This window comes from Duganella sp. Dugasp56 (genome assembly GCF_047304105.1).
In the GTDB taxonomy this organism is placed as follows: Bacteria; Pseudomonadota; Gammaproteobacteria; order Burkholderiales; family Burkholderiaceae_D; genus Rugamonas; species Rugamonas hordei.
Genome location: NZ_JBGLYQ010000025.1, coordinates 1 through 57671, shown reverse-complemented (window position 1 = coordinate 57671; position 57671 = coordinate 1). Strand labels below are relative to the sequence as shown.

Sequence of the window (57671 nt, the reverse complement as noted above, 5' to 3'; positions counted from 1 at the left end):
GACGCGGCCCAGTTGCGCGATGGCCGCGTCGAACATGGCGCGCACGGCGGCCGGGTCGGCGACGTCGGCCTGGATGGCGATGGCGGTGCCGCCTGCGCCGGCGATGGCGCCGACCACCTTGTCGGCTTCGGCGGCATTGCCGGCGTAGTTGACGACGACCGCGTAGCCGTCTCTGGCCAGGCGTTGGGCGATGGCGGCGCCGATGCCGCGGGAGGCGCCGGTAACGATGGCAACTTGTTTCATGTTAGTACTCCTTCAATGAGAGGTTGGTGTGAAAGAAGTATCACTCGCCATCAAAAATGAATAAACCCATGAAAATTGCTTCAAGTATGCAATTTTCAATAACAATCGCGCCCGCGCGGCACACGCCCGTCAGCCCCCCTGCCTTGCCCCGGCGTGCTACATTACGTCGGCAAATCCCCGATACTCGGGGCGATCTGGAGCACAATTTGATGAATTCCCCCTTGGCGCCGGCCACGCCACAATGGCGCTACAACGTGGTGCACGAAACCCGGTACAGCTATCAAAACATGGTGACGCTGTCGCAACAGCTGCTGCACCTGACCCCGCGCGACCTGCCGTTCCAGAAGACTGAAACCCATCATTTGCTGATCGACCCGGCGCCGGACGACAGCGCCGACAGCCAGGATTATTTCGGCAACAACATCCGCCGCCTGACGATCACCACGCCGCACAAAATGCTGCTGGTGCGCGCCGAATCGACCGTGGCGCTGGGGCCGCGCCCCGATTCCACTGGCATACGCGGTTCCCTGCCCTGGGAATCCCTGCGCGACCTGCTGAAACAATCGCGCCAGGCCGACATGCTCGATGCCGGCCGCTATCTGTACGAGTCGCCGCACGTGCGCTGGACGGCCGCGCTGCGCGACTACGCCCAGCCCAGCTTCACGCCGGGCCGGCCGCTGCTGGACGCCGCGATGGAACTGACCGAGCGCATCTTCGACGACTTTGAATTCGACGGCGGCGCCACCGATATCTCCACGCCGCTGGAACAGGTGCTGGCCGGCCGCCGCGGCGTATGCCAGGATTTCGCGCAACTGATGATAGGCGGCCTGCGCAGCCTGGGTTTGCCCGCGCGCTATGTCAGCGGCTATCTGCAGACCCATCCGCCCGAGGGCCAGCCGCGCCTGATCGGCGCCGACGCCTCGCACGCCTGGGTGTCGGTGTTTTGCCCGGAGCTGGGCTGGGTCGATTTCGATCCGACCAACCGCTGCCTGGTGCAGCGCGAACACATCACCATCGGCTGGGGTCGCGATTTCAGCGACGTCACGCCGATGCGCGGCGTGGTGCTGGGCGGCGGCGCCCAGGAGCTGCAGGTCAATGTCACCGTCACGCCGCTGACGCCGGCGCAGCCGCCGGCACCGCCGCAGCCCGCCGCCCAGCCGCCGGGCCAGATGCAGACGCCGGTCCCGCTGCCCGGACAGCCCGTCTAGTCCGTCTGGTTCGGCCGGCCCCGGCGCAGTGCGCAGCGCACCGGGCTGGGGCATCGCGACGATGGCGCCGTGCGCCGGCGCGGTGCGGTGGCGGCCCGGAACCCCGCCCCGCCGCCTTTCCACCTTGTGCCAATGGCATGCTTTCTGCTTAGTGCTGTGATATCCGCGCTCCGGGCACCTCCCGCGCCGCCGTGTCTCCACACCAGAGAAAGAAGCTCACCGTATGGCTATCCGTGTCGCGTTGCACCACAAAACCAGCTACAGCTACGACCGCCTGGTTGCGCTTTCGCCCCACGAAGTCCGCTTGCGCCCGGCCCCCCATGCGCGCACGCCCATCCTGTCGTATTCGCTGACGGTCGCGCCGGAGCAGCACTTCATCAACTGGCAGCAGGACCCCTACGGCAATTACATCGGCCGCTTTGTATTCCCTGAAAAGGCCGACCGGCTGGAATTCACCGTCGACCTGGTGGCCGACATGACGGTGATTAATCCCTTCGACTTCTTCGTTGAAAAATACGCCGAGCAATTCCCCTTCGCCTATCCGGAACAGCTGCGCGCCGAACTCGGCCCGTATCTGCAGAGCGAGCCGCCCGGCGCGCTGCAGACCGCCTGGGTCGAGGCCGCCCGCGCCGACCTGCTGAAGGAAAAGATGGGCACCAACGACTTCCTGGTGGCCATCAACCAGCGGCTGCAGGGCGATATCGGCTACCTGCTGCGCATGGAGCCGGGCGTGCAGACACCCGAGCAGACGCTGGAAAAACGTTCGGGCTCCTGCCGCGACAGCGGCTGGCTGCTGGTGCAGATCCTGCGCGAGATGGGGCTGGCCGCGCGTTTCGTGTCCGGCTACCTGATCCAGCTGCGCGCCGACCAGCAGGCGCTCGACGGCCCCAGCGGCACCAGCGTCGACTTCACCGACCTGCACGCCTGGGCCGAGGTGTATGTGCCGGGCGCGGGCTGGATCGGGCTCGACCCGACCTCGGGCATGCTGGCCAGCGAAGGCCACATCCCGTTGGCCTGCACCGCGCAGCCCTCGTCGGCGGCGCCGGTCACCGGCTTCACCGACAAGGCCGAGGTCACCTTCCATCACGAGATGACGATCACCCGCATCCACGAAGACCCGCGCGTGACCAAGCCGTATTCGGAGGACGACTGGCGCAAGATCGACCAGCTCGGCCAGCAGGTGGACGCCGACCTCAAGCAGCAGGACGTGCGCCTGACGCAGGGCGGCGAACCGACCTTCGTGTCGATCGACGACATGGACGGCGCGCAGTGGAACACCGAGGCGCACGGCGCCGACAAGCGCAGGCTGGCCGGCGAGCTGATGCATCGTCTGAAGAACCATTTCGCGCCGGGCGGCATGCTGCACTACGGCCAGGGCAAATGGTATCCGGGCGAACCGCTGCCGCGCTGGGCGCTGAATATCTACTGGCGCGTCGACGGCCAGCCGATGTGGCTGGACGCCACCCTGTTCTCCGACGAAAACGTCGACGACGGCTACGGCCCCGACGAGGCCGAGCGCTTTTGCGCGGCGCTGGCGCGGGCGCTGCGCCTGCCGGCCGGCAGCGCGATTCCCGCCTACGAGGACGTGGCGCAGCAGGCGCAGCGCGAGCAGGGCATGCCGGTCAACCTGGATCCGCTGAAGGCCGACCTGGACTCGCCCGACGAGCGGCGCCGCCTGGCGCGCCTGCTGCAGACGGGACTGGGCACGGTGGTCGGCTATGTGCTGCCGCTGAAGGCCGAGGAGCCGGCCGCCGGCGCGATCGGCATCGGCGGCACCGTCTGGCGCACCTCGCCCTGGCCGCTGCGGCGCGAACACCTGTACCTGATCGACGGCGATTCGCCGATGGGCTTGCGGCTGCCGCTGAACACGCTGCCGTGGGTGATGCCGGAAGACGAGGAGCCGCAGTTCGAGGTCGATCCTTTCGCCCCGCGCGAACCGCTGGCGGTGCCCAAGCGCGACCGCCGGCCAGTGCTGGGCCTCGGGGCCCCGCACCGCGCCCACAAAAAAACCCCCGGGGGGGGGGGGGGGCCCGCCCCCCCCCCCCCCCCCAAAAAACCCCCGCGGGGGGGGCCCCCCCCCCCCGGGCCCCCCCGCGACGTCATCCACACGGCGCTGTGCGTGCAGGTGCGCGCGGGGCGGCTGCATGTCTTCATGCCGCCGATGCAACGCATCGAGGACTACCTGGCGCTGGTGGCCGCCGTCGAGAACACCGCCGCGCTGCTCAAGCTCAAGCTGTGGATGGAAGGCTATCCGCCGCCGCGCGATCCGCGCATCAAGCTGCTCAGCGTGACGCCCGATCCCGGCGTCATCGAGGTCAACATCCATCCGGCCGCCAGCTGGAAGGAGCTGGTCTACAACATGTCGACCCTGTACGAGGAGGCGCGCCTGACCCGCCTCGGCACCGAGAAATTCATGGTCGACGGCCGCCACACCGGCACCGGCGGCGGCAACCACGCGACCCTGGGCGGCGCCACGGCGGAGGACAGCCCGATGCTGCGCCGCCCCGATCTGCTGAAAAGCCTGATCACCTACTGGCAAAACCACCCGTCGCTGTCCTATCTGTTTTCCGGCACCTTCATCGGCCCGACCAGCCAGGCGCCGCGCGTCGACGAAGCGCGCGACGACAATCTGTACGAGCTGGCGATCGCCTTCCAGCAGATGGACCAGCAACTGCCCACCATGCATCCGGGCGACCGGCCATGGATGGTCGACCGCCTGCTGCGCAACCTGCTGGTCGACCTGACCGGCAATACCCACCGCTCGGAATTTTCGATCGACAAGCTGTATTCACCGGACGGCCCCACCGGCCGCCTCGGCCTGGTCGAGTTCCGCGCCTTCGAGATGCCGCCGCACGAGCGTATGAGCCTGCTGCAGATGCTGTTGTTGCGGGCGCTGGTGGCGCGCTTCTGGCGCCAGCCCTACCAGGCCAAGCTGGTGCACTGGGGCACGGCGCTGCACGACCGCTGGATGCTGCCGCATTTCGTGGCCCAGGATATCCGCGGCGTCGCCCGCGATTTGCGCGACGCCGGCTACGCCTTCGAGGACCACTGGTTCGATCCCTTCATCGAATTCCGTTTCCCGCGTTTCGGCACCGTGGTGTACGAGGGCGTCGAAATGGAATTGCGCCAGGCCATAGAACCGTGGCACGTGCTGGGCGAGGAAATGAGCGGCGGCGGCACCGCGCGCTATGTCGATTCGTCGGTCGAGCGGATGCAGCTGCTGGTGCGCGGCCTGACCGACGGCCGCCATGTGGTGTCCTGCAACGGCCGCATGCTGCCGCTGCATCCGACCGGCGTGCCGGGCGAGTATGTGGCGGGCGTGCGCTTCCGCGCGTGGAGCCCGTGGTCGGCGCTGCATCCGACGATACGGGTGCAGGCGCCGCTGACGTTCGACCTGATCGACACCTGGAGCAACCGCGCCATCGGCGGCTGCACCTACCACGTGGTGCATCCGGGCGGCCGCGCCGAGAGCGGTTCGCCGGTCAACGCCAACGCCGCCGAGGCGCGCCGTTTCGCCCGCTTCTGGGCGCACGGCCATACGCCGGGGCCGATGACGGTGTACAAGGAGGCGCTGAACCCCAGCTTCCCGATGACCCTGGATTTGCGCTGGCAACCGACGTAGGCGTGCGCCCGCTATCGGACGCCGGAAGCCATATGGCAGAATGGGCACCATGTTAGATCAATTACTCGCGGGCTATCCCGCCGCCGCCGGCACCTACGATGAAATGCTCGACGCCAGCGGGCAGCCGCGCCCGCACTGGCGCGCGCTGCTCGGCGGGCTGAGGGGCGAGGCGCCGGCCGTGATGCGCGAGCGCATCGCGGCGGTGGCGCGCCAGGTGCGCGAAAACGGCGTCACCTACAACGTCTACACCGACGCCAAGGGCGTGCAGCGCCCGTGGGACTTGAACGTGCTGCCGCTGATCCTGCCGCACGAGGAATGGGCCGAGATCGAGGCCGCCGTGGCGCAGCGCGCCACCTTGCTCAACCGCATACTGCTCGACGTCTACGGCGAGCAGCGCCTGCTGGCCGAGGGCTTGCTGCCGCCGGCCCTGATCCACGGCCACGCCGGCTTCCTGCGGCCCTGCCAGGGCATACGCCACCAGGGCGACATCGCCCTGCACTTCTATGCGCTGGACCTGGCGCGCGCGCCCAACGGCCGCTGGTGGGTGGTCGGCGACCGCACGCAGGCGCCGTCGGGCGCCGGCTACGCGCTGGAAAACCGCTCGGTGATTTCGCGCATCTTTCCCGACCTGCAGCGCGACCTCAAGGTGCGCAGCCTGGGCGGCTTTTTCGACACCATGCGCGCCAGCCTGGCGACCTGGGGCCGCAACTGCGCCGCCAACGGCGGCGGCCCGCCGCTGCGCGCCGGCGAACCGCCGCTGATGGTGCTGCTCACGCCCGGCCCCTACAACGAAACCTATTACGAGCACGCCTACCTGGCGCGCTACCTGGGCTTGCCGCTGGTCGAGGGCGGCGACCTGACGGTGCGCAACAACATGGTGTGGATGAAGACCCTGTCCGGCATGCAGCGCGTGCACGTGATCGTGCGCCGCGTCGACGACGACTTTTGCGATCCGCTGGAATTGCGCTCCGACTCCGCGCTGGGCGTGGCCGGCCTGACCGAGGCGGTGCGCCGTGGCAATGTGCTGGTCACCAACAGCCTCGGTTCAAGCCTGCTGGAATCGGGCGCGCTGCTGGGCTTCCTGCCGTCGCTGTGCCAGCGCCTGCTGGGCACGCCGCTGAAGATGCCGTCGGTGGCGACCTGGTGGTGCGGCGAGCCCAGCGCGCTGGAACAGGTGGTCGCCAAGCTCGACACACTGGTCGTCAAGCCCAGCTTCCCGCAGATGCGCCAGGCCTCGGTGTTCGGCGCCGACCTGGCCGGCGCCGCGCGCGAGGCGCTGATCGCGCAGCTGCGCGCCACCCCCAACCAGTACGTGGCCCAGGAGCTGGTGCGCCTGTCGCAGGCGCCGGTGTGGAAGTCCGGCGCGCCCGACGGCCTGTACCCCTGCGCCACCGGCCTGCGGGTGTTTGCCTGCGCCACGCCCAAGGGCTATGTGGTGATGCCGGGCGGGCTGACGCGGGTGGCCACCGGCCCCGACGCCCGCGTCATCACCATGCAGCACGGCGGCGGCAGCAAGGACACCTGGGTGCAGGCGCGCGCGCAGACCGGCGCGCCCTTGCACCCGGAACGGGCCGCCGGCGTGCGCCGCGACCTGGTGCGCGACGACACCCACCTGTCGAGCCGGGTGGCGGAAAACCTGCACTGGTTCGGCCGCCACGCCGAGCGCTGCGACGATATCGCCCGCCTGTTGCGGGTCACGCTGACCTATCTGTTCGACGTGCCGCCGGACGACCGCGGCCGCGAGTGGCAGGCGATGACGGCCTTGTGCACGTGGTTCGGGCTGCTCCAACGGCCGGAGGCGGAGCCGTTGCAACCGTCCGCGGCACCGGCGCCGGCCGCAGCCGCGCCGCCGCCGAGCGACGCCGAGATCGAATCGGCCCTGCTGCGCGCGGTGGTCTCGGCCGACGTGCCCGGACTGGCGCGGCAACAGCAGCAGCTGTATCAGTCGGCCAGCCTGCTGCGCGAACGCATGTCGCTCGACAACTGGCGTGCGCTCAACAAGATGGCGCAGCGCGCCGACGAAGAGCGGCAGCCGACCCAGGCCGAAGCGATGAGCCTGCTCGACGACGCGGCGGAAAAATCGATGCTGATGAGCGGCTATGCGCTGGACGGCATGAACCGCGATCGAGGCTGGCGCTTCCTGTCGCTGGGACGCCGTCTCGAACGGCTGCAGTTCCAGTGCAAGGTGCTGCGGCACGGTCTGGAAATGGATGTGGACGCGGACGACGACAGCAAGCTGGAATGGCTGCTGGAGCTATCGGACAGCATCATCACCTACCGCTCTCGCTACCAGGCGCAGCCGGAATGGCTGCCGCTGCTCGACCTGCTGCTGCTCGACGAGAGCAATCCGCGCGCCATCGCGTTCCAGGTGCAGGGCATCCTGAAAACACTGACCCAGCTGGGGGAGGCGAGCGGCGATTGCGGCGCGGACAAGCTGGCGCCGCTCAACGAGGAATTGCTGGCGCTCACGCCGGAGAGCGATCTGTACGGCGGCAACGCCTATCTGCTGGACTTGCTGCAACGCCTGGACCTGGCCAGCCAGGCCCTGTCGGAACAGATAGGCGTGCAATTCTTCAGCCACACGGGCAAGCCGGCCGCCTGAACGGCGCCGGCCCGCGTGGACTGGTTCTTAATGGACCAGCAGCGCGTTGACCGGCGCCAGGTCGTCTTCCTTCAGCGAACCGGCCGCCGACTTCAGGCGCAGGCCGTTCATGATGGTGTCGTAGCGTGCCTTCGACAGGTCCTTCTGGGTCGAGTACAGCAGCTTCTGGGCATTCAGCACGTCGATGTTGATGCGCACGCCGACCTGGTAGCCCAGCTTGTTCGAATCCAGCGATGACTTGCTCGACACTTCCGCCGCTTCCAGCGCCTTGACCTGCGCCAGGCCGCTGTTCATGCCCAGGTAGGCCGAACGGGCGTTTTGCGAGGCGGCGCGCTTGGTCGCTTCCAGATCGTTGCGGGCCTTGTCTTCCAGCGCGATGGTTTCGCGCACCTTGCTGGTGACGGCGAAGCCGCTGAAGATGGGCACGTTCCAGCTGACGCCGATGGCGTTGTTGTTGATCGCCTGGCCGGCGGTCTGGGCGTTGTGCGAGGAGCTGGCGACCAGGTTCAGCGTCGGCATGTGGTTGGCGCGGTTGCGCTCGATTTCGCGCTTGGCGATTTCCACGTTCAGCTTGGCGGCGACCACCGCGTAGTTCTGGTCTTCAGCCGAGCTGACCCATGGATCGACCGCCGCCGGCGACGGCGGGTTGATCGTCACGCCGGTGCGCAGCGGCGCCAGTTCGCCCGGCTCCTGGCCGATGATCACGCGCAGCGCGGTGCGCTTGTTGTCCAGGTCGTTGATGGCGGCAAACTCCTGCGCCACCACCAGGTCGTACGCCGCCTGCGCTTCGTGGGTGTCGGTGATGGTCTGGGTGCCCACTTCGAAGTTGCGTTTGGCCGAGGCCAGCTGTTCGGTGGTCGCCACTTTCTGCGCCTGGGTCGAGGTCAGGTTGTCCTGCGCCGTCAGCACGTCGAAATAGGCTTGCGCCACGCGGGTGATCAGGTCCTGCTGGGCCTGGGCAAAGGTGGCTTCGGCGGTGGCCTGCGCCAGCTTGCTCTGCTGGTAGGTCTGCCAGTTGGCCCAGTTGAACAGCGGCTGGGACAGCTGCACCGTGTAGGCGTTGGTGTGGTACCTGGTGTCGGATTTGGTGACGATGCCGAAGACCGGATCGGGGCCGGTGATGTCGCCGGAGTTGCGCAGATTGCTGCCGCTGGCCGAAATGCTCGGCAGCAGGCCGGAGCGCCCCTGGGTGATCCGTTCCTGGCCCGCGGTCAGCGACGAGCGGGCGCTGGCGTACGTAGCGTCATTGGCCAGCGCTTGCTGATAAACCTGGATCAGGTCGGCCGCCTGTGCGTTGAGCGTCAAGAAGGCGCTGGCGATCAGCACGGCGATAAGGGGTCTCTGCATTGCATTCTCCGTTGGAGTCATCAAAAAAAGTTGATCAAATCAAAAACACTGCTACCTTTGCGCCGCGCCGTTTCAACGCGGCATCTCAATACTTGGCCATCGTGCCGTCGACTTGCAGCGCCCAGGCGTGGATGCCGCCGGTCAGGTTGACCATCTTGCCGAAGCCGTTACGCTCCAGGAAGGCGGCCACCTGCATGCTGCGCGCACCGTGGTGGCAGATGCAGACGATCGCCGCATCCTCATCCAGGTCGTCGATGCGCGCCGGTATGGTATTCATCGGGATCTGCACCGAGCCGGCGATGCGGCAGGTCTCGAATTCCCAATTTTCCCGCACGTCCAGCAACATCGGGCTGGGCCGCGCATCGTCTGCCAGCCAGTCGGCCAGTTCCAGGGCGGTGATCTGCTGCATACGCCGCCCGCTTAAAACACGAAGGCCGGGGCCGCCGTCGCCAGCTGCAGCGGCTTGACGCTGGTTTCAAACAGCGTGCGCGTGTCGTAGCCGGCTTCGCCGGTACGGGTGATCAGCTGTGCCTTCATCGCCGGCGCCTGGCCGATGATGACCGCCAGCCGGCCGCCCACGTTCAGTTGCTGCAGCAGCGCTTCCGGCAGCACCGGCAGCGAGCCCGATACCACGATGACGTCGAACGGCGCGCCCTTGGACCAGCCCTGGGCGCCGTTGCCCAGTTCCACGGTCACGTTGGTGACGCCGTTGTCGGCCAAATTCTTTTCCGCCAGCGCCTTCAGCTCCGGCGAGATTTCCACGGTCGTCACATGACGCGCCTTGTACGCCAGCAGCGCGGCCATGTAGCCGGAGCCGGCGCCGATTTCCAGCACGTTCTCGTGCTTCTTCAGCTTGACGTCCTGCAGCAGGCGCGCCTCCACCTTCGGCATCAGCATGTTCTCGCCGCCCGGCAGCGGGATTTCCGCGTCGACAAACGCCAGCGCCTTGTGCGCGGCCGGGACGAAATTCTCGCGTTTCACTACCAGCAGCAACTCCAGAACCTCCGGATCCAGGACGTCCCAAGGACGGATTTGCTGTTCGATCATGTTGAAGCGGGCTTGTTCGATATTCATCTTAAGACTCAGTCGGGATTAAATAATCCGTCATTTTATCGTTGAACTGGCATCGAGGCACATATTAACGATATGACGGTCTGGTTCGCGGGAAATTGCGACAGTCTGCAGTTTAAGGGGGTTGAACCTACCAAAATGGCAAGCTGGGCGGTGATGACGGCAGGCTGGCTCACGCCGGGGCCACTTCCAGGCCGCGCAGGGTGACGTCGATCAGCGTCGCCATGAAGGCTTGCGGATCGATAGCCGGCATCTCGCAGGTCGGCATGAAGGAATGGGTCCACATCATCAGCATCAGCACCGGCGCCACCAGCACCGGCGTCATCACGGCCGGATCGACCGGGCGGAACTCGCCGCGGGAGATGCCGCGCACCAGCACGCTGGCGATCAGGCCGTTGCCGCGGGCGACCACGTCTTCGTTGTAGAACTGCGCCAGCTCGGGGAAGTTGTTGCCTTCGGCAAGCATCAGCTTGGTGATGCCGGCCAGATGGGTGGAACAGATCTGGTTCCACCACTTCATCAGGATGGCGCGCAGCAGCTCGCCGCTGGGGCCTTCGAACACGGCCGCCGCCTGCTCGGCCTCGCCGATCGCGTGGACGATGTTCTCGCGCACCACGGCCTTGAACAATTCTTCCTTGTTGGCGAAATACAGGTACAGCGTGCCCTTGGACACGCCGGCGCGCTTGGCCACGTCTTCCAGCCGGGTGCCGGCATAGCCGCGCTCGACGAACTGCTCCAGCGCCGCCGCCAGCAATTCCTGCGGCCGCGCATCCTTGCGCCGCTCCCAGCGTGGCTTGGTATCTTGAGGGGCTTGCATGGGTGGTTTTAATTTTAACTTACTTATAAGTCATTAATATAAGCGCAAGGGGTGGCAGCGTCAAGGGATGGCGATGGATGGGCGACGTATGAGCTGACACTAACGTCGCATAAGCTAGCGCTAGGTAACACATGAGCTGGCACTATCTATTTTTTCAGTTTCAAGTCTACTTAAGTTCTCAAGTGAAATATTTGTCTTGCAAGATTCATAAATGACAATTAATCTATACCAAGATAAATTCCACCCAATGCACATATGCGCATCATTGACCTTGTTCATCACCTCTTGCCAGCGGGTACTGATGCAGCTTATTTCTTGGAACTTCCCACAAAGGAAGTGCTAAACCGCCCAGAAGGCCCACGTGCAACTTTCCCCAGCTATGCCTTGTGCCCAATTTGGCCACCAGATTTGTTTGCCGTTACCGGGACAATCATTGATCAAAGTGGTTGCTGTACAGAGGCAAGTACGAACCGCAGCGATTTAACGGGTCATGTTGAGTACTTAGAAGACGTTCTTACAATTGCCTATTGCTGGGAAAAAATCGATGCCCCGCCTCCCCGTCAAGTGCAAGAATTGTGGACAAAGTTAGTAGTAGAGCATGGGCAAGTGCCTATAGCTAAGCTGGCAGCTACCTCTGATGCACTAAAAACAGTACTGCAATTATTTGCTATCGCAGATGAGGCTAGTGTAGGTATGGGCTGGGGGAAAGATGCTGTAGGAGACGCCTTCACAGAATTCGCAGCAGTTGTCGTTTTGAACGCCACAGGAACTGCATCCGATTACGAACTTCCCTACTGGCCGACATCGCTCTGCGGAATGATCTCTCCAGATCGAGTTATCGTATTGCCGAAGTCGGTAACTGCTTCAGTTGGCTGTACAATTCGCTCCCTCAGTCACCACTTGGCGTTGCTGCCTTGTAGATCCGTTATTGACCCAATTTGGCGTCTTGTGTCCCGTGCGCGCACTAGCACCAAGATTGATCCCGCAGCGCCATACAATCTGAATCTTTTGATAGTGCCTTTCCCATTCTCCATCCCTGATGGAAGTTTCGAGGTTAGCACTCCAAAGACAGAGCTCAAAAATAAAACTAATGTAGCTGCATTTTTTAAGCTGAATCAAACTTGGCTTGGCCGGGGTAGGGCACGATTGACGGGTAAGCGTCTCGCCGATGAGTTAATAGTTCCCTTGATTCAAAAAGCCCAAGCTGAAACAGGCGCACGGCCTGATGGTGTCATTCTTCCGGAGTGCTCTTTAACTCCTGAGATACTCGAAGGTTTGGTCGTCGCCCTAGTTAGCTCAGGTGTGCAGTTTGTCACTGCCGGCTTATTGGAGAGGGACAAGACAACTGGACGTTGGCTCAATAAAGCAAAAACGTTCGCTATCTTGGGACCTGAAGGAGCTGTGCCACTTGAACAAAATAAGCATCATAGATGGCGTTTGGACAAGAGTCAGACTGCGCGCTACGCGCTCGATTTTGATCCTGACACAGCCAATGACAAATGGTGGGAAGACATTGACGTCGCACATCGACAATTGCCCTTTTTCGCTCTGCGCAAAGACGTGTCGATCGTGACGCTCATTTGTGAGGACTTGGCTCGAACAGATCCCGCCCTCAATGCGATACGTGCAGTAGGACCGAATCTAGTTGTTGCACTGCTCATGGACGGTGCGCAACTGACGTATCGTTGGCCAGGCAGATACGCAACTGTGCTCGCCGAAGATCCAGGCTCAGCTGTGCTGACTGTTACATGTGCCGGAATGGTGGACCTGTCTAATCGCATGGAATCCATACCTCGTAGATCAATCGCTCTATGGCGTGACATTGATGGGGGAACTGAGGAGATTTTGTTGCCAGGTGGGCACCAGGGAATTTTAATGACGTTGGCCTCAACAAAACGGCATCAAACCACTATGGACAATCGCTCGGATGGAGAGCTTTCTCGGAAGCTCACTTTGACGTCACATAAGCCACTTTCTCTTGCAGTCCCGCCTTCATGGCTATAAACTGAACGCTAGGGAGCACAATTCATGGTCACAAAATTTAGATTCGATCTCACTGGTAGAGAGCTCTTCGATGATGAGAAGGTTCTCGTCACCGTATTCAGTACCGCTAGAGATAGAGGAATTGTTGGCCCCAAAACGGAAGCCGATGAGGACGTTGTGCGTCAGTCCGTAGTGAATGGCACCCCCCGGAGGACACTTTTTGCCGCATTTGTAACCCAGACTCAAAAAGAGTTGACTGCTGCGTTAACAACAGGAAAAGCGACTAAAGGGCGCCTTCGCGTTCAAGCCGCCCCAACGGCTAAAGCTGTGGGGAAAGTAGTAGCGAAACATCTAACAAAATCAAATAGCAAAGCTACGACAAAACCAAAAGTTCAAGAGGTAGGTAAACCGCTGGCCCAACCGGCGAAACCAAGAGGCCAGTCTACTCCAAAGCAAAAAATCGACAAATCGCTTGAGATGGCATGCACTCTTTGAGAGAGCATGAGAAAGCTGTAGTGAGGACCCACCGTCAGCCCTCGAACAGTGCTAAGTTTTCAATCGAGGCGGTTCTGCGCAGGTAGTCGTTTAGCAGTACGAGGCGGATTCTTGAAAAATGCGGCGGGAACTGCCACCCCCTGAGTTCCTTCATACGGCCCTAAAGTAAATTGAATCGTATCCAGGCTCAGCACCCCCACTTTTTCCTGGTCGATAACGAGTCCTTGCTTTTCAAAAGCACTTCGCAAAATACCGAGAGCTCTTTCACCGTTTGCCTCGTCAATATGCTTCGGCCGATTGTCGATGATTCCTCTCATCCAAATTCGTATTGCGTAGGCATCATCGCTCGAAATGCTGACGAAGATGAGCTCGTCACCACGCTCCCACTCCGAGTCACTTCTAGCCTCATCAATTCTACTCATCGCAGCCTCCTTTGCTCCCAACAGACTATATTGCCAACGCGGGAAAGGAGGACAATAACCGGATGGAAGATGTACTATCGAAGCCCTCCATCGCCCCTTAGACTGTTGTGATATCTTAATTTTGAACCCGTCTGCGGTAACGCCTACCACTTCTCCACCAGGCCCCTCCGCCCACTCTGACTGCATCGAGACCCCGGCGACTCTTCGTCTTAGTGCTCGAACAAGATTCAATAAAACCCGCATTTCGCCAGAAAACCTAGCCTCACCATTTGATATTCTTTGTATCCCTCGAAGGATTGTTGAATCCTCTCGATCGTCCCCCATGTCAGTCATAAATTTTGCAAATGAACTTTCGGTCTCTCCGATCTGTTCTAATAAGCTTCTGAACAACACCGCTCCCTCAGATGATCGAGAACTTTCACTGGTCATCGCCGCCCCCCCCTTGCTCGTAATAAGTTTGCCATCACGGGATCAGAATAGCACATACCCAGAAATGTCGCAATTTTCAGACTTTTTTGTCCGATTGATTTCTAATTTACAATTAATCTTAACTATCAGATGCCCCCCAAGCATGCCGGAATCCTCAAATCAATTCATATTTCAAGGGCACCATATGGAAATCGGCTTCAAATTCAATCTTTTAGCTCATGACAGGACACAGCACCCTTTTGGCAGCAAGGAAGGAAAGGATCAAAGTAACAATACTGTAAAAAAACACAGACTGGATGCATTACCAGGTGCTTAGGTGTTGAAATGCCTGGTGACTACGGAGGTTCTTTGCCTCAAAGGCAAATCAATTTTGCACAAGCATCAATGCAGAACAGATGCATGAAAAATGTAAGTGCTCACACTCGTAAAAACTAGCATAAATAGGACGAAAAAGTACTTTTGACCTGCAACTCATTTGTGGAAAGAGTGTTTTGTTGTGCTGCCACGCACGAGCTGTTGTGCCCTAGAAGAGCTGTAGGCTTCAGAATTTAACCAAGCTAAAGTCACTTTAGTCATCGCTATTCACATAGCTAAACTTACTTTGCAACTGATTGCAAATTGATTTTGCTGGGTGCAAAACCACACTAAATTTAACATTCCATGACATCCCCAACTATCATGCTACATTACTGTACATCACTCTAACAATTTGCGGACTCGCTCCAAACACAACAAAAAGCCACGAAAAAGAACAAAAAATAACAGTATTCGTCACTTCCTCCTCATTTCCTCACGCATTACTCGCTAATCTCTCGCTCATGCAAATGGGTGCTTCATTTCGCCGCCTACTCCTCTACATGCCATCAGGTCGTCATCTTTCGCTTGCGAGCGCTGTCGAGTTGTGCTCTAATGTAAACAGGCAAGAAAAAACCGCGGTCCGATTCTGAGCCGGGTCCGCGGTTTTAGGGATTGCTTGATAGGGATTTTAACCAGCTAAGGCTGGCCCTATCACATTTACGCACCTATTGGAAAGTGACGTATGCCTAGTATTTTAGAAAAGTACGACTCCTTCGTCAAGGAGCAGATCGCGCATAATGATCGTGCGGCGACGAAATTTCGTCATGATGACAAGCGAGCCCAGTCTTATCTGGAGCGTGGGGCTATGTTTCGACAAATGTTGGCAGAAATGGAGCTGCTCTGTGCTCCGTTACCAGTCGCTCCGCTGCCTGATACTTCGATTACTGAAGCGAATTTCCGCCTAACCCAGGAGGAGATCAAGGACTTACCACAAGCACTCCTTGACCAGCTCAGCCTCACCGATTCCGATAAGAAAGACTTTCTTATTGTGGAAATTATCGATGAGCTTGGCGGAGCTACCTCACTAGATAAATTGCTGATTGCAATTTACCGGCGCACCGGCGAGGTTGAAAAACGCTCTCGTCTCAATTCTCGTTTGTACCGCATGGCGAATAAGAAGATGGTATTCGCGCATCCGACTCGCAAGGGTATCTATGGTCGGACGCCGTTCCCTGACACAGGTGAACAGGCGATGCTTTTTGGGGAAGACGACGGCACCGAGGAAGACGAACCTAACGAATAATAAAAAGAAGCGGCCCCAACAACCTTCCGAGGGGTTGACGGGGCCTGATGACGAGGGGTTGAGAGCAGCCTCCCATCATCGGGTACTGCGATTTATGTAGCACATAGATCTTAGCATAGCCTAACTTTTCCTGGCTAGGTACCTGCGCTTAAAAATTGCTCTCCAATAACATCTGGAGGACATTTATGTCTCTTACGTGCACCTATCCGCGTGGTGTTCACGTCTGCCAGTACCATCGTTTCCGCAAGGGACGCTTGGAACTGGTGCGCGAACACTGCCGCTCGTGGCCTCATTAACGCACGGCACACCCATGTTGTGTGGCTAGTTAGCGACAGCGTTCAAGTCGCTTCTGGTGAGCACTAATTTTTGACGCGCATGGAAGGCTCGACCTAGAGCCTTCCATTTACCTAGCTAGGAAAAAATTAAATGGATCATCGTTTAGTGCCGCTCAAGAAGAGCGATCTGAAGTTCAAATATGCCGCCAGTACTACTGGCGGTGATGACCCGGCAAAGCGCAATGTGCCGGATAGCGCGTTCCTCTTAATCGTGACAAACGGAGCGAAGTTTTGCATTTCGTGAATAAGTTGACCATGAAAAAGGGAGCGGCAGGACCTTCGCGCTTCCTTTTTTGGCCTGCCTTGCGGTGCCTGGGCTACACATCCCAATTGCATACTGCATAGAATATCTGAGGGGACCTGAAGGTTCGAATGAGCCAGTGCCAGCTTATCTGTCGCATAACGAGTCGGTGCCAACGTATATGTCATTTGGTGTCAACACATATGCCGTCGGTTTCTCTAAGTCGTTGATTTTTCGATGTGACCAGTGCCAATTCATGTCGCTCATCGGGCTAATATGCCTTACGCGGCGGGCAGCTAGCGCTTACGACATTTCATTTTGTGATTGAGAATTTTCGCAATTGCAGCGGTCTACTGTCCTGGGGACAATGTGCCAAGTAGAGACCGCATAAGTAAAGTGAAATGAAAATGCGAAGCGTGGTTGCGACAGGCAACTTGCCGGCTAGCGGGTGTAAAACCCTGTCGGTCGTGATACGCGCGGTCTTGTGCTGGCTGGCCCTTGGGTCATTCATCGTGCCGGCAGCCAGCCTGGCGCAGACGCAAAAGGCCGTCCCGCAGCTTTCCGGGCTGCCGACGCCGCTTACGTGGCAAAATGAGACGGTCGAATGGTCGGCTGGCAATGGGAAACTGCTCTCCCTGGCCGCCGGCAAGAAGACCGACTGGTTTGTATGGCCGGGAGAAGGCGACTACCGTCCGGACTCCTCGCCGCGCCTGCTGTTCAAGGCGAACGACAATTTCAGCTTCCGCACGAAAGTCGATGTCACTGCCCGCGCAATCTATGACGCCGGCTGCGTCGCTCTGTATGGAACCGCGTCCACTGGGCCAAACTATGCCTCGAAGCGCAGGCCGACGGCGGCTTATCGGTCGTCTCCGTGGTCACCCGCGATTTCTCGGACGATGTCACCTCGTACCCGGTGACTGGAACGACCATTTTTCTGAAAGCGGCCAGGCACCAGCGCACGCTGTTCTTTTATGCCTCGTGATCCCGCGCGGTGTTCAGCGATTTTCATTATGAGACGGACCGCATCGACCTGTGGAAGCTCCAATAGCGGGACCGTCGATCCGGTCTATCCGGGCCCCAGGGCCCGGAGCGACAAAACCATATAGGAAATGCATTAAAATATAGCAACCATTTCCACTTCCCGCGAGAGTCCGCCATGCCCAGTCCCATGCTGATGGAAAGCGTCATCGTATTCGGCGACAGCCTGTCGGACATCGGCCGCAAGTGGACCACCAAGGCGGGCAAGGCGGCCCTGGCCTTCAACGAGATGTATGTCAGCCCGAGCGGGCGCTACAGCGATTGCCGCAACTGGACCGATTTCATGATTGAGGAGGCGACCGGCGGGCAATCGCTGGTGGCGAACACGGCGGAATCGACCATCGCCCTCAGCAAGCGGCACATCAATCTGGGCATGAAAAGCATGCTCGACTGCGCCCATCCCTTCCAGTACGCGAACTACGCCGAAGGCGGCGCCTGCGGCGACACGCCGGCGTCCAAGGCCGCCTTCCTGGGCACGCTCAAGGAGCAGATCGACTGGTTCGAGGCGGACCTGCGCACCACCGAACTACAGCTGGGCAACACATTGTTCTTCGTCTGGTTCGGCGCCAACGATTTGTACACCGCCGGACGCCCGCCCGCGCAGATGCACCAGGTGGCCGACGCGGTCGCCAACGTGCAGCGCAACCGGCTGGTGGAAATCGTCCGCGCGCGCCGCGGCAAATGCCGCTTCATGTTCGTCAACCTGGCGCGCGCCCTCACCTCGGTCCGCTACACCAAGCAGCTGGCCGAGGCCGAGACCGCGCTGACGACGGCGCTGAAGATCCAGCGGGCCGCGCCCACCCACGGCCGCGCCAGCAACCTGTGGCACGCGCAGCAGGCGCTCAACACGGCCGCCGCCAGGAACGTGACGTCGGGTCGCTTCAGCGCCAGCGCCCGCGCGGTGAAGAACTTGCAGGAAAAAGTGACGCTCATCAAAGGCTTCGAGACGGGCGTGATGAACTACAACACCCACCTGTCGCTGATCGCGCGCGGCAACGGCGACTCGGTCGCCGAGGTCGGTAATATCATCAGCGAGGAAACGCTGAACCGCCTGTTCGAAGGCAATTATCACCTGATGGCCGGCGCCATGACCGGGCGGGCCACGCAGGTGAGCGCGGCGCAGTACGACACGACGGCCGTGCGCCCGATCACCACCATCGACGAGGTGCATCCCACCGATCAGATGTACAAGATCATCTGGGCGGAAATCTACGAGGAACTCAAACGATCGAACTCCTCGTTCGGCGAACTGACGGGCGCGCAGGTCGCCTCAACGCTGGCGACGCTGGCAGGGCCGTCGGCGGCCGTGCGCGGCGACTACAACTCCGTCATGGAACAGATACGCGCCGGCGGCTTCAAGCTGAAGCCGCCGCCTCCCAAAGCCGTGTAGGCCAGGCTAGAACCATTTCTTCTGCAGCGCCGCGAACGTTCCGTTTGCCTTGACGGCTTCAAGGCCCTTGCGGAACCGCTCGACCAGAAGATCGTCGGTCCTCGGCCCGAACGCCATATAGCTGCCGCCGCTGCCCAGTTCGGTCAACTGCAGCGCCCGAACCAACACCTGGGACGGGTCGCTCCCCTCGCGCCGCACAATATCCGTGGCCACGATGTCGCTCATCGCCCACAGGTCGACACGCCCCAGCTTCAGTTTCTCGTAGTTGGTCTTGGGCTGGGCGTTGCCATGCAGCTGGCGGCCCTTGACGAAGCCCTTCGACTCCAGGTATTGCTCGCGCGCGTCGCCGTTGATGGTGGCGATGTTGTAGTTGAGCGCGTCGCCAAGATTGTCGAGCTTGAGTTTACGTCCGCGCAGCGCGAACAGATAGGAGCTGTCGGGCGGCGAGACCACGCCGACCCACTTGAACAAGTGTTCGCGCTCGGGCGTGCGCATGATCGAGAAGATCAGCACGTTTTCCCCGTGCAGGGCGGTCGCGTAGGCGCGTGCCCAGGGCATCATCTGGATGTCGGCCCGCACATCGATTTCCTTGAGGACGGCTTCGACGACCTCGGCGCTGAAACCGGTGACCTTGCCGTTTTCCCAAAAATTGACGGGCCGGTTTTCCTCCGTAACGCAGGTGACCGTGGGGGCCGCGTTCACGGTGGTCGCCAAGCATATCAACCCCACCCAAAGCAGCAAGCGAAGCTTCTTCATTCCCACGTAATCCTCTGGCATGGCGTCAAGAAATGTTCGCCTGCGGCCATTATACGCGTGTTTGCTTCGGTTTTTTAAGCCCGGGACGGCGCCGATCTCAGCAAGAGGAACTGGCTGTGAGGTTCACAACCAGCTCCCCGTGGCGCCAAGCCCGGGCAACCGCCAGGCGGTTTAGAACATATAACTCAGGCTAAACCGTACTGTGCGGCCGAACAGTGGACGCGCGACACCACGGTTGCGCGTGCCGTCCGGCGACAGCAAATCGCTGAACAGCGGGTCGCCCTCCGTAAACGACAGCTGGTTGGTCAGGTTGGCCACATGCAGATGCGCACTCAGCCGTTCCGTGATCTGGTATTGCGCACCGGCGTTGATGATGTGGTAAGCCGGGTACAGCGTCACGTTGTTGTCGGTCGCTTCCGAAAAGCGTGAGCCGTAGTACTGGTACTGCGCATACAAGCTGAGCGGCACGTTGGTCAGCGGCTTCAGGTCGTACGAGGGCATGAGGTTGACCATCACCTTCGGCAGGCGGCGCGGACGGCGGCCGTCTTCGCTGATCTGCACGTAGTGGTAGCCGGAGATCACGCCCTGCGCATCCTTGTCTTCCTGCGTGATGGTGTAGTTGGCGCCATTCACCTTGGGGTTCTGCATCACCACGCTGCCCTTCAGTTCCAGGCCATCCAGCGCCGACGGGCGCCAGCTCAGTTCCACTTCGGTACCGATGTTCTGCACGCCGCGTTTATAGAGCTGGGCCACGTCCGGGCAGGAGTTAATCTGCGTCACGCCGCCTTGCGTCGCGCACGAGGCGGACTGGATATCCTTGTAGACATTGACCGCGCTGCGTGGCGAGAAATTGTTGTAGAACACGGCCACCGAGGCGCCGAAGCCGCGTGTCAGATAACGCAGCCCCATCTCGTACTGGCGGATATGTTCGACCGCGCTGACGTCGACCGGCTTGCCGTTGACTACCGTGGCCGAGGCCACGCTGAGATCATTCAAGTCCTGCAGGCTGGGCAGGCGGAACGAGTTTGACGCCAGGCCATACACGGCCAACGCCTTGCTGACGCCGTAGTTGCCGCCCAACGACCAGCCGACGCCATGGTAGGTCTTGTTCAGCGTGGCCGGATTGCCGGGGAAGCTGATCTCGTTGTCCGCCGCCGTATCCTGGGTGGAGCCGACCACCGTGCCGGCCGGAGTCAGGTCGACCGTGGTATTGCGGTCGCGCCGCACCGCGTCCGCCTTCAGATCCTGCCAGCGCACGCCGGCATCGATCTTCAGCTTGTTGCCCATGGTTTCCCAGTGGTCGAGCAGATAGGCCGCGTTGCCGTCGCCATGGATCTGGCTGACGAAGCCGAACCAGCCCGGCAGGATCGCGCTGCCGGTCGTCAGGCCGGGACCAACCTGCCGGCCCTGCGCATCGACCACGGTCAGCTCCACCGGGCGCGATTGCGCCGCCACGTCGGTGACCAGCAGGCCGGCCTGGAAGTTGGGCGCGTAGCTGTAACGGCTCTTGTAGACGCCGAAGGTCAGGTCGTGCGAGCCTTTCAGCTCGAACGACTTCTGCGCCTTGAGGTCGAGCGAGGTGCTGGTGGCATCGACGTCGGCGATGAACGGCACCGCGAAGTTCAGCGTGGCCGACGCCGGCACCAGCGAGCCGTCGTTCAGGTAGTGGCCCACCACGCCGGTGGCCTTGGCGTACTTGCGGATGAAGTCGTCGCGGCTGATGTTGGCGAAGGCCGCGCACGGATTGCTGGCGGGGACGTTGAAGTAGCCGATCAGCTTGGCATTGTTCAGATTGCAGCCCAACGCCGCCCCATGGGCCGGCGAGATCACGTCGTTCTGGTAGCGCGCATTGAGGAAGTTGGCCGCCGTGGCCGTGTCGTTGCCGGTAAACACGGCATTGAAGCCGTTGCTGCCGCCGGTATGGCGCAGGCCCGAGGACAGCTTCCAGCCGTTGTCGAATTCATGCGATCCGCTCAGCGTGAACATCTTGAAATCCGGATGGATGCCGTCGGCCTGGTCGATGGTGCGGGTGCCATATTCGCCCAGCATGGTGAAGGTGCGGTTGTAGGGCGAGGCGGTGGTGCCGTGCGCGAAGTCGATGCCCAGCGGCTGGATGGTGCCCTGGCTGATGACGGTCGGGTTGGCCGGCGTGCCGCTGTTGGTGAAGCGCGGCACCGAGATCGGCAGGTTCTGGTAGAACGCGGTACGGTCGTTGAGCACGGTGGCGTCGACCCGCGCCGTGGTCTTGCGGTCGTTGCTGGTGTAGACCACGTTGCCGCGCACCTGGCCGCCGCGGTCGGCGGTGTAGCCGGTGTCGCGGATGCCGTCGCTGCGGCGGTAGAAGCCGCCCACCGCGCCGGTCAGGTTGGGGCCGAGCGGGCCGGAAATGAAGGCGTCCTGGCGCAGGAAGCCGTAATCGGCGTATTCGATCTTGTAGCCGCCCGCCAGATGGTCGCCGCCGGTGCGGGTGATGTGGTTGACCGTCGCGCCCAGGCCGTTCGAGTACAGGATGCCGCCCGGGCCGCCCTTGACCACTTCCACGCTGTCGGTCATCAGGTCGTCGCGGATGAACACGTCGTTGTTCATGAATGGCGCTTCCGGTTCCTCGTAGGCGGGCAGGCCGTCCACCAGTTGCGGCGCGAAGCGGTAGCCGCCGGTGACCGGCAGGCCGCGTACCGTGATGTTGTTACTGGCCTCGCCTGCGGTGCTGCCCTCCGAATAGATGCCCGGGAAGTTGGACAGCAGGTCGGCGGTGCTCATCGGCGCCAGGCGCTGGATCTCTTCGCCGCTCAGGGTGTTGATCGAGAAGGTGGCGTTCTTCTTGGTGGTGGTCTTGGTCACGCCGGTGACGATGACCACCGCAGCCGGGTCGGCGGCGCCCGCCTCCGCACTGGACGGGGCAGCCGCGGCGCCTTGCTGCTGGGCGTACACCAGCGCCGGCGCCAGGCAAATGGCCAGGGCTGCCGAGCGGGTGAGGTAACGCGTGATCGAATAAGTCATGGTGCATCTCCTTTTATGATTATCAGCGGCTTGCCGCCATTTGGGTAAATCTGATGATGTCCAACGTTGTCATGCCTGCTACAGCAACTCAATCGCTTGCGAGCACCTCCTCCAGCCGGGGTAGATCGGCGCCGCGCCGGGAACAGGTGATCGCTGCCGCCCTGGCCGCAAAACTCAGCGCGGCCAGCAGCGCCGGCCGGTCCAGCGCTTCCAGCGCGGTGCGCGTCAGCAGGGCGTGGCGGGCCAGGTAGGACAGCAGCGCGGCCTGGAAGGTGTCACCGGCGCCCACGGTGTCGACCACCGCCACCTGCAGCGCCGGCAGTTCCAGCGGCGCCAGCGCCGCGGTCGCGGCCAGTACGCCCGCGCCGCCGCGCGTGACCACCACCAGCGCCACGCCGCTGCGCAACGCCAGCGTCATGAAGGCCTGCGGCGTCATGTCCGGGTAGAGCTGGGCGATGTCCTCGTCGCTGATCTTGAGCAGATCCGTCGCCGGCAGCATCCAGGCGACGGCGTCGGTCCAGCGCTGCCGGTCCGGCTCGATGGTCAGGCGCACGTTGGGATCGAAGGCGATCAGGCTGCGCCCATGCTGGCGCGTGACCAGCGCCCGCAACGCCGACGCCACCGGTTCCACCACCATGCAATAGGAGCCGACATGGATGGCGGCGGCGTCGGACGGCAGCCCGGCCAGGTCGGCGACCGTCAACGCGCGCTCGGCGGTCGCCGCGCCGTACAGGGTATAAGCCGGCACGCCTTCGCGATCCAGTTCCACCATGACCAGCGCGGTCGGCGCGGCGGGACGGGGGGCGGCGCCGATGTCCACGCCTTCGCGCGTCAACGTGGCGGCCAGCTTGCGGCCGAACTGATCGGACGACAGGCCGCCGAAGAACAGCGGCCGCGCGTCCAGCCGCGCCAGGCCGACCGCCAGGTTGAACGGAGATCCGCCGATCCGGGCCGACAGCGCGAAACCGGTCGCGGTATCGCCGTCGGAAAACACATCAAACAAAGCCTCGCCACAAACGATGATCATGCTGCCTCCGATATGCCGGCCGTGCCGGCGTTGCTGATTCCTGCTTCGATGCGCAAGCCTTGTTGATCGAACACGTGCAGCCTGCCGGCCGCTGGGCTGACGCGCCAGCGGCTGTTGGCCGGTGGCGGCTCGCCTTGCACCACCACCATCAGCGGCTTGTCCAGCCCCGCCACGTCCAGGTGCACATAGGATTCCGCGCCCAGCCGTTCGACCAGCAGCACCTCGCCCTGGATCGCGCCATCGGGATCGGCCACCAGATGCTCCGGACGGATGCCGACCGTGACGGCCGCCGGCGCCATGCCGGTATCGGCCGCTTGCCATGGCAGGCAAGCGGCGCCGATGCGCAGCCGGCCCGGCGCTTCCAGCGTGCCGGCCACCAGGTTCATCCGGGGACTGCCGATGAAACCGGCCACGAAGACATTGGCGGGCCGGTCGTACAGGTGCATCGGCGCGCCGATCTGCTGCACGCCGGCCGGTCCCAGCACGACGATGCGGTCGGCCAGCGTCATCGCCTCGACCTGGTCGTGGGTGACGTAGACCATGGTGGCGCCCAGCTGCTTGTGCAGGCGGGCGATCTCCACGCGCATGTCGGCGCGCAGCGCGGCATCCAGGTTGGACAGGGGCTCGTCGAACAGGAAGGCGCGCGGCTTGCGCACGATGGCGCGGCCGATGGCGACCCGCTGGCGCTGGCCGCCGGACAGCTGCGGCGGGCGGCGCTGCAGCAGGTGCTCCATCTGCAGCATCCTGGCCACCTCCTGCACCGCCGCCTTGATCTCGGCCTTGGGCACGCGGGCCAGCTTCAGGCCGAAGGCGATGTTTTCGTACACGCTCATGTGCGCATACAAGGCATAGCTCTGGAACACCATCGACAGGCCACGCCTGGCCGGCGGCACGTCGTTGACGCGTTCGCCGGCGATGCTGATCTCGCCCGCGCTGATCTCTTCCAGTCCGGCGATCATGCGCAGCAGCGTCGACTTTCCGCAACCCGACGGCCCCACCAGGACCACGAATTCGCCGTCCGCGATGGTGAATTCAACGTCGCGCAAAATGTACTGGGCTTCCTTGCCGGGGTAGGTCTTGCCGACGCCCCGCAATGCGATAGATGTCATGTCAATTCTCCTTTTCTGCCGCCGCCATCGCCCATACCTTCAGCGAGACGATGCGGTCGCCGGCAGCCGCCAGCAGCGCCAGTCCGTCGGCATCGGCGCGGGTTGGATAGATCCGGCTGGTCAGGCTTTTGCGCTCGTTGACGTAGGCCTCGACCATCGAGCGGTCGAGGAATATCCGCATGCGCAGCGGCTCGCCCGACAGCGCGAAGGCGCCACCCTGCACGCCGTAAGCGTGGTCGGCCGAGGTCCGCGTGCGGTCGATCTCCAGCCGGCCGCGCGCGGCGTCCACATACAGGTCGGTCAGCTCGGCCCGGCCCGGAGCGACGCGCACGCTCATGCCGCGCTTGCCCGCCGCGGCGGAGGGCACCAGTTCCAGTTCGATTTCCAGCGCGTCGCCGTGAACGGCGGCCAGCGCTTCGACAGCATCGGCCACGCTGGCGTCACGCAACTCGACCAGCAGCTTGCGGCGCAGGCTGGCCACCTCGCCGATCGGCGCCAGGCGCAGGTCGCCGTCGGCGCCCAGCGACAGCGTGATCGGCAGGCCGCCGTTGTGCGCCCAGCCGGCATCCCATTCATCCTGCGGCGAGCGCTCGCCCTGGGCGATGGAAAACACGATGGTGCGGCCGGTCTTCGGATCGACAAAGCCGCTCGGTCCGGAGAAATGGCCCTGGCCGACGTCGAACACGCGCGGCGCCTCGACGTCCGGCGTGAAGCGCGCGGTGGCGGCGTCGAACACGCCGGTCCAGTAGTAGGCCTGGCCGCGCACGTCGTTGAGGAAGACATGGCGTTCGCCGCCGTCCGCCCCCTTACCCACCGGCAGCAGCACCGGCAACTCCCACGTCGCCTCGAAGCCGGGATAGCGGCTGGCGTCGATCGAGAACAGCGGTCCGCGCGGCGTCCAGTTGCGCAAGTCGGTCGATGCATATACCAGCGCGGTGCCGCTGCGTCCCTGCAGCGACGAACCCACCAGCTGGAACCAGCGCTGCCGCGCGCCGTCGCGGAACACGAAGGGATCGCGGAACTCGCCGTAGCGTCCCAGGCCGTCCGTCTGCAGCGTGACCGGCGTCGGATATTTAGTCCAGCGCACCAGGTCAGGATCGTGCAGGTCGGCCGGAGTGGCCATGCCGGTGCGCTGGTTCGGCTTCACGGCATCGCTCCCGGCCGTGAAGAACAGCACCGGCGAGCCATCCGCCGCGTAAGTGGCGCTGCCGGACCAGACGCCGTCGGTCGCCAACCCGTCGTCTTCCGGCGCCAGCGCGATCGGCAGTTCGCGCCAGTGCGTCATGTCCCGACTGACCCAGTGGCCCCAGTGGATCTGATGCCAGAAAGGCCCGAATGGATTCTTCTGAAAGAACAGGTGGTACTGCCCTGCGTAGTAGAACGGCGCATGCGGTTCGTTCATCCAGCCGGAATCTGGTATCAGGTGATACTGCGGGCGGTGACGGTCGCCGTCGAAGGTCGATGGCGAAATGCGCATATCCGCCTGCGTCAATAGCGGCGCCTTGCCGCCGCGCTGCGCCAGATCGGCGGCGATGGTGCGTGCGACGGCTGCCGCATCCGATGGCCCGGCGCTGACGCGCACCTCGTCCATCAGGCCGAGGAAGGTGTTCAGCTTGAACGCATCATGGAACGGCTCCGGCTGCGAGTGACGGCCTATCGTCAGTGGCGTTGGCGGCATGGCGAACTTGCCGTCCACCGGCGCGGCGATGTTGACCAGCCGCTCGCCGTTGAGGAACAGCGCCACCCGACGCAGGACCGGATCGTAGCTGGCCGCCACATGCGACCACGCATCACGCGGCAGCTTGCGGTCCTTGACGCGCACGTCGACGATGGCGCTGTCGAAGCCAAGCTGCATGCCCCAGGTGCCGAAGCGGTAGACGCCGAACGAAAAGCCCTGCTTGGCGCCGGCGTCGAACTGGCTCAGGAAAGCGGAATAATGGCCTCCATCGCCCCATTCGAAGGCGTGCGGCGCGACCCAGGCGCTGAGCGTGAAGCCACTCGCCAGCTGGGCCGAAGTCAATCCCGGCGCCACGATGTCGGTCGAGTAGCCGTCGAACAGCAGGCAGCCGTGCTTGACGCAAGCGGCATCCGCGCGCCACAGCGGCGCCGAGGCGGGCTTGAAGCGCGCGCGGTTGAACACGTAGTTAACCTGGTCGCGGCGTCCGGATACGGACTCCACGGCCTGATTGCCGGCCTGTTCGTCCAGCCCCCAGCGCGCCAGCGCCGGTGCGCTGTCGCCCGCTGCCGCACCTGCCGCCGCCAGCCAGCCGGCCAGCAACAAGCCTGCGACAGTCCTGCCTGGATATTTATGACTCATCGTGTCTCCTCCATTTTTATGATTACGTGACGATGTCCACCGTTGTCATTTTTCAGCCAAAATATCGTCGATGAGATACAGGCCCTGTTCCATCCGCAGCGCTATCGGATTGCCGATGCGGCCGGCGAACTGGCCGTCGGCGCCGGTATCTTCAAACGCCATCAGGCTGTCCTTGCCGGTGACCGGATCGCGCAGTATCTTGCCGGCGTAGCGGCGGCATGGAAGGTCGCCGTCGAGGAAGCCGGGGGCTGGCTGCCAAGGTCCGAGCGGATGGTCGGCCACCAGGTAATGTGTGCCGGAGACGCCGCCGTTATGCTTTGCCCGCATCTCCTCCGACCAGTGCGCCGCGACATTACAGAACACGCAGTACCAGCGGCCATCGCGCTCGAACACCTGCGGCACCTCCAGCTGGCCATAGTGGCCGCCTGCGTACACCGGCGCGGTTGCCTCCCAGTGCACCAGGTCCGACGACACTGCGTGGCCGATCACGCCGCGCTCGTAGATCGGGCCGTCGTTGCGGCGCGCGGTGTAGAACATGTGATACATGCCGTCGATCTTTTCGGGCAGCACCCACGGGTCGCGCAACGCGCGGTCGTGCCAGCGCCCTTCTTCGTATTCTTCGTAGTAGCGCTGGTCGAGGTCCAGCGCCAGGCCGCTGCCGACGCGCTTCCACGGACCGTCGATGCTGTCCGACTCCGCATGGCCGATGCGCTGGCGCATGCCGTTCTCGGCGCGGCAGGTGCCGGTATAGAACAGGTGATAGCGGCCTTCCACCTTGATGACCGAGCCGGTCCAGGTGGTGTAGTCGTCCCACGCCGTGCCTGCGGACGGGCCGAAGGCGGTGCCCAGCGGGGTCCAGTTGCGCAGGTCCGGCGATACCGCGTGGCCGATCGAGACGTTCCAGTGTCGAAGGTCGGGATTGCCGATGGCGCGGTCGGCCTGCAGGAAGAACAGGTGCTGGGCGCCGTCCTCTTCGAAATGCCAGAAGTCCCAGATGAATTTGTCGCTGATTTGAAGTGTCATGATGCTTCCAAAGTTAACCCTTGACGCCGGTGCCGGCCACCGAGGCGACAAACTGCCGCTGGAAAGCCAGGAACACCGCCAGCACGGGTAGAGTAATCACCGATGCGTAGGCCATGATCTGGCCCCACGAATTGGTGCGTCCGAAGAACTGCTGTATGCCCGGCTGCACCGGCCGGAACGCCTGGCCCTGGATCACCATGATCGGCCACAGGTACTGGTTCCACGCGGAGATGAACAGGACGATGGCGGCGGTGGCGATCACCGGGCCGCTGTTGGGCATGATGATCCTGGCGTAGACGGTCCATGGGCCCGCGCCGTCCATCTTGGCCGCTTCGTCCAGCTCCGGTGGAATGTCGCGGAAGAACTGGTAGAACAGGAATACGCAGAAGGCGTTGGCCAGGAACGGGATCACCTGCACGTGCAGGCTGTTGAACCAGCCGGTGTGCATCACCAGCTGGCCGTGCTCGAAGCCCGGCCACGGCAGCCGCGCCACCAGCGACAGCAACGGGATCGCGATCACCTCGAACGGCACGATCACCATCGCCACCACCAAGGCCAGCACCACTTGCCGTCCGCGCCAGCGCATGCGGGCGATCGAGAAGGCCAGCATGCTGTTGACGAGGATGCCGCCAACCACGATCAGCGCGGCGATCAGCGTGGAGTTGAGCAGGAACGATGGCAGCTCGCTCTTCTCGAACACCGCGCTGTAATTGCGCATCGACCAGTCGGACGAGGGCAGGTAGGCGGACCAGCTATCGAGGTTGGAGAAGATCGCGGCATCGTTCTTGAACGACGAAATAAACATGAACAACAGCGGCGCGATGAACACGATGCCGATCGCGCTCATGGCGAGGAACAGCGCTGCGTCGCGCAGGTTCCTGCGCCAGCCGGGGTGGCGTAATGCCGGATTCATTTGGACTCTCCTTTCGATACCAGCATCCGCTGCAGCATCGACAGCACCAGCACGATGACGAAGAACACCAGCGTAATAGTCGAGCCGTAGCCGACATCCTGCTCCTTGAAGCCGCTGCGCACCGCATGATAGACAACAGTCGACGTCGAATCCAACGGACCGCCAGAGGTCATCACGTCGACCTGCGTGAACAGGCCGAAGGCCAGCAAGGTTGTCGACACCAGCACGAAGATGATGGTGTTGCGCAGGCCCGGCAAGGTGACGTGCACGAAGCGCTGCCAGGCATTGGCGCCCATCAGCGTGGCCGCCTCGTACAACTCGGGCGAGATCGACTGCAGGCCGGCCAGGAACACCAGCATCTGGAAGCCCGCGCCCTGCCAGGCGGACATCAGCGCGATGGCCGGCAAGGCGTAGTGGCTGTCGCCCAGCCAGTCCGGGCCGGCATTGGGGTCATGCAGCAGACCGCGCAGGAGCTCGTTGAGCATGCCGCGGTCAGTATTGAGCATGAAAGCCCACACGATCGACGCCACCACCATGGAGGTGACGACCGGCGCGAAATACACGGTGCGGAAGAAGATCCGGCCGCGTATCCTCTGATTGACCAGCAGCGCAAGACCAAGCGCGGCGCCGCATTGCAACGGCAGTACGAGAGCGGCGAACAGGAAGGTGTTGAGCAACGAACGATAGAACAGCGGATCGCTGGCAGCTAGCACAATGCGGGAGTCGCCGGCGTCGAGATGGAAAGCTTCGCGGTAGCCCTCTAGTTCTGGATGCTGCTTGCGCACTTGGCGCCAGGTCGGATAACGCGCCTCCGCTCCATCCTCTTCGCGCACCACCTCGCCACGCGCGTCGCGCACCGGTTCGACCACGACCAGGTCCAGCGCCAGCAGCCGCCGGTAGTTATCGAGGCCGATGTATTGCGTCGGCTCCGGCGACATCAGACGGTGGTTGGTCAGCGTTGCACCGGCGGCGAGCAGCATCGGCAGCGCCACGAACAGCAGGAACAGCAGCAGCGCCGGGGATGCGAACAGCGCCACCGAGAACGGGCCGTCCTGGCCAAGTGTGCGTTTCATAAGCCGCCTCCAATTTTGGGCGCGGTAAAACCGTAGCCGTTGTTGCGCGAGATATTGTGTTCCATCGCCTCGACCGCCTCGTCCAGCGCCTCGGCGGCGTCCTTGCCGCTGCGGATGTCGGCCATGGCTTTCTCGAAGACCGACGACAGCGCCGGGTAGGCCGGGCTGGCCGGCCGCGCCACCGCGTAGCGCTTGGCGAATTCAAAATAGACGCGCCAGTCGCCGTCGGGCCGGTAGTGCTCCGTCAGCGCCGCACCCTCGACGCTGACCGGCACCAGGCCGGTGGCGCGCGAAGCGGCCGCGATTTCCTGGGGGGAGATCAGATGCGCGAGAAAAGCCGCCGCCCCCTCCGGCTGCGGGCAACTGCGCGTGATACCCCATTGCCAGGAGGCGGCGCCGATCTTCGGCCCTTGACCGAAATCGGGCGGCGGCATCGCCACCAGGTCGTCGCCGAAACGCTCGCTGTACTCGCGCGCCTTCCACGAACCGGTGTAGTGGAACAGCGAGCGGCCCTGCTCGAACGCCTTGTCGTCGGCGGGATGGCGTTCAACCAGCTTGTCCTTGAACAGGCGGCCGTAGTAGCGGCCGACGCTGACCGCCGCCTCGCTATTGAGCACGCCGTCGACGCGCACATAGCTGGCGCGGTCGATCAGGTCCGTTCCCGCGCTCTGCAGCCACGGCGAGAACGCATAGCTGTACCATTCGCCCTTGAAGCCGCCGTTCAGGTCCAGCGGAAAACGGAAACGGCCGCTGCGCTTTGCCTGCGCCAGGATGTCATGGAATTCAGCCGCCGTGTAGGGCTGCGCCATCGTCGCCACGCGCACGCCGAGCGCGGCCAGCTGCGAGCGGCGCGCAAACAGCGCCAGCACCACGTCCAGCTGGCCGACACTGTACAGCTGTCCCTTGTAGGTGCCGCGCCCGCCTTCCAGCAGCCGGGCCACGGCATCGGCCGGCAGCAGCGTGTCCAGCGGGCGCACATGGCCGGTCCAGGCGAAGTTGGGCACGGTCGGCTGGTCCATCGCGATGATGCACGGCAGCTGGCCGACCATCGACGCGGCGGTGATGGACTCGGTGTAAGAGCCCTGGGGAATCGCCTCGACCGTGACCTTCCAGCGCGACTGCGAACGGTTGAAGCGCTCGACCGCCGCCCTGCCCGCCGTCATTTCCAGGTCGCCGGTGTCGTGGCGCCACAGCCGGATCTCTACCGGCGCCGCCAGCACCGGCGCGGCCAGCATCGCCAGCAAGGCCGGCATGATGATCGATGCGCGCTTCATCGCATGGCCTTCGTGGCGGAAGGCGCCGCAACCGTGCCGCGCATCACCGGCAGGCACGGCACCCGGATGGTGCCGGCGGGTGCGTCGCCCGGCTCCAGCACATAGCGCCCGGACAGCTCGCCGATCTCGCGGTATGGCAGCGCCACCGTGGTCAGGCCGGGATCGAGCGCTTCGGAAATCAGCCGGAAATCGTCGAAGCCGACGACGGAAACATCGGCCGGCACCCGCAAGCCGCGCCGCTGCAGGATGAAGATCACGCGCATCGCCATCTTGTCGTTGCCGCACAGGATGGCGGTCGGGCGCTTGGCGCCGGAGAACAGCCGCTCGACCGCCCCGGACAAGTGCGAGAACTCATCGGCCTCGCCCGCCTCGGCACCATGGATCACCCATTCCGCGTCCGGCGTCACGCCGTGTTCGCGCATCGCCCGGTGAAAACCGCGCAGGCGCAGATCGGTCGCCACCATGCCGGGGATCAGCTGCAGGAAAGCGATCTTGCGGTGGCCTTCCTGCAGCACGATCTGCGCCGCCGCGTAGCCGCCGCCTTCGTCGTCGGGGACCACCTGCATGTAGCGGCCCGGCGTTTCGAAGCAGTTGGCCAGCGCGGTGGGCGTGCTGCCCAGCAGCGGCTCCACCGCCACCTCGCGGTGGAACGGCGTTGCGAACAGGATGGCCTCGACGCGCCGTTCGCGCATGTCCGCCACCAGGCGGCTGGCGACGTCGGCATGGCCGCCGGTCTCGCCGATCAGCAGCACCTTGCCCATCTGCTCGCACACCTGCTGGATGCCCTTGATGATCTCGGAGGAATCAGGCGTCGTGGTCAGCTTCTCGGCGATGACCGCCACCAGCCCGGTCGGCCTGCCGCGCAGCATGCGCGCCGCCGCCGACGGCGTGAATTCAAGCGTGCGCATCGCCTGCTCGATACGTTTGCGGGTCTTTTCGGACACCTCGGTGCCGCCGTTGAGCACGCGCGACACCGTCTTGATCGACACGCCAGCCTTCTCGGCCACATCATGAATCGTTGCCACGCCGTCTCCTCACTTGCTGTTTTTTTGATGTTGGCAATCGTGGCACATTGAAAATGTCCAACGTTGTCATTTTCAAGCATGATAGGCAATACGGCAGTCTCCGTCAACCTGAAAAACAAGCACGGCCATGCGAAAGTCAGTTTGACGCCAGCCTGCGCAAGGCTACGCCGTCGCTGCGGAAGGCATGCAGCGCGGCGGCGGGGAGCGAGAATGCGACAGTCTGCCCTACGCGCAGACTGTCGTCCTGTGTCTTGGCGACCAGCATGGACGCTTCGTCCGACCATCGCAGGTGCACATAGCTGTGCTCCCCCAGCGCCTCGACGTGCACGATCTTCGCCTGCCATTCGCCTTGTCCCAGCACCAGGTGCTCGGGACGTATGCCCAGGGTCAGCGCGGCCCCCGGCACCATGTCCGTGCCATCGACGGCGGCGGCGCAGGCGCGGCCCTGCAATGTGGTGGCGATACCGTTCTGCAAGACGCTGGTCAGGCTGGCGTTGAAGAAATTCATCGCCGGGGTACCGATGAAGCCGGCCGCGAACAGATTGGCCGGATGATGGTACAGCTCCAGCGGCGTGCCGATCTGCGCCACGTTGGACTGGCCCGGCACTTCGGCGGCGGGACGCAGCAGGACGATCTTGTCGGCCAGCGTCATCGCCTCCACCTGGTCGTGCGTCACATAGATCATGCTGGCGGAATTGAGCTCGCGATGCAGGCGGGCGATTTCAAGCCGGGTCTGGGCGCGCAGCGAGGCGTCCAGGTTGGACAGCGGTTCGTCGAACAGGAACACCTTGGGCTTCTTGACGATGGCGCGGCCGATCGCCACCCGCTGGCGCTGGCCGCCGGACAACGCGCCCGGCTTGCGCGCCAGCAGCGCGTCCAGCTGCAGGATGCGCGACGCCTCCATCACGCGGCGCTCGATCTCGGCCTTGTCCAGCCGCTGCCGGGTCAGGCCGAACGCCATGTTGTCGTACACCGTCATGTGCGGGTACAGCGCATAGCTCTGGAACACCATGGCGATGTGGCGCTCGGCCGGCGCCACATCGTTGATGGTGCGGCCGTCGATGGTCAGCGTGCCGGCGCCGACCGGCTCCAGTCCGGCGATCAGCCGCAGCAGGCTGGACTTGCCGCAGCCCGAGGGACCGATGAACACGCAGAATTCACCGGGCGCGATGCTCAGGTTGATGTCGTTCAGGACATGCTGGCCGTTGTAGGCCAGCGCGATATGGTGGAGGCTAACTTGCGTCATGAGGTTTCCGTTTTACTTGATGCCGCTGGACTGGTCGTTGATGCTCAGGAAGCGCCGGTTCAGCATGATGTACATGATCAGGATCGGCAGGATGGAGATCACCGAGCCGGCCATGATCAGGTTCCACGACGACGACTTGGCATACTGCTTGGCCACCGCGTTCAAGCCTTGCGTCAGCAGGTACTGGTCGACGCTGGAGATGAACAGCAGCGGCTTCATGAACTCGTTCCAGATGCCCATGAAGACGAAGATGGCCTGCGTGGCCAGCGCCGGCTTGGCCATCGGCAGCACGATGCGGAAGAAGCGGTGGAACGGCCCCGAGCCGTCCAGCGTGGCCGCCTCCTCGATTTCGACCGGGAAGTTGATGAAGAACTGGCGCATCATGAAGATGTAGGCGATCGACACGGCCGAGGTCAGGATCACCGACAGATGGGTGTCAACCAGGCCCATGCGCGCGACGATCATGTAGGCCGGTATCATCGTCACCTGGCTCGGCACCATCACCAACAGCATCAAGGTCTGGAACAGCAGGCCCCGGCCACGGAAGCGGAAGCGCGCCAGCGCGTAGCCCGCCATGGTGTTGAACAGCACATTGAGCAGCGTGACCGACAGCGCCACCGTGAACGAATTCCACAGCCACTGGTAGAACGGCCCGCGCAGGATCATCTCGTAGGCCGCCAGCGTCGGCGCCTGCGGCCAGACGCTGCCGGCGACGGCGATTTCAAGAGGGCTCTTGAGCGAGGTCAGGATGGCCCAGCCGAAGGGCGCCAGGGTCAGCAGGCTGTAGCCGGCCAGCACCGCGTACAGCGCGCCGGCGGAGTATGAAGAGCGCCTCATCGGTTCACCCCGTCCGGCCGCACAAAGCGGTTCAGTATCAGCGTGGCGCAGAAAATGATCACCGTCAGCACCACCGCCAGCGCGCAGGCCAGGCCCATGGTGTTGTAGTTCTTGAAGGCGAAGTGGTAGATCAGCAGCGTGAAGGTCAGCGTCGCGTTCTCCGGACCGCCCTCGCCGCCGGACAGGATGAAGGCCTGGTCGAACACCTGGAAGCAGCCGATCAGTCCCATCGTCAGCACGTAGCAGGTGATGGGCGTCAGCTGCGGCACGCTGATCTCCCAGTGGCGGCTGACCGGGCCGGCGCCGTCCAGCAGCGCGGCTTCGTACAGCGAGGCCGGGATCTCCTGCAGCCCGGCCAGGAACACCACCATGAAGTGGGGGATGGTGGAGAACACGTTCATCAGCATGATGATGCCCAGCGCCCATTTGGGATCGCCCAGGAAGTTGATGCTGTGGCCGAAATGCTCCTGCAGGAACTGCACCACCAGGCCGTTGTTATTGAACAGCCACATGAAGATCATCGTCATCGCCGCCGACGAAGTCAGCGTCGGCAGGAACAGCAGCGTGACGAAGCTGCGCTTGAAACGGATCTTGCCGTTGATGGCGCAGGCCAGCGCCATCGCGATCACCGTCTGCAGCGGCACCACCACCGCCACGTAGGTCATGGTGTTGCGGCCCGCGGCCCAGAACTTGTCATCCTCGACCAGATAGGTCAGGTTGCGCAAGCCGACAAAGGTATGGCGACCGGACACCAGGTCCATCTTCTGTACCGAGACGAACAGCGCATAGACGATAGGCGCCAGCGTGAACAGGCCCACCACCAGCAGCGCCGGCAGCAGGAAAGCGTAGGCGCCGAGGGTCGCGCCGCGCGGCAGGCGCGCACGCCACGGCCGCGGCGATGCGCCGTCCGCGGCCGGAATATCCGGGCTGGAAGGCATCATCGCTGGCGCTCGATTTCGCGGTTGGACACGGTTTCGGCCTTCTCCAGCGCCTGCTGCAGCGACTTGGCGCCGTTGAAGGCGGCCAGGAACTGGTTGCCGAAATTGGTGTTCAACACCGGCAGCTCGATCCCGCGCGACCAGACGGTGGCATAGGCGGCGCCGGCCACATGGGCCGACAGCGCAGGCTCGGTACGCACCTGCATGGCCGCCTCCACGCTGCGCCGCGTCGGCAGCGTGCCCGATGCGCTGGCCCACAGCCGCATGCCGGGGCCGGTCATGTAGTGTGCGAAGCGCAGGCCGGCAGCCTTGTTCCTGGCGCCGCGCGGCACCGCGTAGCCCACCACGAAGGCCATGGTCTGTTTGCGCTGGTTCACGGTCGGCATCTCGCGCGAGACAAAGGGAATGTCGCCATAGTCATGCTTAAGCGAAGGCTGCACCCAGTTCCCCTCCATCATCATGACGGTGCGCTGCGTGCCGAAGGCGGCGCCCGGCCAGTCGGCGCCAAGGTCGTCCTTGGGCGAGTACAGGTATTTCATCGCATGCCCGGCGACCAGCTGGTTCAGGTAGGCGTAGGCGGCGGCGTTGCCGGTGAAACGGGCGTGGCCATCGGGTCCGATCAGCGGCTGGCCCGAGGTTTCCAGCGCCGCCAGGTGGCGCGCCAGATCCTTCTCGACGATCATCGCCGCCACGCCGCGCGGCAGGCGGCCCTGCAGCGTCTGGGCAAAACGCATCAGGCCGTTGAAGTCGCGCGGCACGTCGTCCGCGCGGTAGCCGGCCTGCTTGAGCAGGCGCGGATTCAGGTACAGCGCCAGCGTCGAGTAATCCTTGGGCAGGCCGTACAGCCGGCCGTCGCGGCCGCGGAAGGCCTGCAGGAACTGCGGATAGAAATCGGCCTGGTCGGCCGCGCTCAGCTCCAGCGGCTCCAGCACGCCGCTTTCGATCAGCAACGGCGCCTCCACCGCGTCCAGGTAAAACACATCGGGCGGATTGCCGCCGGCAAAACGCGACTTCAGCACGTCCGGGTATTTGTCTTCGATGACCTGCTTGCGCACCTCGATGCCGGTGCTGGCCGTGAAGGCGGCGGCGGCCTGCTCGAAAGCCGCCACCTCGGCGGGCGAGGAGCCCCAGACCGCCACCGTGACCGCCTCGGCGGCCCATCCCGGCGCCGCCGCCAACAGCGCGGCGCACAGCACGGCCACGCGCCGGCGGCCTGGTTGATCGCTCATTGATACGTCTCCTGATACTGCGGTGGCCGTGATCGGCGCATGGTGTAGGTGATTAACGGCATGGGGGCTGCTATACGGACATTGTACTTGCGCCCGCCGGCGGCCGGACCGCCAGATAGACCGTGCTCCACAGCTGGACCGCGTTCGATTCGTCAGCGGTGGCCGCGCCCGGCCCGAACGGCTGCATGCGGTAGCGGCCGTCGGCCCAGGTCCAGGACCACAGCTCGGAATTGCCCTGCGCCTGGGTCGGCAGGATCACGGCCCACAGCGCCTGCTGCGCCTCGGCCAGCAAGGTGCGGGTGCCGGCCGGCAGATCGGCGCGGGCCAGTTGCCGCGCCAGGCCGGCAGCCAGCAAGGCCTGCTGCCACGACCACACCACGGCGCCGTGGTAGCGGTCCGGCCCGAACAGCGGCCGCAGCGCGGCGTCGGCATAGGCGCCGCTGGCCACCAGCAGGCCGACACCGGTCATCAGTCCGGCCGGGAAAGGACGCATGACGGCGGCCAGTTCGCGCTCTATCCATGCCGCCGGCGGCTGCTGCAGCAGCAACGCGAAGCCGAGATCGGAATTCAGCACCGGCACCGGCCGGCCCTGGGCGTCGAGCGCAACGGCGTTGAAGGCCAGATCCTGGGCCGCCAGGCTGGCCAGCGCCGGCGCCGCGTCGACGCCCAGTTCGGCCGCGCAACTGCGCACGCTGTCGCGCGCCTGCTGCGCACTGCGCCGCACCGTGAAATAGCCTGGCACCTGCTGTTCCCACATCTGCGCCAGCCCGGCCGCCGCGGCATCGTCCTCCAGATAGGGCGCAAGCAGGCCGCTGGTGTGCAGCGCGGCGATGGCCCGCAGCGCGGCCGGCACCAGGATGGCGTTGATGCTGTACGAGACGACGCCGCCACCGAGACCGTCGGCGCTGTCGCGCCAGTCGCCGGTCGGCTGGCCCGGCTTCAGATGGATCAGCGTGTCGATGCCGGGCCGTTGCGCGTAGGCGCCGGCCAGCCGTTGCACCAGGCGGAAATTACGGGCCAGCGCGGCGCCGCGCGGTTGTCCGTCGGCGCCGCGTTCGGCCAGCCAGTGCGCCGCGCGCGCGGCGCTTCCCGCGTGCTCCAGCAGATAGGCCATGGCCACCGGCGCCAGCATGAAGTCGTCGTCGACCATCTTGTAGTCGTACACCGGCGCCGCGCCGGAGCTGCCATGCAGCAGCGCGCACTCGCCGATGTCTTCCTCGTGCGCGACCGCGCCGTGCGGATCGAGCCGGTCCAGCACCGACGCCAGCCCGGCCTCGGTGGCGTGCGGCGTCAGCGCCGGCATCAACAGCAGCAGCGACATCAAGGTGTCGCGCCCGAAGTAGGTATTGAAGCGCCACGAGCCGGCCAGCAGCTTGTCGCGGTAGCTGAGGAAGGCCAGGCTCTGGCGCACGCGCAAGGTGCCGGCCTCGGGGTCGCGCAGCAGCTGGGCGGGAGGCAGCGGCAACAGCGCCGGCTCGCCTGTCAGCGCGGTCAGCCGCAGCCGCAGCGCCTGTCCGGGCGCGGCGCCCAGCGTGATGCGGCCATGGGCGTCGGTGTTGACGCTGCCGTTCAGCACCTGCAGCACGATCGCGTAACCGGCGGCGCCATCGAGACGGTCGCGCGACCAGCGCACGCTGTCCGTGGTGAAGTGCACCCGGTTGTGCACACCGAGCGGCAGCCGGCGGTCGTGCTGGTAGTCGCGCAGCACGCGGGCCGAGCTGAGCACGGCACCGGTCACCGTCAACATGTTGCGGTCGGCGCCGATGTCGGTCGCGATGCCGTACAGCGGACGGCCCTGGTCGTCGCTGCCCTGCACCGCGTTCAGCTGTTCCCCGCCGCTCCAGTGCAGCGGCGCCGTGTCCGGCTTGAACCACAGGCCGGTGGCGCTGTTCCCGGCCGGGAAGGCGGCCAGCAGGCGCGGCGCCGCGCCGGAAGTCAGCAGCAGATGGGCGGCGACCGGCCCCTGGCGCAGGAATTCATTGGCGACCAGGCCGTCCGGCAGGGAGAAACGCAATGCTGGTTCGGCCGGGGCGGGCAAGGGGTGGATCTGTTCCATCGATGGGTTCCAAAAAACTGGTGAAAAAAAACCGGCTGGCGCGTACACCGGCCGGCAAGGACGACAGGGTTGCTCCGCTGCCGGATCAAGGCACGGTAAAGGTCGCGCGTTCGACGCCGACGCCGCGTATTTCCAGCTTCTTCCAGCGCCTGGGCAGTGCGGTCTTGCGCTGATGGATGCCCTGGTCGTCGATCTGCAGACCGCCGAAGCCGAACAGCAGGGCTTGCAGCGTGCCGCCGGCGCCCGTCGCAAAATACGGGTTGCCGCCGCCAGGGTACTCCTCCAGCACGCCGAACGGCGCGACCCGCAGACCCTGGTAGCTGCCCTGGAAGCTGGCGTACGCCTGCTCGGCCTGGCCGGATCGCGCGTACAGCGTGGCGACGATGGACTGTCCCATGGCGGGACCTTCCGGCGCCAGCCGCGGCGCGTAGTAGGCCAGGTCCTGGGCGATGCGCGCCCGGTCGCTGACGATGTCGAGCGGATAGGCCAGCAGGTTGACGTCGGCCTGCTTGATCGGCACGCCGTCATAGCTGGCGTTCTCGCGCGTGGTGCCATCCGGGAAATGGAGAATCGGAATGTTGGCGGCCACCAGCTCCCAGTCCGGATCGGGCGCGATGCCCAGTTCGCGCGCGGCCTGGGCTGCGTAGCGCAACACGGTGATGGCCATGCCGTTGGTGAAGGCGTTGTTGTCGATGTTTTCCTGCCACTCGTTGGCGCCGATCACGTTGTTGATCTCGTAGCGGCCCGGTCCCTTGCGCTCGACCCGGCTGGTCCAGAAGTCGGCCACTTCCTTCAGCATCGGATAGCCGCGCTCCCGCAGCCACAGTTTGTCGTGGGTGACCTGGTAGTATTTCCAGAAGGCCCAGCCGACGCAGCCGGTCACGTGCTGCTGGAAGGGCCCGGTCAGCGCCCATACCGGCGTGACCTCATGCCCCTCGCTCGCCGATTCCCACGGAAACATCGCGCCCTTGTAGCCGTGGTTGCGCGCGTTCTCGCGCGCCGCGCCCAGGCGCTGGAACCGGTACTCCAGCATCGACCTGGCCAGCTCGGGCTTGAGCGCCAGCAGCGGCGGCAGCATCCACAGTTCGGCATCCCAGAACACGTGGCCGTTGTAGCCCAGGCCGGACAGGCCCATCGGCGACAGGCTGAAGGCCGTGCCTTCGCGCGCGAACGAATACAGGTGGTAGAGCGCCAGGCGCATGTCGCGCTGGGTTTGCGGGTCGCCCTCGATGACCACGTCGCTGGTCCACAAGGCCTCCCATGCCTTGAGGTGGGCCGCCATCAGCCGTTCGCGCCCTTCCAGCGCGGCGTACACCGTCAGCCGCTCGGCCTCGTTGTGCGGATCGGCCAGGTGGGCCGACGTCAGCATCGATCCGACCACCGAGAAGCGCAAGGTGGCGCCGGCCTTGAGCGTCTTGCTGAACTTGGTCAGGTGGGTGTTGTAGTCGGTATCCTCGTGCACCAGATCCGGCTGCGCGCCCGCATCGAAGATGAAGCTCACGGCGGCAGCGACGGTGTGCTTGCCCGACGGGCTCTTGCCGACCGAAGTCATGAGCGGAATGCGCGCGTGCGGCCGGTCGATCTGCGCATACAGGTTCTTGACGTCGCGCAGGATGTCGGGCGCCTCGATCGTCGCCGACGGGGTGACGGTGGCGTCGCGCCGCGCCGTGATCTCCACCGTGGCCAGCGCGGTATAGGGCAGCTGGCGCAGCGCCGCGATGCTGTGCCGGACATGGATCTTGTCCTTGACGTCGAACTCGGTGATCAGCAGCGCCCGCTTCATGTCCAGCGACTGCCGCAAGCCCGACACATGGGCGGCATCGACGCGCTGTCCATCGACGTCGAGATTGATGTTCATGAAGTTGAAACCCTTCATGATGTTGTCGACCCGGCCCCGGCCGTAGGTGTCGAACGCGCCATTGAGCACCACTTCGCCGATCTTCATCGGTTCCGGCGAGGACACCAGGCCTATCATGCCGTTGGCGACCGTCACGCCGCGATAGCGGGCGGCGTCGATGGTGGGGGCGACGATGGTCCAGTCGTCCTGCGCGCCGGCTTGCACGGCCGCACCGGCCAGCAACAGCGCCACGGCGAGATATTTTTTCATTGAAAATCCTGGCAAAAAAAACCGGCCGGCGCGCACGCCAGCCGGAAAGGACACGACACTTAGAACGATGCCGTCAGGCTCAGCTGCATGTTGCGGCCCAGGATGGCGCGCGCAAAGAAGTAGTTGCCGCTGGCGACTTCGGTGAACCCGGCGCGCGGATTGCCTTCGGTCAGGCCGATGGTGTTGGTCAGGTTCTGCACGCTGAAGTTCAGCGACAGCGTCGGCGACAACTGATAGTTCGTGCCTACGTCCACCGTATGATAGGCCGGCAGCACGAAGGAGTTGGCGGCATCGGCGAAACGCTTGCCGACCTGGTGATACGACAGATAGACCTCACCCTTGTTATCCGGCAGCAGCAGCGCAGGCGTGATGGTGTAGTTCTGGTCCGGCGAACGCTCCGGGTGCGAGCCCAGGCTGGCGGTGTTGACGGTGGCGGCCGATGGACCGCTGACGCTCTTGATGCTCATCGACGAGTGCTGGACCACGCCGGTCAGGTTGACGCGGGCATAGCGCAGCGGTTTCCATTGCAGGTCGTATTCCAGGCCATTGACGATGATATCGCCGCCGATCCGGGTTTCCAGCGTGTCGCCCTCCAGCAGGCGGCTGAACTGGTAGTCCTTGAAGTTGGTGCGGAACGCCGTCAGCGAGGCGGAGAAGCCGCGCCGCTGGTAGCGCGCGCCCAGCTCGCCGAAGCTGATGCGGGTCACGGGATTCTCGTTGTTGGCCTGGTAGCTTTTCGAATAGCGTGCGTAGGCGGCCAGGTTGTCATTGATCAGGTAGTTGCCGCCGGCGGTGACCGAGCTGTGGTTGCTGGAGCCGTTGTCGACGTAGTCGTACTGGCCGTTGAAGGCCGGCATGGTGTTGTTGACGATGATGTTGTCGGCGTCGCTGCCGTCCGGCTTGGTCGAGCCGGGGATGGTCACGACCGAGCCCTGCGGACGCCACGCGCGGTAGCGGAAGTGCTCCAGCCGCGCGCCGGCGTCCAGGCGCAGGCGCTCGTTGACCTGGTACTCGTCGTTCAGGTAGAGGTTCGACGACGACAGCGAGGAACGGCTCAAGCCCACGCCCCAGGGGTTGTACTCCAGCACGCTCTTGTCGGTCAGCTGGCCGACCACCTTGCCGGCGGCGTCGATGGCGACGATATCGAGGCGGGCCGGGTTGTTCCTCACCTCGCCCAGGAAGCGGGTATTGCCGTCGTTGCCGTTCTGTTCATCCTGGTCGATGGTCAGCAGGCCGGCGGTCAGGCTGTTGCCGGCCGCGGTCCAGGTGAGGCTCAGGTCGTTGACGAAGTTCTGGCGGTAGGCGCGGTTCTTGGCCGAGATATTGTCCGTCAGCAGGCCGTTGCCGCTGACGTTGGCCAGGTTGGCGCCGGAATAGATGGTGCCGCTGGCGACGCCGCGGATGGCCGGCGTGGTGCCGGGGAAGCGCGCCAGCATGGCCTTGATGTCGGCGTTGGTGGCCGGGTTCAAGCGGTCGGCGGCGGTGCGCAGGCTGTTGTTGTCGAAGGTGAAAATGGCGTTGAATTCGTTCTTGAAGTCGGTATAGCGGCCCTTGGAGCGCACCGTGAAGGCGTCGTTCAGGCGCTTCTCGAAGTTGTAGCCGATCGAGGTGGACTTGGTGGCGACGCCGTCGTTCAGATCGTTGGTCTGGATGCCATTGGAATTGCGGCCGGCCTGCACGCCGTTGTCGGCGCTGAGCAAGGTGCCATAGTTGCCGTCGAAGCCGGGCACCGGTTCCGGATGGGCCGGATTCTGGAACGGCGTCGGCAGCAGGAAGGTGTTGTGGTCGTTGACCAGCTTGACGTTGACGCTGAATTCGCCGTCGCCCCATTTCCGGCCCACGTAGGCGCGCAGCAGGCCGCCGTGGTCGGCGGTGAAGCCGATGTCGCGCACCGAGTCCGAGTTGCGATAGAAGCCGCCGAAGCCGGCGTACCAGCCGTTGCCGAGCGCGCCGCCGTAGCGCAGGTCGATGCGCTTGGTGCCGTAGTCGGAGCCGGTCAGGCGGATCGCGCCTTCCGGTTCATCCTTGGAGCGCACCGTGATGAAGTTGACGGTGGCGCCGGCGCCGTTGACCGTCAGGATGCCGGACGTGCCGCCGCGCACCGCCTCCATGCGGTCGATCGACAATTCCTGCTTGAGGATGGTGTCGGCCAGGCCGGGATGGTAGAACACCGGCAGCCCGTCCTCGGACAGCTGGACGAAGTTCTGGCCGCCGCCGGCCAGGCCGCGCACGGTGTAGTTGTTGGACACTTCGCCGCCCGAATCCTCGACCATCATGCCCGGAATCAGTTCCAGCACGCTGGCCGTGCTGCGCGGCGCCTTGCGGTCGAGGTCGGCGCGGTCGACGCTGGTGACGGCCACCGAGCTTTCGCGCACGGTGCGCTTGAGCGAGGTGCTGCCGGTGACCACCACCTGGTTCAGCTTGTCGTCGGCTCCATTGTCGGCGCCGCCGGCGCTCTTGTCAGGCGCCGGCGCGGCGGCCTCCTGTGCCTGTACCTGCTGCGTCAGCGCCAACACCGCCAGCGTGATGGTCGACAGCAAAAAACGTTTGCGATTCTTCATTTGGTCTCCGTTTATTATCTTTTTAACTACGATTGTATAGGCGGTCGCTGCTGTGTAGCCGGATATCGGCGCTGTCGGTTTTTGCATTTTCCGCCAATTTCAATTGAGCAACCGGTTCTCCTTATTTGCGCAACCGGTTGCTCAACGAAATAATTATGCAGCGTTCCAAATTTATTTGCAATTTATTCCTGCCTGCCGGCGCAATATGCAACACTTGCGGCTTAGCGTAAAAATGGCGGTATCATGCCGCTTTCGAATGGCGGCCCAGGGCCGGGGGAACCGTAGTGAAGATGACGCTGGACCAACTCGCATTGAATCTGGGCTTGTCGAAGGGCACGGTCAGCCGCGCCCTCAACGGCAAGGGACGCATGGCTGAAGAAACCCGCCAGCGCATCCTGGCCGCGATGGATGAGTCCGGATACACGCCCGACCCGACTGCGCGCGAGCTCAGCCGGCGCTCGCGCCACAGCGTCGGCATTTCCCTGAGCAAGGGCGGATTCGGCCCCTACTTCACCCTGTTCTGGCGCGCCCTGGTGCAGGTCGCCGGCGAACGCGGCACCCGCTTTGTTGAAATGAGCGAGCCGCTGGAAAGCTACGCCCGGCTGCCGGACGCGGTACTGCTGCACAACACGGAAAAAGTGCAGGAACGCCTGGCGTTGCTGGCGCGCCGCAAGGTACCGGCCGTGGTGCTGGGACACCAGCCGGATGCCGCCTTCGTGGTGCCGGACGATGCCGGCGGCGGCGCCGCAGCCACCCGCTGCCTGCTGGAGTTGGGGCACCGCACGATAGGCTTTGTCGGCATGCCGACCGCGCAGCAGTCCGACGTCGACCGCCGCCATGGCTACCGCACGGCGCTGGCGGAAGCCGGCATCGGCTTGCGTCCGGAGCTGGAACTGGACGGACAGTTCTCGGTGCTGGGCGGCTATCGCGCGGTGCGGCGCGCCTGGGAAAGCGGCTTACGCTTCACGGCCCTGTTCTGCGCCAGCGACGAGATGGCCATCGGCGCCATCGGCGCGCTGGAGGACCTGGGCCTGCAGGTGCCGCAACAGGTGTCGGTGGTCGGCTTCGACGGCCTGCCTGGCATGCCGTACGAGTTGACCACGGTGGTCCAGGACATCGAGCGCATCGCCGTGGAAGCCATCACACTGGCCGAGCAGCTGATCGACGGCGGACCGCTATCCGAGATCGTGGTGCCGGTGACGCTGCGCCTGGGCGCCACCACTGCGGCTCGCCTGCCATCGGCGTGACGCAAGGCTGCTGCGGGGAAAACGTCAGAACATGTCTTCCACCCACTTCAGCTGTCTGGGCAGGCAAACTGTTTGAAGGTCATAATGGGCTTTTACAAACGCCCTGGCATTCGCCCCCAAGCTTGCCCTGGCCGCGGCGTCGTCCAGCAGCGAACAGACTTCATCGCATAGTCCTGCGGCATCGAAGAATTCCACCAATCGTCCCGTTTCGCCGTGGCGGATGGCCTCGCGCAATGGCTGTGTGTCGCTCGCGACAATAGCGCAGCCAGCGCTCATGGCCTCCAGCAGGCTCCAGGAAAGGACAAAAGGATAGGTCAGATAAACATGCACCGTCGAAATCTGCAAAAACGGGACGAAGTGTTCATACGGAATATTGCCGAGGAAGTGTACGCGGCTCCAGTCCTGGTCGCTTACCAGCGGGCGAACCTCTTCGGCAAAAATATTCTTCCACTGGCGGCCGTCGGCAGGCGGGGGACCATTGCCGGCGCCGTCCCCTCCCGCGATCAATACCTTGGCGTTTGGCCTGCGCCTTAAAATCTCCGGCAACGCCCGCATGAAGATGTGATACCCCCTGTACGGTTCAAGGTTGCGATTGACAAAGGTAATGATCTCGTCGCCTTTGGTAAGCGCGACGTCGCCATTCAAGGTCAGCTTGACGCCTGGATTTGGCTTTACAAACTCCGTATCAATGCCGTCATGGATGACAGCGATTTTGCCGCGAAAGGGCTCGGGAAAAGTGCTGGCCTGCCAATGCGTCGGCGCGATCCCTACATCGGCAATATCGAAGTGCAGCTGATTGTTTAGGTTCTTCAACTTCACCTGGCAACCTGCGCTGTCGTCGGCCGCTGGAAACTCGGGATCAAAACCTATGTCGGCGCCTTGGACCCGCCAATAGAACTCGCAATAGATGCCCAGCTTCGCATCGGGCCAGACCTCTTTCAGGAACATGCTTTCCCCCCATCCGGGGTGCGCAACAATCACGTCGGGCGTGTAGCCCTCGGCCTTCAGCTTTAGCGCGGCGCGAAAACAGGCGTCGCCACGTATGGTCATGGACTCGAAGCTGTTTAACCAGGGATGAATGTTCGGTGTGCTGATCCGGCTCAGGCCATACGGGACGACATCCACACCATCCGCTTGAGGACCCTCGAGCTTTTGCAGGGTTAGCGCCACCACCTCGTGACCTCGCCGCGCCAATGCGGGCGCCAGGAATGCAAATTGAGTCGGGAACCGCTGGTGGACGAACAGAATATTCATTAAGAAATCCAGCCTTGTTTAGCGATACCACCCACCACAGGCGGGCCCGAGGCATTATAGCCGTAGCGAGTCGGCGGCCATGCCCGGCGACTACACCTACGTCATGGAATGGATACGACGACCTTGCCCACGTGCTGGTTCGCCTCCAGGTAACGATGGGCGTCGGCGATCCGCTCGAACGGGAACACGCGGGCGATGACGGGCGACAGCGCGCCGCCGGCCAGGCCGTCGAGTATGCAGCGTTGGGCGGCACGCAGGCGCCGTTCGTCGCGCAGGATTTCGTGCACCAGGTAGCCGCGCAGCGTCAGGCTCTTGCCCAGCACGCTGCCCAGCGGGAACGGCGTCGGCTGCGCGCTCAAGCCTCCGTATTCGATCAGGATGCCGCCCACCGCCATCGCTTCGGTCAGCGGCTCGAACAGCGGTCCGGCCACCGCATCGAACACCACCCTGACCCCGGCCGCGCCGGCGATCCCGCGCAGCCGGGCGGCCAGGTCCTCCTCCTCCGATGCAATGACATGGTGCGCGCCGGCCTGCCGCAGCGCCTCGGCCTTGTCCGAATGGCGCGTCACGGCGATCGGCATGGCGCCCGCCAGATTGGCGATCTGGATCGCGGCCAGGCCGACGCTGCTCGACGCCGCGGTGATCACCACCGGCTCCCCCGCCGCCAGGCCGGCGATGTCGATCAGGCCGCCGTACGCGGTCAGGTATTGCATCCACGTCGCGGCCGCGGCTTCCCAGCTCAACGACGGCGGATGGCGCACCACCAGTTCGGCCGGATAGTTGAGGACTTCCGCGTAGGTCGGCCATTGCGCCATCGAGACCGGCGGGATCAGGCTGACGGCATCGCCGGCGTTGAAGCCGGTCACGCCGGCGCCGGCCTGCTCGACAATGCCGGCCGCCTCCAGCCCCAGTCCGGACGGCAGCGCCGGGGTCTCGATATACGTCCCCGAGCGCATCAGAATCTCGGCGCGGTTCAGTCCCAGCGCCTTCACGCGGATGCGGACCTGGCCGGGACCGGGCGCCGGCAGATCCACCTGCTCCATGCGAAGCACGTCGGCCGTGCCGAATTCATGGAATCTCACTATGCGTGTCATGGTCGTCATTCCTATATAATTTTGATGGAATCGATTATCACGCCGCTCATTTTGCGGATAAATCCCCTTCTCGGCACGACAGAAAAAACCAGGAGTTTTTAATTGGACAGGCTGACCAGCATGGCGGTATTTGTCCGCGCGGTGGATCTGGGCTCGTTTTCCGCCGCCGCAGCGGCGCTCGACCTGTCCGCCCCGATGGTCGGCAAGCACATCCAGTTTCTCGAACAGCGCCTGGGCGTGCGCCTGCTCCACCGCACCACGCGGCGCCAGAGCCTGACCGATTTCGGCCGCGCCTACTACGACCGCTGCCGCGCCATCCTGGCCGACGTGGCTGCGGCCGACGCCATGGCCGACGACCAGCGCGCCGAGCCGGCAGGCCGGCTGCGCGTCAGCATGCCCGCGTTATTCGGCCGGGTCTGCGTGCTGCCGGTGCTGATGGAATTGGCGGGGCGGCATCCCGGCCTGGAACTGGACCTGTCCTTCACCGACGGCTTTGCCGACCTGGCCGGCGACGGCGTCGACCTGGCGATCCGCAGCCTGTCGCGGCATGGCGCCGGCGTCGGCGATCCCGCCGGCATCGTCGCACGCCGGCTCTGCAGCGACGACATGGTGCTGTGCGCGGCGCCGGCGTACCTGGCGGCGCACGGCGTACTGCCCACGCTGGACGCGCTGTCGGCGCACCAGGCCATCATGTTCGCCCGCCTCGGCCACGTCCAGCCGTGGCGTTTCCCGCAGCCCGACGGCGGCTACGCCGAGATCGTGCCGCGCCACCGCTGCCGCTTCGACGATTTGGCGGCGATGATCGACGCGGCGGCCGCCGGCGCCGGGCTGGCCTGGCTGCCCGGCTGGCTGGCGCGCGGCCGGCTGGCCGACGGCAGCCTGGTGCGCGTGCTGCCGGACCAGCCGGCGCTGGTCTACGACCATTACGCGATGTGGCTGCAGACGCCACAGCTTCCGCTCAAGACGCGTGCCGCCATCGATGCGCTGGCCGCGGGCCTGCCGGCGCTGATGGCCTGAACAACCCGATCAGGCAGCGGCCGGCGGCCAGGCGCCGACCTGGTTCAACATGCCGAACCAGTCCTCCAGGTGCCAGGTGTGGGTGATGCGATCCTCGCCCAGTGTATGGAACTCGTGGATGGCGATGGCGATCGGCTTGCCGGTCGGCGCGATGCCGAAGAACTCCCCCCGGTGCGTGCCGGTGATCCGCGCCCGCACCGCCGCGCGGCCGTCGCGGCCGAACATGTCCAGCACTTCGATATGCACGTCGGGGAAGGCGGCGGCGAGCATCTCGACAATGGGCTTCATGCCGGCCAGGCCGGGCTGCTGGCCGGGGCCGAGGGGGATGTCCTGCCAGTCCGGCATCAGCGCCAGCTCGAGCAGCTCGGGGTTCTTGTGGTTGAAGGCGCCGTAGAGATTTTCTATGGCTTGTTGCTGGGCCTTGGTCAGGCCGTTTTCCTGCATGGTCATGATGCTGCTTCCTGTGTGAGTGAACGACCCGCTCACTGTAGCAAGCGGCACCAACGCAAGTCCAATCGATAATGGATATGCGGTATTATCCATGACATGGATTTACATGGAATCGACCTCAACCTACTCGTCGCCTTCGACGCCCTCATCTGCGAACGCAACGTCACCCGCGCCGGCGTGCGCATCGGCCGCACGCAGCCGGCGATGAGCGCCGCGCTGGCGCGCCTGCGACTGCTGCTGAAGGACGAGCTGTTCGTGCGCAGCGCCGCCGGCCTGCAGCCGACGCCGCGCGCGCTGGAACTGGCGGCGCCGCTGGGCGAAGCGCTGGCCAGCATCCAGCGCACGCTGGATTTCACCCAGGATTTCGACCCATCCCGTTCCACCGTGCGCTTTACGCTGGGGCTGTCCGATCATCCGGCCTTCGTCATGCTGCCGTCGCTGCAGAAGCGCCTGGCGCAACTGGCGCCCGGCATCACGCTGCGCATCAAGTCCTTTAGCGCGCGCGAGGATGCGGTATCGCTGCTCGACGCCGGCGAGGTGGACGCGGCCGTCGGCGTACCCGGCGGCGCCACGCCGCGCATCCCGACCATGCCGCTGTTCGAGGAACGCTTTGTCTGCGTCATGCGCAAGGGCCATCCGCTGGCGAAGAAACGCATGTCGCTGAAGGGCTTCCTGGCCTGCCAGCACCTGCTGGTATCGCCCGAGGGCGACGGCGTCGGCCACGTCGACGTGCGACTGGCGCAGCTGGGCCACAAGCGCGACATCGCCATCACGCTGCCGCAGATGTACGCGGCGCCGGCCATCGTCGCCCACAGCGATCTGCTGGCGACGCTGATGGAAGGCGTGGTGCAAGCCAGCGGCCTGCGCGGCAAGCTGGCGGTGCTGCCGCTGCCGCAGCTGGACCTGGCGCCGGTGCCCTTCGTGCTGCACTGGCACCGCCGCAACGACGCCCACCCCGCCCAGCGCTGGCTGCGCGGCCAGGTGGCGCTGGCATGCGGCCAACTGTACGGCTGAAAATATCGGCTACACTGTCGGTCATATCTCTCCGCGCCACGTCCATGCCTGAAAAGAACCTGCCCGAACTGATCACCCTGAAACGTCTGATCGACGAAGGCGGGCCGCATCTGGAAGTGAGCACCTCCTGCACGGTGGCGATGGACGGCCGCCAGTTCCCGGTGTATGCGATCGCGCTCGGCAATCCGAGCCCGGACGTGCCGGCGCTGGGCTTCTTCGGCGGCATCCACGGCCTGGAGCGCATCGGCACGCAAGTCATCCTGTCGTTCATGGAAAGCCTGCTGGCGCGGCTGCGCTGGGACAGCACGCTGCACCAGCAGCTCGAATCGATGCGGCTGGTGTTCATGCCGCTGGTGAACCCGGGCGGCATGTGGCAGGCCACGCGCTGCAATCCGCAAGGCGTGGACCTGATGCGCAACGCCCCTCTGAGCGCGGTCGACAAGGTGCCGTTCATGCTGGGCGGCCAGCGCTTCAGCCATCACCTGCCGTGGTATCGCGGCAAGGCCGGCGCGCCGATGGAGCCGGAAAGCCGTGCCGTATGCGAGTTCGTCGAGCGCGAGCTGCTGTCGCGCCAGTTCAGCATGGCGCTTGATTGCCACTCGGGCTTCGGCCTGCGCGACCGCATCTGGTTCCCGCACGCGCACACGGCCGCGCCGATTCCGCACCTGGCCGACATCGGCGCGCTGGAGCAGCTGTTCAGCCAGAGCTACCCCAACCACAACTACGTGTTCGAGCCGCAGAGCCGCCAGTACCGCACCCACGGCGACCTGTGGGACTACCTGTATTTGAACGGCACCAGCTACAACGAGCGCGTGTTCCTGCCGCTGACCTTGGAGATGGGCTCGTGGCTGTGGGTAAAGAAGAATCCGCGCCAGATCTTCGACCGCATCGCCATGTTCAATCCGACCGCCAAGCACCGCCTGCAGCGCGTGCTGCGGCGCCACCTGATCTGGTTCGATTTCCTGATGCGCGCCGCCAACAGCCACGGACGCTGGCGGCCGGAAGGCATGGCGCGCAAGGTGCAGCAGCGCCGCGCGCTGACGCAGTGGTACGACGCATGAGCAACTGGGTCCTGCTGCGCGGCCTGATGCGCGAGCAGCGCCACTGGGGACGCTTCCCCGGCCAGCTTGGCGCCGCGCTGCCGGAGGCGGCCATCGTCACGCCGGACTTGCCAGGCAACGGCGAGCGGCATGCGCTGCGCAGTCCGACCACGGTGGCGCGGATGGTGGAGTTCTGCCGCCAGGACCTGCGCGCGCGCGGATTGCAGCCGCCCTACTCGCTGCTGGCGCTGTCGCTGGGCGGCATGGTCGCGGTGGAATGGGCCAGCCGCTATCCGGCGGAAGTGCAGCGCTGCGTATTGATCAACACCAGCATGCGGCCGTTCAGCCGTTTCCACCAGCGGCTGCGCTGGCAAAACTATCCCGGCATCCTGGGTCTGATGCTGCGCGGCGGTGTCGAGCGCCAGGAACGCCTGATCCTGCGCCTGACCAGCAGCAAGGGCGACGCCGCCGAACGCGAAGGCCTGGTGCAGCGCTGGCTCGGCTATCAGCGCGAGTTCCCGGTCAGCCGCCGGAACGCCTTGCGGCAGCTGTGGTCAGCCGCGCGCTTCCGCGCGCCGGCAGCGCGGCCCGCCGTGCCGCTGCTGGTACTGGCCAGCGCCGGCGACCGGCTGGTCGACCATCGCTGCTCGCTGCGGCTGGCGCAGCATTGGAACGCGGCGCTGGAAGTACACCCCGGCGCGGGCCACGACCTGCCGCTGGACGACGGCGCCTGGGTCGCCGCGGCGGTGGCGAAATGGCTGGCCGGAGAAAAAGGGGCGTAAAATAACGCCCCTATGAACACCACCCCAGCCCTGGACTGCCGTCCGAACTGCGGCGCCTGCTGCACGGCGCCCTCCATCACCAGCCCCATCCCCGGTATGCCGAACGGCAAACCGGCCGGCGTGCGCTGCATCCAGCTGGCCGACGACAACCGCTGCAAGATCTTCGGCCGGCCCGAACGCCCGGCCTTTTGCGGTGGCCTGCAGCCGTCCGCCGACATGTGCGGCGCCAGCCGCGAGGCGGCCATGATCTGGCTGGCCGATCTCGAACGGGCCACCGCGCCGCATTAAAAGCCCCTCAGCGCAGCGTCACCAGCTGCGCCAGCATCTTCATCAATTCCGCGGAAAATTTAGGCAAGATCTCCTTGCTCTCGCAGACTTTGGCTGCTGGCGTCGTGGGTATCGTGGTCTGGATCATGGCTGCCTCCTGCTTGGCTGGTTGGCACCGACAAGCAATAATTTCTTGCTCATGGAGTTTTATCGGCGCATGAGTTATATTCTCCTCCGGCCTTCCAGCGTTATCAAACTAGTTATTTTCGAGATAAGCGTAAGAAAAACTTAGCCTATGGACAAACCGCTGCGCTCACTTTCCGGCCTGATCGACTTCGATTGCGCGGCCCGCTGGGGCAGTTTCAAGCTGGCCGCGCAGGAGCTGCACAAGACCCCGGCGGCGGTCAGCCTGCAGGTCAAGCAGCTGGAGGAGGCCGTCGGTTTCGAGCTGTTTGTGCGCCACCCGCGCCACATCACGCTGACCGACAAGGGCCAGGAACTGGCGGTGGCGGTCGGCCGCACGCTGGGCGAACTGCGCGCCAAGGTCGCCGCGCTGCGGGACGGCGATGATGAAAAAATCCTGCGCATCTCCACCACGCATTCGCTGGCGATCAAATGGCTGGTGCCGCGCATCAGCCGCTTCACCAAGCTGTATCCCGACCTCGATATCCGCATCGATTCCACCGACCGCCTGGTGGACATGGACGACGGCAGTACCGACGTGGCACTGCGCATTTCGGCGGTCGACAGCTCCGATCCCAATTTCCTGTTTCGGGTACGGCTGGTGGCGGTGTACAGCCCGTCGCTGCTGGCGCCGGGCCAGGACGGGCTGAAACTGGCCGATCTGGAGCGCTTCCCGCTGCTGTACGAGGATTCGACCGACAACTGGATCCGCATGCTGCGCGAGAACCATATCCTCAACGGCAAATACGACTTCTCGCGCTCCTACACCAACGCCGCCGTGCTGGTGCAGGCGGCGCTGGCCGGCCACGGCATCGGGCTGACGCACTATGCCATCGCCTACGAAGATATCCTGAGCGGCGCGCTGAAGGTGCTGCCCTGCTTCACCGCCACCTATGGCCGCGGCTATCGCTTCCTGGTCAACCCGAACAAGGAAGGCATGAGCAAGGTCACCCGCTTCCGCGCCTGGGTGAAGGATGAAATCGAAGAGATGCAACGCTCGCTGGATTGACGGCGGCGCGCGATTGCTCTACCTTGGATGGACATCAACCGGTGCGCCATATGAGTTCACTCCTCCGCTTCCTCGCCGTATCCCTGCTCGCGACGCTGGCGCCGGCCGCTCATGCCGCCGACGCCGCCAAGGCGGAGCTGCGCTACGTGCAGAAAAGCGAGGAACGGCCGTCGCCCGACAAGCGCGAATTAAGCCGCTTCCAGGAGGCGCTGGGCATCGCGCTGGCACGGCGGATGGGCCGGCCGATACGCTTCCTGTCGCTGCCGCGCAAGCGCATGGTGGGCGCGCTGGAAAGCGGCGACGCCGATATCCTGTGCGCCTATGTGCCGGCCTGGATGCAGGGCGATGTCTACTGGAGCCGCCCTTTCATCCCCACCTCGGAAGTGCTGGTCTCATCGAGCCGCGTGCCGGCGCCGCGCACGCTGGAGGAACTGAAGGGCAAGCGCATCGGCACGGTGCTGGGCTTCCGCTACCCGGAGGTCGAGCAGCGCCTGGGGGCGGATTTCGTCCGCGACGATGCGCCGTCGGCCGACCTGGCGCTGTTGAAGTGGCAGACCGGCCGCTACGACTACTTTCTCGCCGCACGCACCATGATCGACAAGCAGGCGCAAAAAGGCGCCCTGCCTGCGGGCTACCATCTGCTGGTGGTCAACGAGTATCAATCCATGTGCGCGGTGGCGCGCCACGGCAACGTCAGCCTCGACGAAGTCAACGCCGCCATCAACGCCATTGAAAAGAGCGGCGAACTGGCGCGCATCATGCGCCTGCGCTGATCAGCGCACCAGGCAAGGACGCTTGGCGTCGAAACTCCAGCCGGGGATCAGGAACTGCATCGCCACCGCGTCGTTGCGCGCGCCCAGGCCCATATTGAGGTAGCGCTGGTGCGCCGCTTCCACTTCCACCATGTCCAGCTCCACGCCCAGGCCGGCCCTGGCCGGAACGTCGACCATGCCGCCCTTGATCCGCAGCGGCTCCTTCGTCAGGCGCTGGCCATCCTGCCAGATCCAGTGCGTGTCGATGGCGGTGATCTTGCCCGGCGCGGCGGCGGCCACGTGGGTGAACATCGCCAGCGAAACATCGAAGTGGTTGTTCGAATGCGAACCCCAGGTCATGCCCCATTCATGGCACAGCTGCGCCACGCGCACCGATCCCTGCATGGTCCAGAAATGCGGATCGGCCAGCGGAATATCGACCGACTGCAACTGGATCGCATGACCGAGTTCGCGCCAGTCGGTGGCGATCATGTTGGTGGCGGTCGGCAGGCCGGTCTCGCGGCGGAACTCGGCCATCACCTCGCGGCCGGAGTAACCATCCTCCGCGCCGCACGGGTCTTCCGCATAGGCCAGCACGTCGCCCTTGTCGCGACACAGGCGGACCGCATCCTTCAGCAGCCAGCCGCCGTTCGGATCGAGCGTCACGCGCGCCTGCGGAAAGCGTTCGGCCAGCGCGGTGACGGCTTCGATCTCGTCCTCGCCGCGCAGCACGCCGCCCTTCAGCTTGAAGTCCTTGAAGCCGTAGCGTTCGTAGGCCGCTTCGGCCAGCGCCACCACCGACGAAGCATCCATCGCCGGTTCGTGGCGCAGCCGCGACCACGCATCGGCCGCGCCCATGTCGCTGGCGTAAGGCAGCGTGGTGCGGGTGCGGTCGCCGATGAAGAACAGGTAGCCCAGCATCGGCACTTGGTCGCGTTGCTGGCCGTCACCCAACAGCGCCGCCAGCGGCACATCGAGGTGCTGACCCAGCAGATCCAGCATCGCGCACTCGATAGCGGTAACAGCATGGATTGCGATGCGCAGGTCGAAAGTCTGCAAGCCCCGGCCGCCGCTGTCGCGGTCGGCGAACGTGGTGCGCACCTTGTTGAGCACCGCGTTGTAGTGGCCGACCGGCTGGCCGACGATCAGCGCCTGCGCATCCTCCAGCGTGGTGCGGATCGCTTCGCCGCCAGGCACTTCGCCCACGCCCCGGTTGCCGGCGCTGTCGGTCAGGATCAGCAGGTTGCGGGTGAAGTACGGCCCGTGCGCGCCGCTCAGGTTGAGCAGCATGCTGTCCTGCCCCGCCACCGGAATGACGCGCATGGCGGTAACGACGGGAGTGGCGCTTTGACGAGAGGAGTTCATTAGTCTGGGTCCGGTTTTTACGACTATTTGGATTGCAGTTTCAACTCGCCTTCAAGACGGATATCGTCGGAGGCGCTGCCGACCATCAGCTTGAAGTCGCCGGCTTCGGCGCCCCACGCCAGTTGGCTGTTATAGAACGACAGCAGGTTGCGATCGATGGTGAAGCTCACGCGGCGCTGCTCACCCGGCTTCAGGTGGATCTTCTGGAAGCCCTTCAGCTCCTTCAGCGGCCGCACCACCGACGAGACCATGTCGCGCAAATACAGCTGCACGATTTCCGTGCCTTCGGCCTTGCCGGTATTGGCCAGGTCGAACGACAGCGTGACCTTCTGGTCCGGTGACATGGCTGCGCTGCTGAGCGCCAGGCCGGAGTATTTGAAGTCGGTATAGCTCAGGCCATGGCCGAAGGCGTAGCGCGGCGTGTTGACCGAGTCGATATAGGCCGACTTGTAGACCACGTTCTTCTCGTCGGTCACGGGACGGCCGGTGTTGTACTGCGCGTACGACAGCGGTATCTGGCCGACGCTGCGCGGGAAGGTGATCGGCAGCTTGCCGGAGGGGTTGTAGTCGCCGAACAGCACGTTGGCGACGGCGTTGCCGCCCTCCGTGCCGGGGAACCAGGCGTAGACGATGGCGTCGGCCTGGTCGGCGATGGTGTTGAACACCAGCGGACGGCCGGCCAGCATCACCACCACGACCGGCTTGCCGGTGGCCTGCAGGGCGCTGAACAGCTTTTCCTGCTGGCCCGGCAGCGTGATGTCGGTGCGCGACTTGGCCTCACCGCTCAGGTCCCAGGTTTCGCCGACGGCCAGCACGACGATGTCGGCCTTGGCCGCCGTGGCGACGGCGTCGGCAAAGCCCTCGCTGCCGGCACAGCCGCTGGCGCAAGCCTGCGCGTAGCTGACTTCCGCCTTGCCGGCATGGCTGCGGATGCCTTCAAGGATGCTGACCACCTTGGCACGTTCGCCCTGCACCACCCAACCGCCTTCCAGGTCGCGCTGGGAATCGGCCAGGGGGCCGATGACGGCGATGCGCTGCGGCTCGCGCGACAGCGGCAGCGTCTTGCGCTCGTTCTTCAGCAGCACGATCGATTTCTGCGCCACGTCCAGCGCGGCGGCGCGGTGCGAAGGATCGCTCAGCACGGCCTTCTCGCGCGCGGCATCCGAGTAGCGGTAAGGATCGTCGAACAGCCCCAGCTCGAATTTCTTGACCAGGATGCGGTGGACCGCATCGTCCAGCGTCTTCATCTTGACCTTGCCGGACTTGACGGCGTCCTCCAGGTGCTGGCTGTAGGCGTAGCCTTCCATGTCCATGTCGCTGCCGGCGTTGATGGCCTTGACGGCGGCATCGGCCAGGTCGCTGGCATAACCGTGCGGCACCATCTCGCGCACCGAGCCCCAGTCGCTGACGACGAAGCCCTTGAAGTTCCAGCTGCCCTTGAGGATGTCGCGCTGCAGGAAGGCGTTGCCGGTGGCCGGTATGCCGTTGAGCGTGTTGAAGGAGTTCATGAAGGTGGCCGCGCCGGCGTCCAGCGCCGCCTTGAACGGCGGCAGGTAGACTTCGAACAGCTGCTGGTTGCTCATGTCGACCGCGTTGTAGTCGCGGCCCGCCGTGGCCGCGCCGTAGGCGGCGAAGTGCTTGGCGGTGGCCATCACGGAATCGGTGGCGCCCAGCTGCTTGCCCTGGAAGCCCTCCACGCGGGCGCGGGCGATGGCCGAGCCGAGGAAGGTGTCTTCGCCGGCGCCTTCCATCACGCGGCCCCAGCGCGGATCGCGCGCGATGTCGACCATCGGCGCGAAGGTCCAGTGGATGCCGGAAGCGGCGGCCTCGCGCGCGGCGATACGGGCCGACAGCGCGATCGCGTCCATGTCCCACGAGGCGGATTCGCCCAGCGGGACCGGGAACACCGTCTGGTAGCCGTGGATCACGTCAAGGCTGAACAGCAGCGGAATATGCAGGCGGGACTTGAGCGCCAGCGCCTGGATCTCGCGCGTGTCGGCGACGCCTTTGACGTTCAGCATCGAGCCGACCTTGCCGTTGCGGATGTCGGCCAGCTTGTCGGCGTAGTCGCTGCTGGCCGGCCCGGTGAACTGGCGGCCGGAAAGCTGGTGCAACTGGCCGACCTTCTCGGCCACCGTCATCTGCTTCATCAGCGCCGCGATCTTGGCTTCGATGCGGGCATCCTGTGCTTGGGAGAGCAGCGGCAGCAGGGCCGCGGCCAGGGCAAGAGTAGTCTTCTTCATGGTCATTTATATTGCTGCTGTTTTTGGTCGTAGTATGCCTTCATCGTGTAGAAGGCCTGTTTCTTCTTGCCGGTCTCCGAGATCAAGCCCTTGCGGTTCCAGAAGTCCTGGTAGTACGGGTGCGGACGGCGCGGCGAGCGGAAGTCGGTCAACACCCACGGCGTCATGCCGCGCAGGCCGGGAATCGCGTCCAGCATCTTGAACTGGTTCTTGTACAGCTGGTCCTGGTATTCCTCGCTCCAGCGGGTATCGCTGTCCGCGTGCAGGCCGCCCAGCGCGTCCGCGCCGAATTCGGTGATGATGACCGGCTTGTCGTAATTGACCTTAAACGAGAAGTTCAGCATCTCCTTGTTGTTGGACCAGTACCAGCCGGCGTATTCGTTGAAGCTGGCCAGGTCGATCTTGTCGGCCAGTGGATCTTCCACCGTCACCTCGTTGCCCTTGCGGTGCACTTCCAGCGCGGCGCCGACCAGGCGGGTGCGGTCCAGCGAACGCACGGTGTCGGCCAGCCTGCCCATGAAGTCGTTGCGCGGCGCGCTCACCGGCGTCTCATTCCCGATCGACCAGATGATGACGCTGGCGCGGTTCTTGTCGCGCGTGACCAGGTCCGTCAGCTGCTG

The 57671-nt window shown here is 64.4% G+C and carries 47 protein-coding genes (1 of these 47 running past the window's edge); 18 read left to right on the top strand and 29 right to left on the bottom strand.

The genetic code is table 11. The features are described 5' to 3' along the window. Window positions 1–243, bottom strand: the beginning of a protein-coding gene (locus ACCD07_RS18420) for an SDR family oxidoreductase (protein ID WP_353401312.1). Its footprint begins 492 nt before the window's first position; the window shows 243 of its 735 coding nt (coding positions 1–243); its start codon is at window positions 241–243; the stop codon falls past the left edge of the window. 209 nt (window positions 244–452) lie between these two features. Here ACCD07_RS18420 and ACCD07_RS18415 point away from each other — a divergent pair, with 209 nt between their 5' ends. From ACCD07_RS18415 to ACCD07_RS18405, 3 genes are all read left to right on the top strand, one after another. Beyond that, window positions 453–1451, top strand: a complete 999-nt coding sequence (locus tag ACCD07_RS18415; protein WP_413448197.1) for a transglutaminase family protein — start codon at window positions 453–455, stop codon at window positions 1449–1451. A gap of 223 nt (window positions 1452–1674) precedes the next feature. Next, on the top strand, window positions 1675–5073 hold the full coding sequence (locus tag ACCD07_RS18410; RefSeq protein ID WP_413448196.1) for a DUF2126 domain-containing protein: 3399 nt from the start codon (window positions 1675–1677) through the stop codon (window positions 5071–5073). Window positions 5074–5122: 49 nt separating this feature from the next. Further along, complete coding sequence (locus ACCD07_RS18405; protein WP_413448195.1) at window positions 5123–7675, top strand: circularly permuted type 2 ATP-grasp protein; 2553 nt, start codon at window positions 5123–5125, stop codon at window positions 7673–7675. A gap of 27 nt (window positions 7676–7702) precedes the next feature. Here the strand turns inward: ACCD07_RS18405 and ACCD07_RS18400 are convergent, their stop codons facing one another. From ACCD07_RS18400 to ACCD07_RS18385, 4 genes are all read right to left on the bottom strand, one after another. Next, window positions 7703–9022: a TolC family outer membrane protein gene (locus ACCD07_RS18400; protein ID WP_176652211.1), complete on the bottom strand. Its 1320-nt coding sequence runs from the start codon at window positions 9020–9022 to the stop codon at window positions 7703–7705. Between the two features lie 85 nt (window positions 9023–9107). Next, the gene (locus tag ACCD07_RS18395) at window positions 9108–9431 is read right to left on the bottom strand and encodes a rhodanese-like domain-containing protein (RefSeq protein ID WP_176652210.1); all 324 of its coding nucleotides are present in this window, start codon (window positions 9429–9431) and stop codon (window positions 9108–9110) included. Between the two features lie 11 nt (window positions 9432–9442). Then, window positions 9443–10096 carry a protein-L-isoaspartate O-methyltransferase family protein gene (locus ACCD07_RS18390; protein WP_176652209.1) on the bottom strand — a complete coding sequence of 218 codons (654 nt, stop codon included), beginning with the start codon at window positions 10094–10096 and terminating at the stop codon, window positions 9443–9445. A 169-nt stretch (window positions 10097–10265) separates the two neighbouring features. Further along, on the bottom strand, window positions 10266–10910 hold the full coding sequence (locus tag ACCD07_RS18385; protein ID WP_413448194.1) for a TetR/AcrR family transcriptional regulator: 645 nt from the start codon (window positions 10908–10910) through the stop codon (window positions 10266–10268). Between the two features lie 255 nt (window positions 10911–11165). On the opposite strand from ACCD07_RS18385, the gene ACCD07_RS18380 reads away from it, so the two are divergent. Both ACCD07_RS18380 and ACCD07_RS18375 read left to right on the top strand, forming a co-directional pair. After that, complete coding sequence (locus tag ACCD07_RS18380) at window positions 11166–12914, top strand: hypothetical protein (protein ID WP_413448193.1); 1749 nt, start codon at window positions 11166–11168, stop codon at window positions 12912–12914. Between the two features lie 24 nt (window positions 12915–12938). Beyond that, window positions 12939–13388 (top strand): hypothetical protein, encoded by a 450-nt coding sequence (locus ACCD07_RS18375; RefSeq protein WP_413448192.1) that lies wholly within the window; start codon window positions 12939–12941, stop codon window positions 13386–13388. 59 nt (window positions 13389–13447) lie between these two features. On the opposite strand, the gene ACCD07_RS18370 is transcribed toward ACCD07_RS18375, so the two are convergent. Continuing rightward, window positions 13448–13810: a hypothetical protein gene (locus ACCD07_RS18370; protein ID WP_413448191.1), complete on the bottom strand. Its 363-nt coding sequence runs from the start codon at window positions 13808–13810 to the stop codon at window positions 13448–13450. A 1468-nt stretch (window positions 13811–15278) separates the two neighbouring features. Between ACCD07_RS18370 and ACCD07_RS18365 the strand changes: the two genes are divergently transcribed. The 5 genes from ACCD07_RS18365 (at window position 15279) to ACCD07_RS18345 (ending at window position 18843) form a co-directional block, all read left to right on the top strand. Further along, window positions 15279–15839: a hypothetical protein gene (locus tag ACCD07_RS18365; protein WP_413448190.1), complete on the top strand. Its 561-nt coding sequence runs from the start codon at window positions 15279–15281 to the stop codon at window positions 15837–15839. 426 nt (window positions 15840–16265) lie between these two features. Further along, window positions 16266–16418 (top strand): hypothetical protein, encoded by a 153-nt coding sequence (locus tag ACCD07_RS18360; RefSeq protein WP_413448189.1) that lies wholly within the window; start codon window positions 16266–16268, stop codon window positions 16416–16418. A gap of 398 nt (window positions 16419–16816) precedes the next feature. Then, the gene (locus ACCD07_RS18355) at window positions 16817–17332 is read left to right on the top strand and encodes a DUF1349 domain-containing protein (RefSeq protein WP_413448188.1); all 516 of its coding nucleotides are present in this window, start codon (window positions 16817–16819) and stop codon (window positions 17330–17332) included. After that, the gene (locus tag ACCD07_RS18350) at window positions 17287–17397 is read left to right on the top strand and encodes a hypothetical protein (RefSeq protein ID WP_413448187.1); all 111 of its coding nucleotides are present in this window, start codon (window positions 17287–17289) and stop codon (window positions 17395–17397) included. The genes ACCD07_RS18355 and ACCD07_RS18350 overlap by 46 nt, the downstream gene beginning before the upstream one ends. 174 nt (window positions 17398–17571) lie before the next feature. Next, on the top strand, window positions 17572–18843 hold the full coding sequence (locus ACCD07_RS18345; RefSeq protein WP_413448186.1) for an SGNH/GDSL hydrolase family protein: 1272 nt from the start codon (window positions 17572–17574) through the stop codon (window positions 18841–18843). Between the two features lie 6 nt (window positions 18844–18849). Here the strand turns inward: ACCD07_RS18345 and ACCD07_RS18340 are convergent, their stop codons facing one another. From ACCD07_RS18340 to ACCD07_RS18260, 17 genes are all read right to left on the bottom strand, one after another. Then, window positions 18850–19599, bottom strand: coding sequence for a substrate-binding periplasmic protein (locus tag ACCD07_RS18340; protein ID WP_413448185.1), 750 nt, complete (start codon window positions 19597–19599; stop codon window positions 18850–18852). 171 nt (window positions 19600–19770) lie between these two features. Beyond that, on the bottom strand, window positions 19771–22599 hold the full coding sequence (locus tag ACCD07_RS18335) for a TonB-dependent receptor (protein ID WP_413448184.1): 2829 nt from the start codon (window positions 22597–22599) through the stop codon (window positions 19771–19773). A gap of 88 nt (window positions 22600–22687) precedes the next feature. Further along, a complete protein-coding gene (locus ACCD07_RS18330) occupies window positions 22688–23626 on the bottom strand; it encodes a carbohydrate kinase family protein (protein ID WP_353401329.1) in 939 nt (312 codons plus the stop codon). Continuing rightward, window positions 23623–24735, bottom strand: coding sequence for an ABC transporter ATP-binding protein (locus tag ACCD07_RS18325; RefSeq protein ID WP_413448183.1), 1113 nt, complete (start codon window positions 24733–24735; stop codon window positions 23623–23625). Before ACCD07_RS18325 ends, ACCD07_RS18330 begins: the two co-directional genes overlap by 4 nt. Before the next feature lies 1 nt (window position 24736). After that, window positions 24737–27052: a GH32 C-terminal domain-containing protein gene (locus ACCD07_RS18320; protein WP_413448182.1), complete on the bottom strand. Its 2316-nt coding sequence runs from the start codon at window positions 27050–27052 to the stop codon at window positions 24737–24739. A gap of 45 nt (window positions 27053–27097) precedes the next feature. Continuing rightward, window positions 27098–28075: a family 43 glycosylhydrolase gene (locus ACCD07_RS18315; protein WP_176652200.1), complete on the bottom strand. Its 978-nt coding sequence runs from the start codon at window positions 28073–28075 to the stop codon at window positions 27098–27100. Window positions 28076–28088: 13 nt separating this feature from the next. After that, window positions 28089–28988 (bottom strand): carbohydrate ABC transporter permease, encoded by a 900-nt coding sequence (locus ACCD07_RS18310; protein WP_176652199.1) that lies wholly within the window; start codon window positions 28986–28988, stop codon window positions 28089–28091. Continuing rightward, window positions 28985–30061 (bottom strand): carbohydrate ABC transporter permease, encoded by a 1077-nt coding sequence (locus tag ACCD07_RS18305; RefSeq protein ID WP_413448181.1) that lies wholly within the window; start codon window positions 30059–30061, stop codon window positions 28985–28987. The genes ACCD07_RS18310 and ACCD07_RS18305 overlap by 4 nt, the downstream gene beginning before the upstream one ends. Continuing rightward, window positions 30058–31392: an extracellular solute-binding protein gene (locus tag ACCD07_RS18300; protein WP_413448180.1), complete on the bottom strand. Its 1335-nt coding sequence runs from the start codon at window positions 31390–31392 to the stop codon at window positions 30058–30060. Before ACCD07_RS18300 ends, ACCD07_RS18305 begins: the two co-directional genes overlap by 4 nt. Then, window positions 31332–32360, bottom strand: a complete 1029-nt coding sequence (locus tag ACCD07_RS18295; protein ID WP_413448179.1) for a LacI family DNA-binding transcriptional regulator — start codon at window positions 32358–32360, stop codon at window positions 31332–31334. Before ACCD07_RS18295 ends, ACCD07_RS18300 begins: the two co-directional genes overlap by 61 nt. Before the next feature lie 136 nt (window positions 32361–32496). Further along, window positions 32497–33606, bottom strand: coding sequence for an ABC transporter ATP-binding protein (locus ACCD07_RS18290; RefSeq protein ID WP_413448178.1), 1110 nt, complete (start codon window positions 33604–33606; stop codon window positions 32497–32499). 12 nt (window positions 33607–33618) lie between these two features. Beyond that, entirely contained in the window at window positions 33619–34443 is an 825-nt protein-coding gene (locus ACCD07_RS18285) for a carbohydrate ABC transporter permease (RefSeq protein ID WP_176652195.1), read from the bottom strand. Next, window positions 34440–35384, bottom strand: a complete 945-nt coding sequence (locus ACCD07_RS18280; protein ID WP_413448177.1) for a carbohydrate ABC transporter permease — start codon at window positions 35382–35384, stop codon at window positions 34440–34442. Before ACCD07_RS18280 ends, ACCD07_RS18285 begins: the two co-directional genes overlap by 4 nt. Then, on the bottom strand, window positions 35381–36610 hold the full coding sequence (locus ACCD07_RS18275) for an extracellular solute-binding protein (protein ID WP_413448176.1): 1230 nt from the start codon (window positions 36608–36610) through the stop codon (window positions 35381–35383). The genes ACCD07_RS18280 and ACCD07_RS18275 overlap by 4 nt, the downstream gene beginning before the upstream one ends. Window positions 36611–36680: 70 nt before the next feature. Next, entirely contained in the window at window positions 36681–38666 is a 1986-nt protein-coding gene (locus tag ACCD07_RS18270; RefSeq protein WP_413448175.1) for a hypothetical protein, read from the bottom strand. Between the two features lie 85 nt (window positions 38667–38751). After that, entirely contained in the window at window positions 38752–40773 is a 2022-nt protein-coding gene (locus ACCD07_RS18265) for a glycoside hydrolase family 65 protein (RefSeq protein WP_413448174.1), read from the bottom strand. Window positions 40774–40832: 59 nt separating this feature from the next. Then, complete coding sequence (locus tag ACCD07_RS18260) at window positions 40833–43334, bottom strand: TonB-dependent receptor (RefSeq protein ID WP_413448173.1); 2502 nt, start codon at window positions 43332–43334, stop codon at window positions 40833–40835. A gap of 290 nt (window positions 43335–43624) precedes the next feature. Here ACCD07_RS18260 and ACCD07_RS18255 point away from each other — a divergent pair, with 290 nt between their 5' ends. Further along, on the top strand, window positions 43625–44581 hold the full coding sequence (locus tag ACCD07_RS18255; RefSeq protein ID WP_413448213.1) for a LacI family DNA-binding transcriptional regulator: 957 nt from the start codon (window positions 43625–43627) through the stop codon (window positions 44579–44581). Between the two features lie 24 nt (window positions 44582–44605). Here ACCD07_RS18255 and ACCD07_RS18250 read toward each other — a convergent pair whose 3' ends face one another. Both ACCD07_RS18250 and ACCD07_RS18245 read right to left on the bottom strand, forming a co-directional pair. Beyond that, window positions 44606–45835 (bottom strand): glycosyltransferase family 4 protein, encoded by a 1230-nt coding sequence (locus tag ACCD07_RS18250; RefSeq protein ID WP_413448172.1) that lies wholly within the window; start codon window positions 45833–45835, stop codon window positions 44606–44608. Window positions 45836–45936: 101 nt separating this feature from the next. After that, the gene (locus ACCD07_RS18245; protein WP_176652188.1) at window positions 45937–46929 is read right to left on the bottom strand and encodes a zinc-dependent alcohol dehydrogenase family protein; all 993 of its coding nucleotides are present in this window, start codon (window positions 46927–46929) and stop codon (window positions 45937–45939) included. Window positions 46930–47031: 102 nt separating this feature from the next. Between ACCD07_RS18245 and ACCD07_RS18240 the strand changes: the two genes are divergently transcribed. Next, complete coding sequence (locus ACCD07_RS18240) at window positions 47032–47946, top strand: LysR family transcriptional regulator (RefSeq protein WP_413448171.1); 915 nt, start codon at window positions 47032–47034, stop codon at window positions 47944–47946. A 9-nt stretch (window positions 47947–47955) separates the two neighbouring features. Here the strand turns inward: ACCD07_RS18240 and ACCD07_RS18235 are convergent, their stop codons facing one another. Then, window positions 47956–48396 carry an ester cyclase gene (locus ACCD07_RS18235; protein ID WP_413448170.1) on the bottom strand — a complete coding sequence of 147 codons (441 nt, stop codon included), beginning with the start codon at window positions 48394–48396 and terminating at the stop codon, window positions 47956–47958. A 96-nt stretch (window positions 48397–48492) separates the two neighbouring features. Here ACCD07_RS18235 and ACCD07_RS18230 point away from each other — a divergent pair, with 96 nt between their 5' ends. The 6 genes from ACCD07_RS18230 (at window position 48493) to ACCD07_RS18205 (ending at window position 53464) form a co-directional block, all read left to right on the top strand. Then, window positions 48493–49410 carry a LysR family transcriptional regulator gene (locus tag ACCD07_RS18230; protein WP_413448169.1) on the top strand — a complete coding sequence of 306 codons (918 nt, stop codon included), beginning with the start codon at window positions 48493–48495 and terminating at the stop codon, window positions 49408–49410. A 44-nt stretch (window positions 49411–49454) separates the two neighbouring features. Further along, entirely contained in the window at window positions 49455–50471 is a 1017-nt protein-coding gene (locus ACCD07_RS18225; RefSeq protein WP_353401369.1) for a M14 family zinc carboxypeptidase, read from the top strand. Then, a complete protein-coding gene (locus ACCD07_RS18220; protein ID WP_413448168.1) occupies window positions 50468–51232 on the top strand; it encodes an alpha/beta fold hydrolase in 765 nt (254 codons plus the stop codon). The genes ACCD07_RS18225 and ACCD07_RS18220 overlap by 4 nt, the downstream gene beginning before the upstream one ends. A gap of 12 nt (window positions 51233–51244) precedes the next feature. Continuing rightward, window positions 51245–51520 carry a YkgJ family cysteine cluster protein gene (locus tag ACCD07_RS18215; RefSeq protein WP_176652182.1) on the top strand — a complete coding sequence of 92 codons (276 nt, stop codon included), beginning with the start codon at window positions 51245–51247 and terminating at the stop codon, window positions 51518–51520. A gap of 274 nt (window positions 51521–51794) precedes the next feature. Further along, window positions 51795–52691 carry a LysR substrate-binding domain-containing protein gene (locus ACCD07_RS18210; RefSeq protein ID WP_176652181.1) on the top strand — a complete coding sequence of 299 codons (897 nt, stop codon included), beginning with the start codon at window positions 51795–51797 and terminating at the stop codon, window positions 52689–52691. Window positions 52692–52741: 50 nt separating this feature from the next. Beyond that, window positions 52742–53464: a substrate-binding periplasmic protein gene (locus ACCD07_RS18205; protein WP_413448167.1), complete on the top strand. Its 723-nt coding sequence runs from the start codon at window positions 52742–52744 to the stop codon at window positions 53462–53464. Here ACCD07_RS18205 and gudD read toward each other — a convergent pair whose 3' ends face one another. From gudD to ACCD07_RS18190, 3 genes are all read right to left on the bottom strand, one after another. Continuing rightward, a complete protein-coding gene (gene gudD / locus ACCD07_RS18200; protein ID WP_176652179.1) occupies window positions 53465–54808 on the bottom strand; it encodes a glucarate dehydratase in 1344 nt (447 codons plus the stop codon). Window positions 54809–54831: 23 nt separating this feature from the next. Next, a complete protein-coding gene (locus ACCD07_RS18195) occupies window positions 54832–57051 on the bottom strand; it encodes a glycoside hydrolase family 3 N-terminal domain-containing protein (protein WP_413448166.1) in 2220 nt (739 codons plus the stop codon). A gap of 2 nt (window positions 57052–57053) precedes the next feature. After that, a partial coding sequence (locus tag ACCD07_RS18190) for a glycoside hydrolase family 2 TIM barrel-domain containing protein (RefSeq protein WP_413448165.1) occupies window positions 57054–57671 on the bottom strand: 618 nt, incomplete at its 5' end.

Bases quoted from the DNA above. Each gene is read 5' to 3' on its own strand.
- ACCD07_RS18415 (WP_413448197.1), top strand. From the start codon at position 453: ATGAATTCCCCCTTGGCGCCGGCCACGCCACAATGGCGCTACAACGTG.
- ACCD07_RS18410 (WP_413448196.1), top strand. From the start codon at position 1,675: ATGGCTATCCGTGTCGCGTTGCACCACAAAACCAGCTACAGCTACGAC.
- ACCD07_RS18405 (WP_413448195.1), top strand. From the start codon at position 5,123: ATGTTAGATCAATTACTCGCGGGCTATCCCGCCGCCGCCGGCACCTAC.
- ACCD07_RS18400 (WP_176652211.1), bottom strand. From the start codon at position 9,022: ATGCAGAGACCCCTTATCGCCGTGCTGATCGCCAGCGCCTTCTTGACG.
- ACCD07_RS18395 (WP_176652210.1), bottom strand. From the start codon at position 9,431: ATGCAGCAGATCACCGCCCTGGAACTGGCCGACTGGCTGGCAGACGAT.
- ACCD07_RS18390 (WP_176652209.1), bottom strand. From the start codon at position 10,096: ATGAATATCGAACAAGCCCGCTTCAACATGATCGAACAGCAAATCCGT.
- ACCD07_RS18385 (WP_413448194.1), bottom strand. From the start codon at position 10,910: ATGCAAGCCCCTCAAGATACCAAGCCACGCTGGGAGCGGCGCAAGGAT.
- ACCD07_RS18380 (WP_413448193.1), top strand. From the start codon at position 11,166: ATGCGCATCATTGACCTTGTTCATCACCTCTTGCCAGCGGGTACTGAT.
- ACCD07_RS18375 (WP_413448192.1), top strand. From the start codon at position 12,939: ATGGTCACAAAATTTAGATTCGATCTCACTGGTAGAGAGCTCTTCGAT.
- ACCD07_RS18370 (WP_413448191.1), bottom strand. From the start codon at position 13,810: ATGAGTAGAATTGATGAGGCTAGAAGTGACTCGGAGTGGGAGCGTGGT.
- ACCD07_RS18365 (WP_413448190.1), top strand. From the start codon at position 15,279: ATGCCTAGTATTTTAGAAAAGTACGACTCCTTCGTCAAGGAGCAGATC.
- ACCD07_RS18360 (WP_413448189.1), top strand. From the start codon at position 16,266: ATGGATCATCGTTTAGTGCCGCTCAAGAAGAGCGATCTGAAGTTCAAA.
- ACCD07_RS18355 (WP_413448188.1), top strand. From the start codon at position 16,817: ATGAAAATGCGAAGCGTGGTTGCGACAGGCAACTTGCCGGCTAGCGGG.
- ACCD07_RS18345 (WP_413448186.1), top strand. From the start codon at position 17,572: ATGCCCAGTCCCATGCTGATGGAAAGCGTCATCGTATTCGGCGACAGC.
- ACCD07_RS18340 (WP_413448185.1), bottom strand. From the start codon at position 19,599: ATGAAGAAGCTTCGCTTGCTGCTTTGGGTGGGGTTGATATGCTTGGCG.
- ACCD07_RS18335 (WP_413448184.1), bottom strand. From the start codon at position 22,599: ATGACTTATTCGATCACGCGTTACCTCACCCGCTCGGCAGCCCTGGCC.
- ACCD07_RS18330 (WP_353401329.1), bottom strand. From the start codon at position 23,626: ATGATCATCGTTTGTGGCGAGGCTTTGTTTGATGTGTTTTCCGACGGC.
- ACCD07_RS18325 (WP_413448183.1), bottom strand. From the start codon at position 24,735: ATGACATCTATCGCATTGCGGGGCGTCGGCAAGACCTACCCCGGCAAG.
- ACCD07_RS18320 (WP_413448182.1), bottom strand. From the start codon at position 27,052: ATGAGTCATAAATATCCAGGCAGGACTGTCGCAGGCTTGTTGCTGGCC.
- ACCD07_RS18315 (WP_176652200.1), bottom strand. From the start codon at position 28,075: ATGACACTTCAAATCAGCGACAAATTCATCTGGGACTTCTGGCATTTC.
- ACCD07_RS18310 (WP_176652199.1), bottom strand. From the start codon at position 28,988: ATGAATCCGGCATTACGCCACCCCGGCTGGCGCAGGAACCTGCGCGAC.
- ACCD07_RS18305 (WP_413448181.1), bottom strand. From the start codon at position 30,061: ATGAAACGCACACTTGGCCAGGACGGCCCGTTCTCGGTGGCGCTGTTC.
- ACCD07_RS18290 (WP_413448178.1), bottom strand. From the start codon at position 33,606: ATGACGCAAGTTAGCCTCCACCATATCGCGCTGGCCTACAACGGCCAG.
- ACCD07_RS18285 (WP_176652195.1), bottom strand. From the start codon at position 34,443: ATGAGGCGCTCTTCATACTCCGCCGGCGCGCTGTACGCGGTGCTGGCC.
- ACCD07_RS18280 (WP_413448177.1), bottom strand. From the start codon at position 35,384: ATGATGCCTTCCAGCCCGGATATTCCGGCCGCGGACGGCGCATCGCCG.
- ACCD07_RS18275 (WP_413448176.1), bottom strand. From the start codon at position 36,610: ATGAGCGATCAACCAGGCCGCCGGCGCGTGGCCGTGCTGTGCGCCGCG.
- ACCD07_RS18270 (WP_413448175.1), bottom strand. From the start codon at position 38,666: ATGGAACAGATCCACCCCTTGCCCGCCCCGGCCGAACCAGCATTGCGT.
- ACCD07_RS18265 (WP_413448174.1), bottom strand. From the start codon at position 40,773: ATGAAAAAATATCTCGCCGTGGCGCTGTTGCTGGCCGGTGCGGCCGTG.
- ACCD07_RS18260 (WP_413448173.1), bottom strand. From the start codon at position 43,334: ATGAAGAATCGCAAACGTTTTTTGCTGTCGACCATCACGCTGGCGGTG.
- ACCD07_RS18255 (WP_413448213.1), top strand. From the start codon at position 43,625: ATGACGCTGGACCAACTCGCATTGAATCTGGGCTTGTCGAAGGGCACG.
- ACCD07_RS18250 (WP_413448172.1), bottom strand. From the start codon at position 45,835: ATGAATATTCTGTTCGTCCACCAGCGGTTCCCGACTCAATTTGCATTC.
- ACCD07_RS18245 (WP_176652188.1), bottom strand. From the start codon at position 46,929: ATGACACGCATAGTGAGATTCCATGAATTCGGCACGGCCGACGTGCTT.
- ACCD07_RS18235 (WP_413448170.1), bottom strand. From the start codon at position 48,396: ATGACCATGCAGGAAAACGGCCTGACCAAGGCCCAGCAACAAGCCATA.
- ACCD07_RS18230 (WP_413448169.1), top strand. From the start codon at position 48,493: ATGGATTTACATGGAATCGACCTCAACCTACTCGTCGCCTTCGACGCC.
- ACCD07_RS18225 (WP_353401369.1), top strand. From the start codon at position 49,455: ATGCCTGAAAAGAACCTGCCCGAACTGATCACCCTGAAACGTCTGATC.
- ACCD07_RS18220 (WP_413448168.1), top strand. From the start codon at position 50,468: ATGAGCAACTGGGTCCTGCTGCGCGGCCTGATGCGCGAGCAGCGCCAC.
- ACCD07_RS18215 (WP_176652182.1), top strand. From the start codon at position 51,245: ATGAACACCACCCCAGCCCTGGACTGCCGTCCGAACTGCGGCGCCTGC.
- ACCD07_RS18210 (WP_176652181.1), top strand. From the start codon at position 51,795: ATGGACAAACCGCTGCGCTCACTTTCCGGCCTGATCGACTTCGATTGC.
- ACCD07_RS18205 (WP_413448167.1), top strand. From the start codon at position 52,742: ATGAGTTCACTCCTCCGCTTCCTCGCCGTATCCCTGCTCGCGACGCTG.
- gudD (WP_176652179.1), bottom strand. From the start codon at position 54,808: ATGAACTCCTCTCGTCAAAGCGCCACTCCCGTCGTTACCGCCATGCGC.
- ACCD07_RS18195 (WP_413448166.1), bottom strand. From the start codon at position 57,051: ATGAAGAAGACTACTCTTGCCCTGGCCGCGGCCCTGCTGCCGCTGCTC.